This is a genomic window from Halovibrio variabilis, assembly GCF_007991175.1.
Classification (GTDB): domain Bacteria; phylum Pseudomonadota; class Gammaproteobacteria; order Pseudomonadales; family Halomonadaceae; genus Vreelandella; species Vreelandella variabilis.
Genome location: NZ_BJXV01000002.1, coordinates 1 through 56,445 on the forward strand (window position 1 = coordinate 1; position 56,445 = coordinate 56,445).

The window sequence follows — 56,445 nt, forward strand, 5'->3', positions numbered from 1 at the left end:
GGATCAGGCTAATCAGGGGCTGATAGACCTCAGGAAAAAGCTCGGTCGGTTCACAAACCTGGAGAATATCCAAACGAGGAATATGAGTTTGGGTAAGCACGGATTTCGCACGTTTCTCTACAAGCAATCTGAGTTTTTCAATCGAATTATTCATGTCATTACTTCTAGCATGGCTTGCATTGCGCATCCATTCATTAAGCAGGAATGTGCAAATTACTGGCTGGAATAGACACGCCACCGTTTAGGCACCTTGTTATAAATAGTGACGGTCCCGTTGGGCTCTTTAATGGACGCTCTAGCGTTACATTTCTGTTTATGTTCACAACGTCACGTCTTTTAAAAAGGGCATACGCTATGGAAATTAAAAATTCGGTCGTTCTCATTACAGGCGCTTCATCCGGTATTGGTGAAGCCACCGCACGCGCGGTCGTTCAAGCGGGCGCGCGAGCTGTATTGTTGGCCAGACGTCAAGATCGGCTCAACGCTCTGGCAAGTGAGCTGGGAAATGATGTTCTTGCCTTACCTTGCGACGTCACCAACCCAGTCGAGGTTCAAAAGGCTGTCCAGATCGCGCAGGAGAGATATGGACGAATCGATGTATTAATCAACAATGCGGGACAGGGGCTATATGCCGCGATAGAAGACATCGGCATTGAAGATTTTCGGGAAATGCTAAATCTAAACACAGTTGCACCACTGATTATGATGCAAGCGGTGATCCCCCTTATGCGCAAACAAGGAGTCGGATGCATCGTCAATGTTAGCTCGGGCGCGACTTTATCGACTTACCCCGGTTCGGCTGCTTATACGAGCTCAAAATCAGCACTCAACATGATCTCGAAAGTTGCACGGCTTGAGCTAGCGGATGCAAGCATCACAGTATCGTTGATACACCCCTTTATGACAGCCACCGAGTTCTATGGCTCGGTGAAATCAGGCCTGAGCATCGCACAGGAGCAAGAGGTTGGGGCAGCTTCGATAGCTCACCCACCGTCATTGGTCGCGCAAATGATCGTCAACCTTATCAGGACTGGCGATGAAGAGACTGATCTCGTCCCGAGAGAATATGGTGGAAGTTTCGAGGGGTAAAAGGACTAAATATTTCAGACCGACTGCCTTTGCTTCTCCCGATACCAGACATAAAGAATCACTAAGGCAGCAGCAAAACCGGAGGCAGCGCCGATTTCACGTGACCAACTCGGGCCACAGGCTCCAAGGAAGGGAAAAGCGGCAATCAATTTTCACGACGAATGTTCGAAGCTATGTAGCGCTGATGAGCCACCAGTTAATCGCAGACGAATGACACGATGGGCGTATAGTACAACCTTTTGGGCTGGTATTGGAGGGCAAACCATTCTTTCTGGTTTGCCCGGAAAGCAATCAGCATAACCCGTTGATTATCGCTATCCTGGATTGGGTGATGTCGGTGCTGGGTAGGCTGTGACGGGACGGCATCCACACTCAAGATAGTTAGTCCGGAAATCTTAGAACCAGTTCCAGTTCAACCTGCAGTTCGGGCCCTGCCAGCGCCGCTACGCCAATCCCTGTGACACAGGGTTGAGCACCGTCGAAGGTGGCTATAAAGGGAGGCATCAGTTGCTCTAACCTTTCTGGCGTGAGGTCAACCATGTAAATGCGTGCCATCACTACATGTTCAGGTTTTGCACCTACTGCTTCAAGGGCAGAGCGTGCATTTTTTGAAACCAACTTCATTTGCTCTGCCAAATCCTCTGGTGCAGTTTCGCCGTTTGGCTGCCAAGCGACTTGCCCGGATATATAAGCCATACGACCGGGTTCAACGATGGATATTTGCGAGTAGCCCCATTTCACCAGCATTTGGCAATGTCGATGGATTAAGGCGAACGATAGAATTGGTCATATTTGCTCCTAAACAAATCTATACATGGTTTTGCGGAATTACATTCCGAGGTGATACTTTACGTCTTAAATTGTCGAATTGGGTTCACCAATGAGTTTCCGTTCTTTCCCTTTCGATCAGCGGCAAGACACCGATATCGACCTCAGAGCGCTTCGCGTCTTCGTCGCCATAGCAGAGTCCGGTAGCTTCATCGAGGGCGGAAAAACTCGGGGGTTGACTCGCTCGGCTGCGGGAAAGGCTGTGGCCAGACTTGAGGCGCATCTCGGAGCGCGACTCTTCCACAGAACAACGAGAAGCCTGTCTCTGACCGTCGATGGGCAAAGACTCTATGAGCGCAGCGTTCAAATACTCCAGGATATGGCAGAAACCGAAGCCAGTATCCGGCAGGATACGCCCCAGCCAACCGGGACCCTGCGACTGACGGTTCCGGAAATCTATGGTCGTGCCGTCGTCCTCCCTTTCCTGAGCGGGTTCTTAGATCAGTGGCCTGCGCTCGATGTGGAGGTCAGCTTTACCGACCGGATTGTTGACCTAGTTGAGGAAGGTTTCGATCTGAGCATACGGATAGGCGAAGTCGCGCAGGACTCCCTATTGATAGCGCGTGTTATCGAGCAAGCTCAGGGCGGCATGTACGCCTCGCCATCTTATCTTGAAATCTTCGGCACACCAGACACGCCTGAGGATCTAACGCGCCACCAGAGGCTCATCTATGGTTTGAGCCCACGTCCTGACAGTTGGAAATTGACTTCGCCAGAAGGCGCGCCAGTATTAATTAATGGAGGACGTCTATTCCGCTTCGACAGCGGCGAAGCCATCCGTGAGGCTGCAATTCAGAGCATGGGTATCGCGTTCCTGCCCTCGTCACTCCTGGACACCGACATTAATGCCGGGCGCTTGGTGAAGTTGCTACCCGGCCTCCAGGGCAGCACTCTACCCATTCAGGTGCTCTATCCCAGCCGCAAGCATTTGGCGGCGAAGATTCGGCTGTTCATCGACGGACTTGTTGAGTACCTCAATGTTCAGCGTTCCCCGCCTACCCCCTAAACCTGCGCGTAGCCCCCGTCAACGAACACCTCGCTCCCCGTCATAAAGCTGCTGTCATCGGAGGCCAGGAACGCCACCGCGCCCGCTGTTTCCTTGGGATCGCCCAGACGCTCAAGCGGTACGGCCCGTTTCATCTCGCTCAGGGCTTCGGATGGAAGCAGTTCCATCACCTTGTCTGTTTTGGTCGGGCCAGGAGACATGACGTTCACGCGAATGCCGGTGCCCCTAAGATCATGGGCCCAACTGCGCGCTAGGTTTCGAACGGCCGCCTTGGAGGCGCTGTAGATGCTCATGGCGGGGGTGCCCATGCTGCCTACCGTGGAACCTGTGAGAATGATGGAGCCACCGTTCTTCATCAGGGGCAGGGCCTTCTGGACGGTGAAGAGGGTACCTTTGACGTTGATGTCGAAGATGTAGTCGTAGTGCTCCTCGGTGATCTGTCCCAGGCTGGCGAATTCGCCGACGCCCGCGTTGGCGACCAGTACGTCCAGGTGCCCTTTTTCTTTCTGGATCGTTTCGAAGACGCGGTCGAGATCCTCCGGCTTTGTCACATCCGCTTGGACGCCCTGGGCGCTGGATCCCAGTGCCTCAACCGCTTTGTCGAGGACGTCCTGACGCCGTCCGGCAATGAAGACGAAGGCGCCTTCGTCGATGAGGCGTTGGGCCGAGGCCAGGCCGATGCCGCTGGCTCCGCCTGTGATCAGTGCGATTTTACCGTTTAGCCGACTCATGGTTGGGTCTCCGTTTGTATTGACTCGATTCTCTTTTTACGATAAGTAGTTACTTACGAATGTTCAAGTATGCACCTTTTGGTAAGTATCCGTTATGGCGAAAGAAAACTCAGAAAACCCACGTTTCATTTGCGGTCTGCATGCCACGCTGCACGTGATCTCCGGAAAGTGGAAGCCTTTGATTTTGTTCTTTTTAAACAAGGGCCCGACGCGTTACGGCGAGCTCAAGCGAAGCGTACGGGGCGTGAGCGACAAAATGTTGATCCAGCAGTTGAAGGAGCTGGAGTCCGACGGCATCGTCCAGCGAACCGACTATGGGGAGATCCCGCTGCGCGTCGACTACTCGCTGACGCCCTTCGGGACGAGTCTGGTGCGGGCCATGGAGCCGCTTTGCGGCTGGGGTGAGGCGCACGAAGAGGACATTGCCGTAGCGATGGACCGCCGGAAAGCCAGCCGGTAGGAAGCGAAGCCGGGAACGGCGATTGGGGCGAAAAAACCATGGATAGGCACTCTCAAAGAGAGAGCCTTCAGTCCCAAGCCGGCCAGATGCGACTACTCATTGAAGGCCGGAACCGACCCAAAGCGGACATCTACAGCCTTGCTGGCCCATTTTTCATTACTCTTGTCAACGATTAAGCGCTAATAATCGTAACACCAGCTGCTGCAAGTGGATTCGTCAATGAAACATCGGTACTTTTCTCAACAATGATCGTACTAGCGAGGGTGAGGTCACCGATCATGTACTGCGATGCGGCGTTAAGTTTATCCGATGATGCGAGTACCACCGTCTCGGCAGCATGAGCCGCGAGTGCGCGCTTCATATAAGCCTCTTCAAGATCTCCTGTGCTCAAACCGGCAGAAGCGTGCACGCCGGTCACGCCCATGAAGTAGACATCAGCACGAATGTGGGAGAGCGCTTCTATCGCCGCCGCGCCCACGGTAACGATAGAATGCTTGAAAAGCTTCCCGCCAATAAGAATGACCTCAATCTTAGGGTGACCAACCAGCTCAACAGCAATGCTGGGGCTGTGGGTAACGACTGTAGTTACTAGCTCTTTAGGTAGTTGTCGTGCCATTTCTACTGCTGTAGTACCGCCGTCTAGTATTACTACCTGGCCATGGGTCACCATCTTGGCTGCGACTCCAGCGATGGCGCGTTTGGTCACCGACTCGATCGACTGCCGGTGAGCGAAGTCGGCTACTGCAGGCGAGGCGGGTAGTGCGCCGCCATGGACACGCTGTAAAAGCCCTTCGCTAGAGAGTTCCCGCAGATCACGTCTAATCGTATCCTCCGAGACGCCAAATGTTTCGCTCAATTCTTTGGAAATGACTTGGCCATCGCGTTGGAGCTGGGCCAAGATTTCGCTTTTCCTCTGACGTGTCAGCATACGTTCCTCGTTATGCACGAAATAGCTTGATAATGCACGATATTGCATACTAAGCTGAATTTCACCACAGTGCCAAAGGAAAAGGAAATGAATGCGACAGAGAACCGGGTCAGAATCATCGAAACTAAAGTGTTGTCCGATGATTGGTACGTGTTGAAAAAAACGACCTTCGACTATCTGCGCCGTGACAACGTATGGCAGCGGCAGAGCCGTGAAACCTATGATCGTGGCAATGGCGCTACCATTTTGCTATTCAATCGCGAACGACACACTGTAGTGCTGACGCGTCAGTTCCGTTTCCCCGCATTCGTCAATGGTCATGATGGCATGTTGATCGAGGCCGCTGCAGGTTTGCTTGATGATGCTTCGCCCGAGGAGCGTATACGTGCCGAGGTGGAAGAGGAAACTGGCTATCGTATTCAGCATGTTGAAAAGGTTTTTGAAGCTTTTATGAGCCCTGGATCGGTTACTGAAAAGCTCTTCTTCTTCATTGCAGATTATGATGCGGAATTAAGGATAGGCAAAGGAGGCGGTCTGAAAGACGAGGGGGAGGACATAGAAGTACTGGAGCTGCCTTTAACAAAGGCTTTGCAGTTGATTCAGGAAGGGATAATTGTCGATGGGAAAACCATTATGTTGCTACAACATGTGGCCCTGCGACTAGGTAACTAATGGCTTGGCCAACGGTGACCGTCCCGTATTGGGTTTCAAGAAAAGCACTCGTCTACTATCGCAGAAGTTGAGCTACGTCTAATAAATCAACCGGCACGGCCCCTATCGGCGGGCGTTGCCTGTCAGTAGGGCGGATCATCTCCAGCGTTATACCAACACATCCTCAACGTCCGCTCCTGGCCGATAGCGGCTAATCCCTCGTAATCTTAGCTTCTACACGAAGCCGATTACACCAACAGCTACTCTTCCTCCATCACTTCCTCAACCCATCCCACCCAGGTTTCAGTCAAACGCTGACCAAGCCGCAGCGTGTGCCAAGGCGCACGCTGGGCGGGTGTCAACGCCTGTGGATTACTAAACCACTCCCGCTCAATGGCGGCGTAGGTCGTCAGTCGCTGCTTGAGCTGCTCGCGGAAGGCGGCGAGCTCTTCGTGTCGTGCCTGCTCGGGCCAGCGTTCCCAGGCGAAAAACTTGGCAAACAGCGGTTGGCGCACAGGGCTGGCGGCCAAGGGCTCGGTGAGCCAAGAGTCTAGGGCTTTACGGCCCGCTTCGGTCAGTCGGTAAACCTTACGGTCGGGGCGTTCGGCTTGGGGCAGCGTCTCGCACGTCAGCAGACCATCGCCACGCATGCGGTCAAGTTCGCGGTAGAGCTGCTGATGGCTGGCCTGCCAAACATGGACCAGGCCCGCTTTGAAGCGTTGCAGAATATCGTAGCCGGTGCCGGGCTCACGCTGCAGGGTGATTAATAAAACGGCGCGTAGTGACATAAGTAACCGTGTGCTGTGAGTAAAATATGCACATAGTTGCATAATGAAATAGCAAGGACTAGCCTTATGCAAAAAGTTGCATTTGCAAGGTGGTTAGCTTGGTTCTCGGAGTTTCTATGGCGTTTACCCTGCATCTCTACACGTCCTTTCTGGCACTGGGGCTTGGGGCCATTTTGCTGCTGTTCCCCAAGGGCACTATGCTCCATCGAACCATGGGTAGCACCTGGGTGCTGGCCATGGCACTCTCGGCTTTTAGTTCCTTCTGGCTTGGTGGCGGCGTTCTACCACTGATGGGCCACTTTGGGCCGATTCATCTGCTTTCATTATGGGTGCTGGTGGCTCTTGCCGTTGCGGTGGTGGCTATCCTCAAGGGCAGGGTAGAGCAGCATCGAAGGTGGATGATAGGCGCCTATCTGGGGCTGATCGGCGCCTTTATCGGCACGCTGGCACCGGGGCGATGGGTCGCCGTTCAGCTAGGCATGTGGTGATGGTTAAAAGCCAGCATTACAGCTAGAGCCGCTAAGCTACTAGCAGAATACTCCAATCGCTATGAGCCTTATGCTAAATTAGCATCAACGGTTCAAAAGGTAGTGCCTCACCGATAATCAAATTTGATTTACTGCTGCGCTCTCAGCCGAGATCAAGATAAGTGAGAGCACGGTGTTACCTGGATCCATGTTCCCTTTATCCATATATGGAGGCTTCAATGGGGCTTAGGCATGCGCAAGAACTCGATCTGCCGAGGATTGTGGATATTTACAATGCCGCTGTCCCGACAAGAACTTCCACGGCGGATACGCAGCCGGTTGACGTCGAATCGCGCCTTGAGTGGTTTCGGCAGCATCAACCAGAGAGCCGTCCGCTATTGGTGTACGAACAGGGCGAAGAGGTCGTTGCATGGGTAAGTTTTGAGAGTTTCTATGGCAGACCTGCCTATCGGCATACGGCTGAGTTGAGCATCTATATCTCCCCTGAACATCAGGGCAGGCTGCTAGGCAAAAAACTGTTATTGGCGGCAGAGGAGATGGCGCCAACACTAGGGTTACGTACCCTGGTGGGTTATGTCTTTGCGCATAATACGCCGAGTATGCGACTGCTACAGGCACTTGGTTACCATGAGTGGGGGCGCCTGCCTGATATAGCCGAGATGGAGGGCCGGGAGTACAGTCTTTGTATTATGGGCAAACGGCTTGTCAGTCATGCGGTAGCGAGTTAATCAAACAGATGAAACACGCTGCGATGTCAACGGTGAGGGCGATATTGAGAGTATTCTTGACGGGCTAATGGGTGCCAGTATCCCTCCGCGGGTATTGAATCTGCACTACCGCTCCCGCCGCGAGAGCCTAATTGTATTCTACAATAGCCATTTCTACGATAATGCACTGGTCACCTTGAAATACGCGATAAACCAGCACTAACGGGTGAGAGGAAGCACTATGTTCCCAGTATCAATCAAAGGTGTTTTGGTCTTGCCATCTGATGAGGTGGTACTGGCGCTCAATGACCGAGACGAGTGGGAGCTGCCCGGTGGACGCATTGAGATTGGAGAGCGTTCTACCTAATGCCTAGTTCGGGAGTTTAAGGAAGAGCTTGGTGTCGATGTTGAGGCAAATGGCCTTATTGATACTTACCTGTTTGAGGTGATCCCAGGTAAGCATGTGTTTATCGTCATCTATGGTTGCCGCTTAATTGGGCGATTTAGCCCAGTAGTCAGTCACGAGCACAGCAAAATTGCGACGTTCCCAATCGATGATTTACCGGCTAATTTGCCCAGCGGCTACGCGCACTCTATACGCTGCTCTCAAGCATGTACGAACGGAGCTGCCGTTCCTCTCGCATGACATAGAGGACGATGTTCCGTGATCAGTACCGGCTCCTTCGACAAATGCAGGTCTGCCAAAATTTTGGTGGCTTGGTGCTTAAGGTTGGTAACAAGTTCAACTTTCATGGGGATTAACCTGAATCAGACTAATAGTGTCACTATAGTATCACTCTCCAGGGGTGACAACTTGAGCTAACGTGGCCAACGACTAAGCGTTTTAAGATGCCTTAATAAGCTTTTCAAAGAGTACTCCAATCATTATTGAGCTTATGCTAACTTAGCATTAATCACCTGTGAGGTAGCGCCCTATGTCGATTGAAATTTGGTTTGCTTTTGCGCTTGCATCCGTCGCTTTACTTGCTATTCCTGGGCCAACGATATTAACCGTGGTCAGCTACTCTATCGCCCAAGGAAGACGCGCCAATTTCCCGCTTGTCGCTGCGGTGGCATTGGGTGATTCGACGGCACTGCTCTTTTCGCTGCTTGGCCTGGGGGCGGTGTTAGCCACCTCGGCCTTGTGGTTCACCGTTATCAAATGGATCGGCGGTTTATACCTGCTCTACATGGGCATAAAGCTGTTGCGGGCCGGGATATCATCGGTGCAGCCGGTAACACCGGCCGTATCAGGTTCACGACTAAAGCTCTTCACCAATACCTATCTCGTTACGGCACTTAATCCGAAGGGCATTATTTTCTTCGTTGCCTTCCTACCGCAATTCGTTAACCCCAATGCTGGTGCGGGGCAGCAGCTGTGGCTTCTGGCTGCAACCTTCGTGGCGTTGGCAACACTGAATGCTACGCTTTACGCCGTGTTCGCGTCGTCGGTACGCAAAATGCTTACCTCGCGCCGTGCCCAGCGCCGCTTTAACGTTGTTGGCGGTACGTTACTTTCTTCGGCAGGTGTCTGGGCGCTGCTGGCTAAGCGACCCGCTTAAGTAGACGCCAGTAACTCGATGACGGCAACGCTGTTCGTAACGAGAGACAAAATATGAGTGAAACTCTTCAAAAGCTGCTAACGGAGCTTGAGCACTTTGGTCAGCAAAACGATGCTGCCGTTTCTGAACGCCCACGGCGAATGCTGAATATCACCCGTGATACGGGGGAGTTTCTATCCGTGCTTGTTCAAGCAACCAACGCGCAACGCGTGCTGGAAATTGGTACCTCGAATGGGTACTCCACCTTGTGGCTGGCCCAGGCAGCGAAGACGATTAGTGGGCACGTTACCACGGTTGAACTTTCTGATTTCAAGCTTGAGATGGCTGCGAGGAATTTTGAGCGCTCTGGTCTTTCTGATGTCATCACTCAGCATCAAGGGGAGGCGGGTGGTCTGCTTGAGAGCCTGGACGATGCCTGTTTCGATCTGGTCTTTTTAGACTCAAAACGCTCTGATTACGTGCAGTGGTGGCCGAATATCCAGCGGGTGTTACGCAAGGGCGGGCTTCTTGTGGTAGATAACGCCACCTCCCATGCGGATGAAATGGCTGCTTTTATGGCAAAGGTAGCGGCAGACCCCAATTTCACCACCTGCACTGTGCCCGTTGGTAATGGTGAGTTTCTGGCAACTGCGGTGCGGTAGTTAAAGGATAACTCCCTGACTAGTTACCCAGGCTACCCAGCAATAAGGTTTCCTTTAAGTCTTATAAACATTTGTTTGATGGCCCGACGCTTTTTAGATTTCGCAGGCGAGCCATCAAAGAGGAAAAACGATCAGCCTTTTGTCGTCAGGTGGGCATGCCACTGTCGTATGCCAAAGCTCCAGGGCGGTAATCGATCTGAGCGATCCACTCGATTGACCAGTGCACCCAGTGCCGGTGTGGCGATGGTCACTTTGTCACCCATATGATGCGTAAAGCCTTGGCCCTTGCCGTCGCGATCCAGAATCGGTGAGAACATGGTTCCAAGGAAAAGCATGAAGCCATCCGGATACTGATGATGTGGACCGACCGTCTGATGCACCAGGTTCAGTGGATCACGGCTGATCTGGCGCATGTCGCTTGCATCATCGAGCATGAAACCATCATCGGCCCCTTCAATCCGCAGCGACACCCGCGCTTCGCGAACCGTATCGAGGGTAAAGTGCTCGTCAAAGAGGCGAATGAAGGGGCCGATGGCACAAGAGGCATTGTTGTCCTTGGCCTTGCCCAGCAGCAATGCACTGCGGCCCTCGACGTCGCGCAGGTTAACGTCATTACCGAGTGTCGCGCCCTTGGGGTGTCCGGCAGCGTCAACCGCCAGTACGATTTCGGGTTCAGGGTTGTTCCACTTCGACGACGGGTGCAGTCCTACAGCACTGCCAAAGCCCACCGATGATAACGGTTGTGCCTTGGTAAAGACCTCAGCATCTGGTCCGATACCGACTTCCATGTACTGGGACCAGGCCCCTCGCGCCTGGAGTTCTTTCTTGAGTGCCATTGCTTCGTCGGAGCCGGGAACGATCTGCGATAGGTCACTCCCGATCAAGGCTTGAAGTTCCTGGCGCAACTCAGTCGCGCGTGTGGCATCACCGGCAGCCTGCTCCTCAATCACCCGCTCCATTAGGCTGACAGCGAAGGTAACGCCGCAGGCCTTGATCGCCTGGACGTCGCAGGGAGCGAGTAGGTAGGGCGCACGCTGTGGGTCGGCGAGTGAGTTGTCTATCAACGTCTCGACCGGCCCGAGAGATTCGCCCTCGACGTGCGAGACAAAGGCGATAGCATCATCGCGATCCAGCAGGTCGGCCATGCAGGCACAGGCTGCCGTGATATCAATGACCTGGCCCTGGCGGACCACCACCAAGGCGGGGCCTTGGTGAGGTGCATCGCGCCATACACGCCCCACCAGCAGGGCGCTATCCTGATCGTCGGGAAGAAAAGTGGTGGTGTGCAAGTGATTACCTCGAAAGCTTATCTTGTTTGATGGGCGGGCATTCACGCCTCACGCTTACCGTCCACCAAGCGGCTTACGCCCTCGGGGTTGGCATCTTTAAGCACCTCTGGTAATAGTGCTTCCGGCAGTGCCTGATAGCAAACTGGCCGTAGAAAGCGATGGATAGCGGCGCTGCCTACTGAGGTGGTGCGACTATCCGAGGTTGCCGGATAGGGGCCACCGTGAACCATGGCATGGCACACTTCGACACCGGTCGGCCAGCCATTGGCCAGGATACGTCCGGCTTTACGCTCGAGCGTCGGCAGCAGCGCTTTGGCCGCTTCCATGTCGCCATCATCCATTTGCAGGGTGATCGTCAACTGACCCTCAAGTTCGGCGGCCACGCGCTTCACTTCGGCCTGGTCGGCACATTCAACCACCAGCGAGCTGGCACCAAATATCTCGGCCTGCAGCGCCTCATCGGCGAGGAAGTCGGCAGCAGAGGCGACAAATAAGCCCGCCTGGCACTGATTAACGCCTTCCCCAACCTGACCACGCGCGACTTCGCGAACTTTGGCATGCGAGGAGAGGGCGTTTACACCCTGCTCATAGGCCTGATGAATGCCCGGGGTGAGCATGGTCTGGCTGGCGCTGGCTTTAACGCCCTCACTAGCGGCATCAATAAAGGCAGCCAGTTCTTGGCTTTTTACAGCGATCACAAGCCCAGGGCTGGTACAGAACTGACCAGCCCCCATATTGAGCGAACCGACAAAGCCTTCGGCGATCTTCTCACCACGCCCTTTAAGTGCTTCCGGGAGCAGGAACACGGGGTTGATGCTGCTCATCTCGGCATAGACCGGGATTGGCTGTGGGCGCGCCTGGGCCGTGGCCATGAGTGCCGTGCCGCCACCGCGCGAACCGGTGAAGCCGACCGCTTGAATACGTGGATCATTGACCAGTGCTTGACCAATCTCTTTTCCTGAACCAAATAGCAGCGAGAATACGCCTTCGGCTAGTTTGCACTTGGCCACGGCGCGCTGAACCGCACGACCCACTAGTTCGGACGTGCCGGGGTGGGCGGAGTGACCCTTGACCACCACCGGGCAACCGGCGGCGAGTGCTGACGCGGTATCACCACCTGCCACGGAAAACGCTAGTGGGAAGTTAGAAGCGCCGAACACGGCAACTGGGCCAAGGCCAATATGACGTTGGCGCAGATCGGTACGCGGCATCGGCGCCCGGTCTGGCATGGCCGGGTCGATGCGCACGTCGAGCCACTCACCAGCGCGTACTACTGAAGCAAACAGGCGTAGTTGCCCGCAAGTACGGCCACGCTCGCCTTCTAGGCGTGGGCGTGGCAGGCCCGTCTCGGCCATAGCGCGCTCAATGAGTTCGTCGCCGATACCTTCGATTTCGGAGGCGATAGTCTCGAGGAAGACGGCGCGAGCTTCTAAGCTGCTCTCCCGGTAGCTGGCGAAGGCTGTTTCAGCGAGTTCGCAGGCACGCTCGACTTCGGCTTTACCACCGCCCGCATAGATCGGCTCCATCGCTTCGCCGGTGGCGGGGTTCACCGCCTGAATGTCGGCTTGATTGCCACTAACAGCTTGTTGACCAATCAATAGCTTGCCTTCAAGGGACATAGTGCCTCCTTTGCTTATCAATAGAGAGTCCCGGAAAAAATGCCCGGACGACGTTGGTTATCTATACTGAAAGACCAGGAGGGTATGTTCAAGCTCTTTACTTAGTTGCAGGTGCCAACTTTAGTCGAGTTTGGTACTTTTGTATTTGTAAGCGTCGCGGGTGTGAAAAGAAGGCGGGTAGGCCGTCAGGATAACTCGGGGCCGTGTATCGCTCTGGCCAGGACCTGTGCGGCAGCACCACGCGCCGCCACGAAAGTGCTGTCTTCGACGACGCGCAACGGTACACGTTCCGTTGTGCCCAATAAGCGGTGCTGATTGGCTTCAAAATATGTCAGCGCAGGGTCAAGAAATGTGCTGCCTAGCTGGGTAAGTGAGCCGCCCAATACAATCTCAGCGGGGTTTTGAGTGTGGTGAAGGTTTAGAAGAAGCATGCCCAGCGCTTCACCGGCGCGGCGCAATGTCCGCTTTACGTCTGGCTCTTGTAGGCGTGATCCAAGCGCTTGGATAAGGTCATCTTTTTCATCAATGCCTAGATTGGCGCGGATGGACCAGCCGCTAACAAGCGTTTCAGCGCATCCACGGTTGCCGCAATGGCAGTAGAGCCCGCCTGGCTGCAAGATGGTATGGCCAATTTCGCCGGCCAAGCCCTGAACGCCGCGAGTAAGCAAAGGTGAGTGACTGCCTTCCGCCATGCCGCTGCCTATCCCCGTGCCAGCACTGACGTAAATAAGCGATTCGGGAATCTTGCCGGTGCGGAAGTAAAGCTCACCAAAGGCTGCTAATTTGGCTTCATTGTCCATCAGCCAGACGCCCTTCAGCTCGGGGAGGTGGGGATGTAACAAGTCCAAAAAACGCACATCACGCCAGCCTAGGTTGGGGGCACGTCTTAGTACGGCCTCACCCGTCGCAATGGGCCCTGGTAGCGCAACACCAACGCCCAGGTTTTCTCGGTTGGAGACCGCAGGGCTTCTCATCAATTGCTGCAACAATTCGGCAACAAGCGAGGCTGTGGATTCGGGAGAGGTGGGAACAAAAGGTTCGTGATGCGCTTCGAGTACTTTGCCTGATGGAGCACAAGCGACAAGACGTAGCCGGTGTACCCCTACTTCAGCACCGAGGAGGTAATGGCGGTCATCATTGAGATGCAGTGCTCTCCCAGGGCGGCCGCCACTGCTTTTTTGCAGCTCGCCTTCTTTTAGCCACCCTTGATTCAGCAATGACTGAACCCCTGAGCCAACGGTCGCCTTGGTCAATTGCGCCTGGGTAGCAATGTCGCTTCGGGTCAGTCCTGGAACCCGCCGCACCATTTCTAGAATCGCACTGCGATTCAAGCGCTTGAGGAAGTTGAGGTCGCCTGCTTTTTGGTGCTGGTAACTGGTTGCCATGAATAAAATGAAGTCTCTCCGACCTGGTCAGGTACTAAACGATAATCTTATCTGGTTTCACCAGGAATTTCTGTGCTTATACCAAGGTCGCGTTGAAGAAGAGCGCGTCGTTACTTCATTTGAGTTGGCCTGATCGTGGGCTGATCTTGGAGGTGAATTGCGCTTTGTGGCGTTAAACCTATGTCGTATAGATATGCGGATACGAGAGATTGATAATCGGCACTTAGTAAGATTTACATACTAAGTAGCTCGTACTAAGTGGTGGGCTTTGATGACCTCTCCTCAGAGGAGGGGTTCATACAGGACAGCGTTTAAATTTTTACAGACCATGGACATTTCTTATGGGTACAGCAATCTATCCCGGCCTTGAAGGTAAGCGTGTCGTGATCACGGGTGGAGGGTCCGGCATTGGAGCCGCCTTGGTCGAGGCTTTTGCCGAGCAAAAGGCTGACGTGCATTTTCTGGACATATGTGCAGAAGAATCACGAACGCTGGTCGAACGACTGGATAGTCAGGTGACCTTTTATCATTGCGACCTTACTGATCTCGACGCGTTGGCCGCGACATTCAAGCGCATCGGCGCTATCGATGTGCTGGTCAACAATGCCGCCAATGATGACCGCCATACATTAGGTGAGATCACGCCGAGCTATTGGGATGAGCGGATCGCCGTCAACCTGCGTCATGTCATGTTCGCCATGCAAGCTGCGGCGCCGGGTATGAAAGGGCGCGGCGGCGGTTCGGTGATTAATCTTGGGTCGATCAGCTGGCATCTCGGCCAAGAGCACCTGGTGATCTATGAAACGGCGAAGGCGGGCATTGAGGGCATGACGCGGGCTATGGCTCAGGAGTTGGGCAAAGACAACATTCGCGTGAACTGTGTCATTCCCGGCAACGTCAAGACACCTCGCCAGTCTCGCTGGTACAGCCCTGCCGACGAGCAGAAGATCATTGATGAACAAAAACTCAAGGTCCGCATTCATCCCCATCATGTCGCCAGCATGGTGACATTCCTGGCTTCCGACGCAGCTGCCGCTTGCACCGCCCACAATTATTGGGTCGATGCAGGCTGGCTGTAAATCGTCATCCTGAGATGACAATTCCACACGATAAATACAACTTCAATGGGATTAACCATGACAAATGATATGACTCGCAGGCGAAGCCTGTATGTGTTTGTAATTTCCTGTGTTGCCGCCATTGGTGGTTTTTTATTCGGTTTCGACAGTGGCGTGATCAACGGCACTGTCGATGGGCTTCAAAGTGCCTTCAACTCTGAGAGTGTTGGTACCGGCTTTAATGTTGCCTCAATGCTGCTGGGTTGCGCCGTTGGTGCTTTTTTTGCAGGGCGACTGGCGGATCACTTTGGCCGCCGCACGCTGCTGATTGTCGCTGCCGTCTTCTTTTTGGTCAGTGCTTGGGGATCCGGCATTGCCGGGAGCTCCTTGGAGTTTGTGGTCTATCGAATTTTAGGTGGGCTTGCCGTCGGTGCCGCTAGCGTAATGGCACCTGCTTACATCAGTGAAGTGGCGCCCTCGGCCTATCGCGGACGCTTGGCCACTATCCAGCAGGTGGCGATCATCTTGGGGCTGTTCGTGGCTTTCTTGAGTAACTATCTCTTGGCTAATATGGCCGGCTCATCGGTCGCGCAACTCTGGCTGGGTTTTGCTACATGGCGTTGGATGTTCTGGATCGAACTGTTTCCAGCCGCTATTTTTCTGATTGCGCTGATGTTTATTCCGGAAAGTCCGCGCTTTTTGATGACGGCAGGCAAGGAAGATAAAGCTCGGCGTGTATTAAGCAAGTTGCTTTCAGATGACGAGGTTAATACCAAGGTATCCGAGATTAAGGAATCCTTTGCTGACGATCATCAACCGAGCCTGCGTGATGTTATCAATAAGCAGACGGGCAAGGTTCATGGCATCGTCTGGGTCGGCATCGGACTGGCGGTGTTTCAGCAGCTTGTCGGGATCAATGTGGTCTTCTACTACGGCGCTGTGTTGTGGCAATCCGTTGGGTTTTCGGAAAACGATGCGCTGCTGATCAACGTTATTTCAGGTGCAGTAAGCCTTGGCGCTTTGGTCATTGCTATCGCGTTGGTTGATCGTATTGGTCGCAAACCGTTGTTATGGGTCGGGTCAGTAGGTATGGCCGTGACGCTGATTGCCATGGCCTATGCCTTTTCGACCGCCAGCATGGTTGAGGGATCATTGAGTTTATCTGACAACATGGGGGTGATCGCACTACTGGCGGCGAATGCCTATGTTTTATTCTTCAATGTGTCCTGGGGACCGATCATGTGGGTCATGCTTGGTGAGATGTTCCCGAACCAGATGCGTGGTTCAGGGCTTGCCATCTCGGGCCTATTCCAGTGGGTCTCAAACTTCGCCATTACGATGAGCTTTCCGATCATGCTTGCTGCCATTGGTCTGGCGGGTGCCTACAGTATCTACGCCTTCTTTGCGGTGATATCGATCTTCTTCGTGTTGAAGTTTGTCAAGGAAACCAAAGGCAAGGAACTGGAAGCAATGTCTTACGAGTGAGGTCGATGCTGGAGCACCAGCCTAAATGGCTGGTGCTCTCTTTGTTTATGATTTTCAACTAGCGTCACCCGTTGCGACAGGTGGCGTGTTTCTTGGTCGTTACAGCAGCACTCATCTTGACCGTCATCATTTTCTTGTTTCTTCTTGGGTAGATCTTATATGCGCGATTCAGAACACCCGATGACCCCCGACCAGCTTCGCTCGCGGTGGTGGTTTGACAACCCTGAGAACCCTGGGACAACGGCGCTGTGCATTGAGCGCTACATGAACTACGGCATCACGCTCGATGAACTCACCAGCGGCAAGCCGATTATCGGCATCTGCCAGTCGGGTTCCGACCTTACTCCCTGCAATCGTCACCACATCGAATTGGTTAAGCGGGTGAAGGATGGTATTCGCGCCAGCGGCGGGGTGCCGTTTGAGTTTCCCCTGCATCCAATTCACGAAAATGCACGCCGGCCCACGGCGGCACTCGATCGCAACCTGGCTTATTTGGGGCTGGTTGAAGTGCTTCACGGTTATCCATTAGACGGGGTAGTGCTCACGACGGGCTGCGACAAGACCACTCCGGCAAGCCTGATGGCGGCGGCGACCGTTAACATCCCGGCGATTGTGCTCTCTGGTGGGCCCATGCTTAACGGCTGGCATGGCGCCGAACGGGTGGGCTCAGGCACCGTCGTTTGGGAAATGCGTAAGCGCCTCGCTGCCGGTGACATCGACTACGCGGAATTCCTATCGAGGATTACGCAATCGGCTCCCTCGGTGGGGCATTGCAACACCATGGGTACCGCCTCCACCATGAACTCCATGGCGGAAGCGCTGGGGATGAGCCTGCCCGGCTCGGCAATGATTCCTGCCCCCTATAAAGAGCGCGCGATGGTTGCCTACGATACCGGAGCACGTATCGTTGACATGGTTTGGGAAGACCTGCGACCCGGCAATATCCTCACGCGTGAGGCCTTCGAGAATGCCATAAAGGTGTGTTCAGCGATTGGGGGGTCGAGCAATGCGCCGATCCATATCAATGCTATCGCTCGTCATAGTGGCATTGAACTTACCAACGATGACTGGCAGGTGTTTGGCTACGACATCCCATTGCTTGCCAACGTGATGCCGGCAGGCGCCTACCTCAGTGAAGAATTTTACCGTGCTGGCGGGGTGCCTGCCATTCTTCACGAGCTACTCGCTGCCGGCAAGCTCCACGGCGAGGCACTCACCGTCAACGGCAAAACACTGGCTACCAATACACAGGGCCGCGAAACCCTGGATCCGGAAGTGATACGGCGCTACGACAATCCTTTGGTCGAGCACGCAGGCTTTTTGAATCTCAAGGGCAACCTGTTCGATTCGGCGTTGATGAAAACGAGTGTTATCTCACAAGACTTCCGTCAGCGCTTTCTGAGTGACGCTGATGATCTGAATGCTTTCGAAGGTCCGGTGGTGGTTTTTGACGGCTCCGAGGATTACCACGCGCGTATTGACGATCCACAGCTCGGCATTGATGATCGCACCATCCTGGTGATGCGTGGCGCGGGTCCGGTGGGTCATCCCGGCGGTGCTGAGGTGGTTAATATGCAGCCGCCTGAGGCACTGATTAAGCGTGGCATTGAGTCATTGCCGTGTCTTGGTGACGGTCGCCAGTCGGGCACGTCGGGCTCGCCATCAATCCTTAACGCCTCACCGGAGGCCGCCACAGGGGGTAGCCTGGCGTTGCTTGAAAATGGCGATTGGCTTCGTGTCGATCTTACCAAAGGTGAGGTAAGGCTGCTTATTGATGAGGCTGAGCTGGAAGAGCGTCGAACACAGCTCGAACAGCAGGGCGGATACCGCTATCCGGCTCACCAGACGCCTTGGCAAGAAATCCAGCGTACTCTAGTCGAGCCTCTCGATCAGGGGATGACATTGAAAGGGGCAACTCGCTATCGTGATGTCGCAAGACAACATCCGCCCCGGGACAATCATTGATGGCCGGTAAAGGGAGTGGCGAGATGGAGGACTGCACCGTCGAAGTGGCGCTTGCTCTGGACATGAGCCTGGGAGAGAGCCCCTTGTGGTCGGTGGAGCGTCAGATGCTCTACTGGGTAGATATCAACAACGGCCGTCTCTATAGCTGGCGGCCGACCGGTAACGAGATGCCCGCTGCCATTGAGCTCGATGAAAAGATAGGCTGTATCGCTCTATGCGAGACAGGATTATTGGCGGCAACCGCTTCGAGTATTGAGCGGCTCGAATTGCCGTTGGGTAGCCAGCGCGAGCGACTGGCCGACAATCTTGAATGGCATCAGTCGGGCAATCGCTTCAACGATGGCCGTTGTGACGCAGCTGGGCGTTTCTGGGTGGGCACCATTGCCGCTGATGAAGCATGTCCCACCGCTGGGCTTTATTGTTTTGACCAAGGTGATTTTGTTTGTCGGCAATCGCGCCTTAGTATCTCAAACGGTCTGGCCTTTAGTCCTGATCAACGCTGGCTTTATCATACAGATTCACTGACACGAAAAATCCTGCGTTACCCTTTCGACGTGGAAACCGGAGCCACTGGCGAACCTGAGACCTGGGTTGATTTAGAGGCGCTGGGATTGCCAGGCGTGCCTGACGGTGCCGCCATTGACAGTGAGGGCCACTATTGGAGTGCTCTCTACGGGGGCGGTCGTATTGTGCGCTTTTCGCCTCAGGGGGAGTTGGTGGCAAGCATAGAACTGCCATGTCCACATCCCACCATGGTCGCCTTCGGCGGCCCGGACCTTCGGTCCCTTTATATCACGACTGCCACGCAGCACCTGGATGCAGAAGGCAAGGTCAGTTGGCCGGCCGCTGGCAGTCTACTGTGTGTTCAGGTGCCGATTGCTGGTCTGAGAGAGCCCATAGCCATAACCGTTTAGACGAATGTCTCGTGAAAAGTAGGGAAGCTCTGCGAAAGGCTGAAGGTCGAGTTGTGGCGATTATCTAGTTCTACTGTGTCATAAAATTGATTTGCTAGAATATGAAAGTAACCGTCTCACTGACAACGGTTGTTTATGCTACCTCATACGCTACGTGGACGTTTTGAGTCATACCTTGAAGCGTTAGCTCCCCCGACTGGAACATGCAGACCGTGTTTCCAGCTTCAAGGACTACTGCTACGGCCTGATGTTGTCCTTGCCGCGAAAGAGTGTTGAGCGGTTGCTGCCAGCGTTGATCCTGCCAAGGTGCAAGCGCGTCACCAAGCATTACATCACCTGGTAGCCATGTCTCCCTGGTCGGATCAAGCGCTTTTAACGGGCGTCGCACTGTGGGTATTGCCCCTATTTACCGACTGACACGCCACGTTACTGGATCATTGATGATACGGCGATCTGCAAGAAAGGCAGTCATTCAGTCAGTGTCAGTCGCCAGTATTGTGGCGAGATCGATAGGCAGGATAACTGTCAGGCGGCGGTCAGTCTGTCGGTGGCCACCGAGCAAGCGAGCCTGCCGGTGGCATGGCAGCTTTATTTACCCACGTCATGGATGGATCACCCGGAACGCTGTCGCCAGGCCGGTGTTCCTGCTGACGTGACCTTTGCCACTAAGCCAGACATTGCCTTGCAACAGGTCAGTCAAACGTTGGAACCAGGCATTGAACCAGGCATCATTCTGGCTGATGTCGGTCAGGCATTGGATTACGCAGCCGCTAGCCTAAAGTGCTATCGTTAACTGGACATCCTTGGTGGTGGTATTGAGATGACAGAATCACGCAAAACAGGCTTAAGCCAACATTGGCACCGTTTTACCCACCGGATGTCGCCGCCGGTTTTTTTCGGCTCGGCCCTCTGTGTCATCGCTTTTTGCATTTTTGGCGGTTTTTTTACCGCCACCGCGAGTGATGCCTTTTCTACCCTGCAACAGACCATTTCGCGCACCTTTGGCTGGTACTACGCCCTGATTGTCACCCTGTTTTTGCTCTTCACGTTATGGTTGCTGGCAAGCCCCTATGCAAAGCTGCGGTTGGGGCCACCGGATTCTCGACCCGATTACAGCTATCGTGCCTGGTTTGCCATGCTGTTCAGTGCCGGCATGGGTACCGGCCTTGTGTTCTGGGGGGTGGCGGAGCCGCTGTACCATCACGCTAACCCCTTTCTTGCCGAGGGTGGCACGCCGCAAGCGGCCAAAGAGGCCATGCGTTACACCTTTTTCCACTGGGGACTGCACCCTTGGGCCATTTATATTCTGTTTGGCGCCTCGATTGCGTATTTCCACTTTCGCCACGACCTTCCCCTTGCGCCGAGATCCATTCTTCATCCTCTGATTGGGCGCCACATTAATGGGCCGATCGGACATGGTGTGGACATACTGTGCACGGTGGGCACGCTTCTAGGCGTGGCCACCTCCTTGGGCTTGGGTGCTATGCAGATCAATAGCGGCCTTGCCCAGTATATGGACCTACCCCAGCACACCAGCGTTCAGGTGGCCATTATTGGCCTGATCACCCTTGTAGCCACTCTCTCGGTAATCTCCGGCATCAAGGCGGGTATCCGACGGTTAAGCCTCTTAAACCTGTCACTGGCATTCGGCCTTATGCTGTTCGTCTTTTTTGCCGGGAACATGATCTATATTCTGGAAACACTGGTGGGCACGCTTGGGATTTATCTCCAGAAACTGCCCGAAATGAGCCTCTGGGTGGAGTACGCCCGAACCAGCGACTGGCAAACGACCTGGACCATGTTCTACTGGGGCTGGTGGATCTCTTGGTCACCGTTTGTGGGGGTTTTTGTCGCCCGTATTTCCAGGGGGCGCACCATACGCGAGTTTATTCTTTCGGTGATGCTGGTCCCGACGCTTGTCACCTTCGTCTGGCTGTCGGTTTTTGGCGGCTCGGCACTTCATATCGAGCTTTTCGGCAGTGGCGGGCTCAGCCAGGTCGTTCAAGAGGATGTCTCGCTATCACTGCATGCGTTACTAAGCGAGCTACCGCTGGCGCGCGTGACCATGATGTGGGCGACCCTTGTCATTGTGCTTTTCTTTATTACCTCCTCGGACTCGGGTTCGCTGGTCGATGACATGGTGACATCCGGGGGGCACCCCAACCCATCGCGCGCGCAGCGGGTTTTCTGGGCCGTTTCCGAAGGCGCTGTTGCGGGGATACTGCTTATCGTGGGGGGCTTACGCGCGCTGCAGGATGCCTCGATTTCTCTGGGTTTCTTTATGTCCTTTTTATTGATCGCGATTTGTTTGGGGCTTTACCGCGCGCTGCGCTCGGAGCGCCACATGACACGCGCCGATAGCCAGGCGCAATTTGTTACCATGCCTTGGAGCAAAGGTCCTTCAAGCTCGGACAAACGTCCATCATAAGCGCTGGCTTTCATAAGCTGATTTTCATGAGCGATGATGTGGGTAAACGTGGGTGTGGGTAAAACATCGCCGATTGATACAGTGTGATCGTCAGCTACGGTGAATATTCAACACCGAACCTTCATCAAGCCATCTTCACGCAATCGCGGAAGCACAATTCCCTGAACAGCCCACCAATCCCTGCTGTCAAAAATGGAACATCATGCTTTTCAGCAGGTAATAACGTCCTATGCCTCCCACGCTGCTACTCCTGCTCGCCGACACTCTCTTGATCCTCCACGTTTTATTTGTGGCTTTTGTGGTGGTAGGCCTGCTTGCTATTTACGCAGGGTATTTCCTGAACTGGCAGTGGGTGCGCAATCGAGCTTTTCGCATCGTGCATTTGTACGCCATTGGCTATGTGGTGATTCAAGCCTGGTTAGGCGCGGTTTGCCCATTGACTACCTGGGAAATGGCACTACGGGCAGAGGCGGGCGCAGCCACTTATTCGGGTTCATTTATTCAACATTGGCTGCATAGCCTGCTCTATTTCACTTTGCCAGAGTTGCTATTTATCGTGATTTATACCCTGTTCGGCAGCTTGGTGTTGGCGAGCTGGTTTGTGGTGAAGCCTCGTCAGCGAGTTCGCTAGGCAACCTCTGATTATGGGTGTACTAAACGTTGCATGACATAGCGTGATTAGGAGGAAAACCATGCGGGATATTTACCTAATGCGCCACGCTAAGGCCAAACAGCCCAGTGGCGATATGAGCGACCACCAACGGCCGTTGCGCAAGCGGGGAAAACGGCAGGCAGCGGCGATGGCGCCTGTATTACAGCGCTGGCAGGCGTTGGAAGGGGAGGTTTGCGTCAGTAAGGCGGTGCGCACGCGGGAGACACTCGACGAGGTGGCAGCGCAACTGCCTGACCATACCTTGACGCATCGGGTTCACTTCGATGAAGCCCTTTACACTTTCGAGGTTGAAGCGCTATTGGCATGGCTGAAAGCGCTGCCTGACGGGGTCGGGAAGGTGCTGGTTATCGGTCACAACCCCGCCCTGGTTGACCTCGCCCGCTGGCTCAATAAGGCGGCGCCGCCTTCGCTTTCCACCGGTAGCGTGCTGCATTTCTCTCTACTGGATACGTACTGGTCATCCATGGAACAGGGCTGTGCTGAGTTAGTGGGGCACCTGAGCCCTGAAGAGGCCAGCTATCCGCTTTTCAAGCGTTTGGCACCCAAGCCGCCCGATCATAAAGGCGACATGGCGAGCCGTGTCCGTGCCATGCTGGAGCATCAGTATCAGATGATCAGAGCCTTAGAGCCTGGTGTCATCGCGGGCATTGATCCTGAGTTTCTGCATAAGTACCGGGTTAACCTGCGCCGTAGCCGGGCAGTAGGTGAATCCTTGCGTGCTGTTACCAAGGTGCCTGGCCTGAAGAGGAGGCTGAAGCGGCTCAAACATCGTGCCCAGGCCACCAGCGACCTTCGTGACCTTGATGTGTTTTTGCAGGATCTGGTCAACACCTCACCACCACTTTCCTCTGACACTCGCCAGGGCTTAAAACAATGGCTGCAGGCTTTCCAGCGGGAACAGCATCAGGCCTTGTGCCAACAGCTTAACACGCCGACGTATGCTGAGCAGTTGCAGGACTGGCAGAGTTTTATCGCTTCCGATGAGGTTGGGAAGGCGCTTGCTAAGCTCACGCCAACGCGCAGTAAGGCGGTACTGGACGAACGTATCGCCCGCCATGATGAAGAGCTAGCGGCACTTTCGTCAGAGGCCACTGACACCGCCTTGCATGAACTTCGCAAGGGCTTAAAGCGCATCCGCTATCTGGCTGATCTGAATCCAGAGACCCCCAAGGCGTTTCTATCTGAATTGAAGCACCGTCAGCGCCTGCTTGGCGACTTTCAAGATCTGCGCACTCGCCAAGCCTGGCTGGATGCCTTCTGCGCCAGCCCCGATAACGACCCGCGGCAAAAGCAAGAGTGCAGTCAATGGCGCGCTTCGCTAGAAGAACCAAAACAGAACCTGCGCAAGGAGGTGTTGGCCTTGGCACCCCTGGCCCGCTAAATACGCTGCCATTTCGCAAAACGGCTTAACTCGGGCATGATGAGCATCCCATAAAATGATGCAGCGCCGTAAAACCCGTTAACCGCGCCAAAAATTCTGGTACCACTGGTGTTACCAGTTAGGGGGTGGGTAGTGCAAAGCTGTTCAGTTCCGGAAACAGGTGATGATGAAAAAGCATGTGCCAATACCTGCCGAATGGCGGGCAGATTTTCTGCTTTACCAGTATGCGCTTTCACGTCGACTTGGTTTTTTGTTGTCTTGCGTGGTGTTGGTCTTGTTACCCGTATTCGTGACCCTGGAAGCCACATTGTGGAGCCACCAAAACGGGGAGCAGGTGTGGAAGCATCTTGGCCTCCGCTTGCCCACTGCCGTCCTGGCTACCACCTTTTTGGTGCTCTACCTGAATAAAGCCAAGGGCTGCTGGGCTTATCCGTTGCTATTGGCGCTGAATTTATCGGTAGTGGGGATGATGGCCACCATGTTCACTCTCCACTATTCGCAACAGGACGAACACTTTCTCTATATCAATCAGGGACTGACCATGGCCATCATCGCCATGGCTACGGCTACCGTATATGGGGCCAGAGACTTGGCTATCGTTTATGGTTTGCCCCTGCTTTCCGTCGTGACCTTTTTGGCAGCGTCAGGCTACGCATTACCGATTAACGTTACGCCCTTGGTCTACATCCCTTTAGCGATGGGCATAGGCGTTGTCATCGCGACAATGCTTCATAAGGAGCACCGACGGTCGTTTATTGCTAGCCAACAGCTTGAGCACAATGCATTAACCGATGCTCTCACCGGTCTGCCCAACCGTCGTGCTATGCAAGCTCAGTTGCAGGCAGAATGGAGCCGCGCAGAGCGCAACGGGCAGTGCTTTGCCGTACTAATGGCAGACCTTGATCGCTTTAAAGCCGTCAACGACCAGCATGGTCATGAGGTGGGCGATGAGGTGCTCATCACCCTGGCGAGTCGATTTAACGCCAATCTTCGCGGTGGGGATCGGGTGGCTCGCTGGGGTGGTGAGGAATTTTTGCTGCTGATTCCGGGTGGCAATCAGCAGAGCGCAATGGCTGTCGCCGAAAAAATACGCGTTGCTGTGGCTGAACCGGATTTTGCTACTTCAGCAGGCAATCTAGTGATTACGCTGAGTCTGGGCGTGGCGCTTTATCGTCATGCCGAGCGCATTGATGACGTTATTAGCCGCGCCGACAAAGCGCTCTACCGTGCCAAGCAAGAAGGGCGCAACCGCGCGGTGCTGGCCAAGGGCTGATGCCATGTCTCCAATAGGAACGAAGCAATGGAAGTGATTCTTAGCGTCATTATTTCTGAGTTTTCGGATTTTAATGATTTGAGTGAATTTATTATTTTGGTGGTTCGGTTGCTGATGGCAATCTTGCTCGGCGGCCTGTTGGGTCTTGAGCGCCAACAAAGCGGCAAGGCGGCTGGCGTTCGTACCCACATGCTCGTTTGCATGGGCGCGGCGCTATTTGTCCTGATTCCCCAGCAGGCCGGTATTTCTGATTCAGAGATGAGTCGGGTGATTCAAGGCGTTATTGCCGGGATTGGCTTTCTTTGCGCTGGCAGCATTATTACCGGTAAGGATGATCAGGCGGCGACAGGTCTGACCACCGCGGCGGGTATTTGGTTTACGGCCGCCATAGGCATCGCCGTTGGCCTGGGTCGAGAGCAAACGGCGGTGCTGTGTACGCTTCTGGCCTGGCTGGTGCTTTATGTGGTGCCTTTCTTTTCACGTTCCATAAGCAATAAAAAAGCTGCACTCTCAAAACCGAAAAAAGACCGTTCGGACACTTGATTAAGGTTAACAAGACGCTGCTGATGTAGGCGGGAGTTGTCAGTCAATAAAAACGCCCCGTTTCGTAAGAAGCGGGGCGTAAACTACGTCAGTGGGTCAAAAAGGGGTTAGAAAAGGAACCCGAAATTGGTCTGCACGCTGGTGTGCCATTGATCATCTATCGGTGAACCGAAGTAATTGAGCGCATTCTTATTGGTGACAATGCTGAACCAGGCGTAATACGGACCAGCCGTCACCTTCATGCCCAGGTCGTTGAGCATCGGATCGTCGACATCACCGAAACCGCCATTGGCCGGAGAGTAATCGCCTTCCGGGCTGATATAGCTGAAGTCGTTATAGAAGTAGAGGTTTTCGATGGCACCCCAGTCGACATCCATGCTGTAGCCCAGGCTGGCGGAATACATCTGGCCTTCGGCGGGGATCAGGTAGTTGAAGTTGAAAGCCCCGATCTGCATGACATCGTCGGAAATGCCGCTGACAGCTTCATCCGGATTTTCGGCATCGTACTCGTAGGCAGTGGCTTGAAACTGCGTAAACCAAGAACCGTAGCTGCCGTTCAGACCCACGGCGGCTTGCCAGTTGCTACCGCTATCGTTGGTCTGCTGATTGTAGAGCTGACCGCCTTTGGCCGAGGCGTTGATTTCGGTGGTGTAGTCGGTGCCCTGACCGAAGGTGTAGGCGACACGACCGGCAACCTGGTTTTCTGCAGAGTTGCCCTGGGCGCTGCTTCCCACCGGGTTTGCGCCATAATGCTCGTTGCCATCACCCAGTTGGTCGCTCTTGAAGAAGGCCAACGAGGTGTCCCAGGCGCCTTGGGTATGATCCCACTTGATACCCGCGTTCTGGTTGTCGCTGAAACCGGCGAGGTAAGGCAGGTTGCCGTACCAGCCCAGGTAGCCGTACTCCATGTTACCAAACGGTGTCTGGACCAGGCCCACTTTGACAGTGTCGCTATCGCTGGCTTGATAGCCCATCCAGCCCTCTTTGAGGAACTGGTAGCCGTCATAGAAGCGATACTCTAATGCGTACAAGAAGTTGTCGTGTTGCCCTTCAACGCCCAGTACGAACTTGCCGAAGTCCATGTCGCCGCCGGTGTCCTTGTCAACCTCGTCCCAGTCGTTATAAACCCCTTTCAACTGAAGGGTGCCGATGATTTGGGAGTTCTGGATTGAATCGAGCAGCGAGCTGTTTTCCTCGGCAAGCTCACGCGTCTGGGCGACCTCCGGGTTTTCCGCTGCTGGCGCGGACGACTGGTCTTGGAGTTGCTGTTCCATGCGCTCGACTTGCGCGCGCAAAGCATCCAGCTGGCGCTGCATGGCCGCATTGTCTTGTGCTAATGCCGGTGCAGCCAATGCCATTGTACCGGTAACGCCCATGGCGAAACCGACGGTTTTGAATGATCGTTGTGCTTTGAATGATCGTTGTGCCATTGTCTGTCTCCTTTCCCTTGCTTGAAATCGTGAGTCGTCGGGTGGGCTAAAGAGCCCCTGCGAACTGACATCTGAGAGTGTGGAACCGCAAACTCGACGTGAACATGCAATAGCCAGACATACACGCTTTGTTACCCGAGGGTTTGTCTGACCCTGAGCGATGACATTACCCGTGTTTGACGAGCTATGCGTTTCGGCGCGGTTGAGGCAGCTCCTAATTTTTTATTGTTATAAATCTCACTGTAGCAAAAATAGCCGTTTAATAAAGAAAGGTAGTGGAAAAACGTAGGGCAATCGCACGTGTAGAAAGCGTCTCGTTCAAGACCGCTTTCTGGTATCGGCGATAGGGTGACGCGAGGATCTTTCGCCATGGATGGCGGTCTTTCAGCCCTTGTGGGAGCCCTTGTGGGAGGGAGCTTTAGCTCGCGAATGTTCGGGCTACCAGTATGATGAGACTAAGGGGGTGCTTGCAGCACCTTTCGCCCGCTATTGATAATGCGCGATTGCCCTGTGGAAAACGTAGATATCATCTGATGACCGGCGTTGGGTCTTTTTTCTGGCTTTCCAGCCGCAATAAGACCGTGCTTCGCCCATTGCTTGGCATCATAAAATGCCGGGCATCTTATGCGTTTTCCAACGGACTTTGCTAGGCTTTGTTGCACTGCAGCGTAAGCTGCCCATTGCAAACAATGAAAGGAGTCACCGTTTTGAACTCTCATCCTTTTTCCATGCAAGGAAAGGTTGGCATCGTCGCTGGCCTGGCCAATGAAGACAGTATCGCTTTCGGTTGTGCCAAGGCACTCCATGCAGCGGGGGCGGAAATGCTGGTTACCTGCGCCTCATCCAAAGCGGAGCGCTTCGTTAAACCCCTGTTACCCGATATGGGCGATCCCGAACTTATGGTTTGCGATGTTCAGCAAGATGAGCAACTAAGCGCTCTGTTCGAGCGAGCCAATCAACGCTGGGGAAGGGTCGATTTTGTTATCCACTCCATTGCCTTTGCTCCGCTTGACGACCTGCATGGGCGGGTTGTGGATTGTTCGCGCGATGGCTTCTTGCAAGCGATGGATATTTCCTGCCATTCCTTTATGCGGATGAGCAAGCTGGCCGAACCCTTGATGAAGGATGGCGGTAGTTTGATCAGCATGACCTACCATGGTGCTGAGAAGGTGGTGGATAGCTACAACCTGATGGGGCCGGTCAAGGCGGCGCTGGAAGCCGCGACTCGCTACATGGCGGCGGAGCTGGGACCGCAAGGCATCCGAGTGCATGCGGTATCGCCAGGCGTAATTCGTACCCGGGCGGCGTCAGGGTTGAAAGAAATTGAAGCGCTGACCAAGGACACTGAAGATCGTGCCCCCCTCAAGCGTCTAGCAACGATAGAAGACGTCGGCAATGCAGTGGTGTATTTAACGGCGCCTTCTGGCGCGGCCCTTTCCGGCATGACGCATTACGTGGATGCGGGCTATCACATTCGCGCTTGATTCACCCTATTACTGTCAGGAGTCGATATATGTCACAGCCAAAGGAAGATGGTTTCATTGAAAATCGCACCTTAGATGAAATTCAAATAGGGGATCAGGCACATTTGGAAAAGCGCCTGACCATGGAGGACATCAAGCTTTTTGCGATCATGTCGGGAGACGTCAACCCTGCCCATGTCGATGACGAGTTTGCCAAGAGCAGCACCTTTCATGAAGTGATCGCCCATGGCATGTGGGGCGGGGCGCTGATTTCCACCGTGCTGGGCACCCAACTGCCCGGGCCGGGAACGATTTATCTCGGTCAGACGTTAGCCTTCAAGGCGCCGGTGACGCTGGGCGACGTGCTCAAGGTGAGCGTTAAGGCCGTCGAAAAGAACGAGGAAAAACATCATATCCGCTTTGATTGTCGCTGTGAAAACCAGAAAGGTGAGGCGGTTATTGAAGGCGAGGCCTGGGTATTGGCGCCTACGAAAAAGATCCGGCGTCCGCGCACCATTATGCCCCAGGTACGCCTGGCTGAGCGTGGGCGGCTGCATGAAATACTCACCGCTGCCGATCATCCGGACGCCGTGCGTATGGCGGTAGTCCATCCAGTGGATGAAGCGTCCATTCTGGGGGCGTCCGAATCCGCCGAGCAGGGCTTGATCATACCGTTGCTGGTGGGTCCGAAAGCCAAGATCGAGGCGGCAGCCGAAAAAGCCGAAGTCGACATTTCTCACTTCGAACTCGTCGATGTGCCTCACAGCCATGCCGCAGCCGAAAAAGCAGTCGCCATGACGCGTGAAGGCCAAGTCGACTCCTTGATGAAAGGTGCTCTGCATACCGATGAATTATTGCATGAGGTACTCAAGCGAGACGGCGGCCTGCGTACTGAGCGATGTATCAGCCATGTAATGGCATTTGATGTACCCACCTATCCTCGGCCGCTATTTATCACCGATGCGGCGATCAACATCTCGCCCAACCTCGAAACCAAACGCGATATCGTGCAAAACGTCATTGAGCTTGCCCACGCCCTGGGAAATACCGACCCCAAGGTGGCCATTCTTTCGGCCGTGGAGACGGTTAATTCCAAGATGAGTTCGACCTTGGATGCGGCAGCGCTGTGCAAGATGGCGGACCGTGGCCAGATTACCGGCGGAACCCTGGATGGCCCCTTGGCATTCGACAATGCTGTCTCTGAAGCGGCCGCCGAAACCAAGAAGATCGTCTCGCCGGTGGCAGGGAAAGCCGATATTCTGATCGCGCCCGACCTGGAGGCTGCCAATATGTTGATGAAGCAATTGACCTATCTGGCCGATGCCACCGGTGCCGGCCTGGTGGTCGGTGCCAGGGTGCCGATAGTGCTCACCAGCCGGGCGGATGACGCCATAACGCGCATGGCTTCCTGCGCTTTGGCCCTACTGTTGTCCGATTATCAAAAGAAGAATACCCGGTCGTCACCCTAAGGAGCTGTTTCATGAAGGATATTCTGGTTATTAACAGTGGTTCTTCCAGCATCAAGTTCGCTCTGTATGCGCCTGGTGATGACGACGACGAAAGCCTGGCGCGTTTTCAGATTCGTTATCAGGGCCAGTTTTCCGGCTTGGGGCAGACACCGCGCTTCTTTCTCAAGGATGGCCAGGGCAAGCCGGTGGAAACCGAGCAAGCGCGTGAACTGCCGGAAGGGATGGAACATCACGCCGCCCTTGAGCGTTTGCTGAAATGGATCGAGCAACAACCCGATCTTGACGATATCGCTGTGGTCGGTCATCGGGTGGTGCACGGCGGGCGTGATTATCATGCGCCGGTGGTGCTGGATGAAAAAAATATCCAGGCCCTGGAAACGCTGATTCCTCTGGCGCCGCTACATCAGCCGTTTTGCCTGGCGCCGGTTAAGATGCTTGCCGAGCAGCGTCCGGACCTGGTGCAGGTGGCGTGCTTCGATACCGCCTTTCATACGACGCAACCCAAGGTATCCCAGCAGTTTGCCATTCCGCGGGAACTGACCGAAAAAGGCTTGGTACGTTACGGCTTTCACGGGCTTTCCTATGATTATATCAATCGGGTCTTGCCGAGCTATCTAGAAAGCCATTTGGAAAACTATCGGAAAGACGCCTCAGCTGAACGCGTGATCGTGGCTCACTTGGGCAATGGGGCAAGCATGTGTGCCATTCACAATGCTAAGAGTGTGACGTCCACTATGGGCTTTACCGCCGTGGATGGGCTACCCATGGGAACACGTTGCGGCAATCTTGACCCCGGCCTGGTGCTGCATCTATTGGATGAGGAAAAAATGAGTCTCGATGAAGTCAGTGAGCTGCTCTACAAACGCTCCGGTTTGCTCGGGGTGTCGGGGGGCATCAGTAGCGATATGCGTGAACTTCTTGCAAGCGATGCGCCCGAGGCGCAGGAAGCCATTGACCTGTTCATTTATCGTATCGTACGCGAAATCGGGAGTCTGGCGGCTGCCATGGGAGGGGTCGATCAGTTAGTATTCACCGCCGGTATTGGTGAAAAAGCGGCCGCGGTGCGCGAAGGGGTGTGCCGTGGATGTGAATGGTTAGGGGTTACCCTGGATGGCGAAGCGAATCAGGAAAACGCCCAACGCATCAGCCATCCTGAAAGCCGGGTCGGTGCTTGGGTAATACCCACCGATGAAGAGCGCATGATTGCCTGGCACAGTGCCAAACACCTGCAAGCCGAGTCAGCAGAGGTCTAGCTAACATCTTGGGGCTAGAGTATTTCCCGGGTCACATCGAGCACTCGCCCCTCGACCGTGCGCTGGAGCTTGTCTTCTATCTCGCTACACAGCGATTCGATCTTTTGTGGTGAGATGGCGGCCACCACGAAGGTCCATTCGCTGGCGTCGAGTTTGTCATGGTCGCCACTTTCACAAACGGCAATGGCGGGGTTGCGCCCGAAACGTTCGTGCAGACCGCCGACACGCTGGCGTTTTTCCTTGAGCGAGCCGCACCCCGGCAGGGAAATCTTCATGGTAAGGACGCTGATGTGCATGGGCATTGCTCCTTTTTATGATGAAAACGCACCGTAGAGGCATATCCCCTCAACGTCGGGTTCCTCAAGAAAGCGCCTCGACGAGACGGTTAAGTTCATCGCTTAGCGCCACCGGATAGTCGGTTTCGCCTTCCTCGAGTTCTTTCATCGCATCGGGCATGTCCTTCAATGCGGCCTGGACTCGCTCCCGAGCGCTATCCGCCAAGGCCATGGCCTCATCGTCGAGGCGACCATTCTTGACCAACGCCACCAGCAGGGCTTCGCCATCGGCTCGCTTTTCATCTCGGCAGGCAATGATATCCCCGGCATAGCGGCCCTGGGCGTCGCGCCTCCGGTAAACCTGCTTGCGCCCGGGTAGGTTGATCTTGCCGCTGGAGTGCTTGACCCGAGGACGCTCGGCGTATTCCACCAGTTTGTAGGAAAGATCGATCACCGGCGCATCCGCCGCCACCCCCAATTGCGTGCCGACACCGAAGGCATCGATGGGCGCACGGTCCTTGAGTAGTGCCTGGATCTTGTGTTCATCGAGCCCACTGCTGGCAATGACCTTGACCGAGGGGTAACCGGCTTCATCCAGCATGGCCCTTGAACGATGCGCCAGATCCCCCAGGTCACCGGAATCCAGGCGCACGCCGCTGACCTTGAGGTCGGGTTCTTCGTTCATCAAATCGATGACCATCTGCACCCCTTTCAAGGTGTCGTGGGTATCCACCAGCAAGACGGTTTCAGGGTATTGGCGAGCGAAGGCGCGATAGGCTTCACGTTCATCGTCATGCGCGAGAATGTAGCTATGCGCCATGGTGCCGTTCAAGGCCAGGTCATGGCGTAGCCCACCCAGTACATTGCTGGTGGCGGCGATGCCGGCGGTGCGATAGGCGCGCACCCCGCGCATGGCCGCATCCACGCCGTGCATGCGGCGCATGCCGAAATCCACCACCGGGCGATCTTCGGCGGCAATGGCGATGCGCACCGCCTTGGATGCCAGTACGGTTTCCGGCTGCACCAGGTTCATGATCAGGCTTTCCAGCAATTGGGCTTCCGCGATGGGGGCATCCACTTCCAGAAAGGGTTCGTTCTGAAATACCGGGGTGCCTTCCGGCAGGGTCCAGATATCGCCACTGAAACTGAATTTGCCCAGCCAGTTGAGAAAATCCTCATCGAATTTTCCGGTATCGGCGAGGCGATCCAGGTTTGCCTGGCTGCAACGCAATTGACTGACCAGCGCTGCGGCATGTTGTTGACCACAGGCCAGCATGAAGCGCCGCGTGGGTGGAAGCTTGCGAAAGAACAAGCTGAACGTGGCCCGTTCCTGCATAGGCTCCCTCCAGTAAGCCTGGACCATGGTCAGCTGATAAAGGTCAGTCAGTAACAGGAGGTCGTTGTCTTCGACCTGGACGGGAATCGGTTCGCTCATGTTTGTACCTCGATGCCAATGCCAATGCCAATTCCGCCTTCGCAGAAGTCGCTTTGCATGTCCACTACCAGCAAAGCGTCTTGAGGCGCATTGTTGACTTGCGTCGCCATGAAAGACCTCCATCGTCTTTTAAGAACAGGTGTTTTTAGAAACAGGTACCTCTCAGCGTATGACCTGAAAACGATTTTGTGTAGGTGAGCTTGTCGATGAGGTTGTAGATGAGCTTGTCGATGAGATTGTGTTTCGGACCGTTTTAACGCAAACCTGATGCTCAGATCATGGGGTTTCAATGACTGTCAGGCACGCAAGGAAGTAGCGGCTGAAAGGGTTGCAAGCACCATCAACGTTGTTTGGCAGGTTTACGTTTCACGTTTTCTCGACGTTTGTTTCTAGTGCCCGTGCGCTTGGCCGGGCCACCCGCTTCGCCTTGGGCGGTCTGCAGGCTCTGCCTTAGTTTGGCCGCGTCGCTGTGGGTGAGCAGGCCGCGTAAATCATCCAGCAGCGCCTGCTGGAAAGCGCCAGGATCGTCCTGCTGTTCGGAAATCCCCCTTAGACGCTGTTCCCAAAGGGCGGTGCGCTCCGGCGTGCTTACGGCGCTGGGCAGGGCGGCGATTAAGGCGCTTCCCAGTTTGGTGGCGCGCAGGGCCTTTTGCTGGCGTACCAGGTAGCCGCGCTGCACCAGGGTTTCGATAATGCCTGCGCGGGTGGCTTCGGTGCCCAGGCCGTCGGTATCGCGCAGAGTGCGGCGAACGGTGGGGTCATCCACGTAGCGGCCAATGTTCATCATCGCCTTGATCAGGCTGGCATCGGTAAAGGGCTCCGGTGGGCGGGTCTCTTTCTCCTCAACGCCTGCGCCAACGGCTTGGCAGGCTTCTCCTTGAGTGAGTGGTGGCAGCGGCGGGGCTTCATCGCGGGTGGTAAATAGTGGTTTCCAACCGGGGTCGAGAATGCTTTGGCCGCGGGCGCGGAAGGCTTCATTGAGCAGCGTAAACTCCGCTTTGACTTCGAAGGTGCGCAGCGGGCGGTAAAACTGGGCCATCACGTTGCGCACGATCAACCGAAACACATGGCCTTCGGTCGCGGAGAGCTGGCTAAAATCGGCTGGTTTGCCGGTGGGCGCAATCGCGTGGTGAGCGCCGACCTGCTTATCGTTCCAGGCCTTGGAGCGCAGCGTGAAGTCCGCGCCCTTTAGCCACTGTTGCAGTGCTTCATCGTTTTGGCAGGCGCCGGTTAAACTGCGCTGGGCAAGCTGAAGGTGCTCTTCGGGTAGGTAGCGGCAGTCGGAACGTGGATAGGTAATCAGCTTGTGGCGCTCGTAAAGCCGTTGGCAAATATCCAGCACCATCTGCGCCGAAAGCCCATGGCGGCGGGCGGCGTCGACCTGCAGGGCAGACAGCGAGTAGGGCAGCGGCGGGGCTTGACGTTTTTCCTGTTGGTCGAGCTTAGCCAGCTGGCCCGTTGCACCCGGCAACTCAGCCGCCAGGGCGTCGGCCGGTTTGCGGTCAATCAAACGGCCTTGATCATCGAGAGGTTGATGCTCTTTGGGCGCCCACCAGGCGCGTAACTGGCCTTGGGCGACGTTTAGATCCACCCATAGCGGGTAAAACGGGTGGGGCACAAAGTCACGAATGGCGTTGTCGCGGCGCACGATGAGCCCCAGCACTGGGGTTTGTACGCGGCCGACAGACAGCACGCCGTCGTGGCCGGCTTGGCGGCCAGTCAGCGTCCAGGCGCGGGTCAGGTTAATGCCATACAGCCAGTCAGCGCGGGAGCGGGCCTGGGCGGCCTCAAACAGCGGCTGATACTCGGCGTTGGGGCGCAGCTTGGCAAGCGCCCGGCTCACTGCGGGCTTGTTAAGGTCGCTGATCAGCAGCCGCTGCACCGGACCGCGATACTTCATGTACTCGATCACTTCCTGCACCAGTAGCTGGCCTTCGCGATCAGGGTCACCCGCGTGAACCACGTCGGTGGCTTGTTTGATCAGCTTGCGAATCACCGCGAGTTGCCCGCGTGCTTTTGAGCGCGGCATCAGTTTCCACTGGGCGGGCACGATGGGGAGTCGATCCAGCCGCCACTGTTTATCGGCGGGGTCGTAGGCTTCCGGCGGCGCCTGCTCCAGTAAGTGCCCCAGGCACCAGGTAACGGTGGTGTCTGCGCAGTTAATCGCGCCGTCCTGGCGTTTGCTAGTGCCGGGAAGCGCCTCGGCAATGGCTTGGGCGAGGCTGGGTTTTTCGGCAATTATCAGGCGCATAGCAGCGGGGCCTTACTCGTATCCTGTGATGGCGGCTATGGTAGCAGACACGCGGGAGCAGACCCATTGAGGTGTTAGCGTAAGGCGTTAGCTCAGGCAATCAGCGCAGGCAATATAGTGATGCTATATATCGCCAAAACTGTTAGCTTGTACACATGTTGTATAGCTAATTATCTTGTCATGGACAAAGCGTCAGGCCTGGATTCAGGGCTAAATGACGCTATGGGCAATATGATGATGAATAACAAGGAGAGAGAGTCAATGCGTGAGCGCGGCAGAACACGACGCTTGATGGGCTTAGGCGCACGTACCGGTGGTGCGATGCTGAAGACCCGCTTAGGGGGGCAAGCGGATTGGCGTGCTCTGGGCGAAGCGCTGTTTGAAGGGCTTTCAGAGCTGAAAGGCCCGGCTATGAAGCTGGCCCAGGTGATGTCCCAGTGGGATGACCTGCTGCCCCCTGATCTCGCCGAAGAACTGGCTCGTTTACAGCGCCAGGCAGAACCGATGCCCTGGCCACGTATTCGCGAAACGTTGGTGCTGCAGTACGGCGATATTGATCACTATTTTAGCGACATCGAAGAGCGCCCGTTTGCCAGCGCTTCCATGGGCCAAGTGCACCGGGCGACCACCCATGAGGGTGACACTGTCGTACTCAAGGTGCAGTATCCAGGTCTAGCGGAAGTGTTAGAGAGTGATTTGATCCAGGTGCGGCGCATTATGCGGCTGGGCCGCTGGTTTAAGGTGCCCCAGGCCAGGCTTGATGCGCTGTTTGAGGAGCTGGCCGTGAGCCTGCGTGAGGAGCTGGATTACCCTGCGGAAGCGGCCGCTTTGGCGCGCTACCGGAAGCGCTATCAGGATAACCCGCATTTGGTGATTCCCGAGCCGCTGCTTGAGCTATCCGGTAAACACGTATTAGCCATGCGTTTTGTTGGCGGGACGCCGCTGCGTGACCTAGCCACTGCTGATGACGCCACGCGCCAGGGCATTGCCCAGACATTAGCGGATTGGCTCACCGAAGAATTGTTCAGCTACGGCGAGCTGCATGCTGACCCCCACGCGGGTAATTTTGCCGCCGATGACCAAGGGCGGCTGGTGATTTACGATTTAGGTGCGGTGATTAGCGTGCCCGAAGCGCGGCTAACCGCCATGATGCAGTTGCTTGATGCCACGCTGAAATATGACCCCATGGCCATGGATGAGGCGCTTTTGCAGATGGGCGGGCGACAGGGGCAGGGCGCGCCACTGTCGCTCTATCGCGAAGCAGCGGAGTGCGTGGCGCCGTTATTTGCGCCGGGAGAGCAGGATTTTAGCGACGTACGGGTACATCGTCGGTTGCGTGAACTCACCCCTAAAGTGTGGGCGGCGATGGACCGGCTACAGCCCCCGGCGGATACGCTGTTACTCTCCCGCGCGCTCAACGGCCACTACTGGAACCTGGTGCGTCTGGGAGCACGTTTGGATATGCATAAACGTACCGCGCCGCTATTAACCCGAGCGCGCGCGGCTTAGTCGAGTGTTTTCAGCCAAAACACCATCGGCTTGTGGGTTTCGCTGGGCTCATCGATATCTTTCCAGGCGAAGGTGGTTGTCAGTTCGGGTTGGCGCTGATAGCCCAGGCCCTGCCAGAAGCCATGCAGCGGGCGGTAATCGGCGGGCTCCAGTGGATGACCGGGCGGGCGTTCCACGGCGCAGAAGGCCACTTTATCGAACCCCTGGCGTTTGGCATGGGCTTCTCGCTCTGCCATGAAGTGCTTGCCAATGCCACGGCCGCGGTAGTCATGAAGCAGCACCGATTCGCCGTAGTAAAAAACGCGTTGGGGTGCGATACCGTGAGCCTCAAACGGATGGCGAAATTCGTCGACTTCATCCGCCAAGGGTTGCCCAGTAGCGGCGCCTACCAGCTCTTCTCCGTCAAACGCTAGCACGAACAGGCTGGCGGGGTTGTCAGCGTAGCGGCCTAAATAATCCGCCTCGTAGTCTAGGTCACCATCGTAAAGGTAGGGATAATCACGAAATACCCGAATGCGTAGCCGGGCGAGTGCCTGACGGTGAGGGGCTATATCGGCTCCTTGGCAGGTGGTGACTGTCAATGCATTCATTGGTTTGCTCCCGCTGATTTCAACGCTGCGCAGTTGGGTTGACAATTGGCACCCTAGCAGCCTCTCACGATGTCGCCAATCCTCTCTGCGAGTTACCCAAGGGTCATGCTAGACTATGGCGCTTTTCAATAGGGTCTTTTATCAGTGGAGACGGCAATGCTGGCGGTATGGGTCGATCAGCTGCTGGGATTTGCCTCCGGGGCACTCTCGGCAATCAGGCAGCAAGAACACTATCCGGATTTTATGACGTGGGTGCGCGCCAAGGGCGCAGACGCTTTTGAAGGCGATGTGGCAATGGCCCAGGCGCTTGCCCCCGTGCTGTGGTCGCAAACGCCGCTGGAGCGGCTCAACTTTGCCTGCGAGCCACTCGCCACACCAGGGCGTAACGAGCTGTGCTGGTGCGATTCCGGGCGCAAATTTAAGCAGTGCTGCTATCAGGTTGAGTTTCCTACCGACATTCCCGAGCAAATGATGTGGATGCTGTCGCTCCGTGAATGGAAAGGCGCCACTCTCAAAGCCGCGCTGGATAGCCAGCAAGCCCCGCCGCAAGCATTGCTGGAAGCGGGTTTGATCGCCGCAGAAAGTGGCCAAACCGGCCGCGCTATGCAAATTCTTGAATCGCTGTTTGACGGCAGCGACTGGTCAAGGCTGCCCGAACAGGCCGAGCCCGCCTTTGAGATCCTGCTGGATATTTACCAAGAGCGCGGCTTTAACCGTAAACGGGCCGATTTACTCGACGAGGTCATGGAGCGCGGGCCGCTGTTTTTACGCGGCGTGGCGCTTGAGCGCCTGTGCTTAATGCACTTGGATAACGATGACCTGGATAGCGCTCGCGGCGCCTTTGTCAAAGCCCAGCAGGCGCTGCCGGATTCCCCCACGTTGGCCTACATTGAGGCCATGCTACTGCTACATGAAGGTCACGAGCAGGAAGCCAAAGAGCGGGCGAATTTCTGGTATCGCCGTCTGGTTCGCCAAGGTGAGCTGGATGAAGACCAGCTTGAATTCTTGGCGGCGCTAGCCGATAACCCCGGCGCCACCTTGGCCGATCAGCTGCTTAGCGCGGAAGAGGATTTAGCGACGCCTCTGGTAGCGCTTCAGTCCTTATTGGCCGCGCTGCCCGTCGCCCCTAAAATCGATCTTCAAGCCGACCCCCAAAGCGGGCGACTGCTTTACCACACCAGTGCCCGTGAAGCGACGCTGTTTGCCGCCTGGCACGAGCAGTTTCAGGTGCTGGTGGATGAAGACGTCGCGCTGGGCTTTCGCGATGACCCCTGGGGCAACGCCGTTGAGTGGATGTCGGCGCTATGCTCGCATCCCGAATGGCTGGATGCACCGCAGGTAGTGCAAGACTTAACCTTGGCGTTGACCAGCCGCTTTGGCAGCTTGCCATGGATGGCGCCGAGCCTTTTGGAGCCACTGGCACAGCGTTTATCGCGCTGGTTAGAGCAAGCCAGGGCAGAGGGCGAAGGTAGCCTGTGCTGGGATGATGCCGATAACGCCATATTGCTGCGCACCGGGTTAGCCCTGGTAGTCGGCATGGAGCGCGGCGCGCGTCAGCACTCCCGCCAGCTGGCTGAAGAATTATTGCTGATTGACCAGGAAGATAGCCTTGGCCTGCGTGAACTGGTGTTGGATCAACTGCTGCGCGATGATCGCAACGAGGAAGCGCTGGCGCTAGCCGAGGAAAATGACAGCGATGATGATGGCTCGCTGGTATTGGGGCTGTTAATGGGGAAAGCCTTAGCGCTGTATCGTCTTGAGCAGCAAGACGCTGCGGAAACCGCGTTGAAGGATGTGATTGGCCATAATCGCCATGCGCTTGAGCTGCTGTGCGCCGAGAGCCCACGCCCCTCAATGCCCCATCCCGATGGCCAGGTTGACCCCGGCTCACGGGCAGAAGCGTGGCAGTACCGCACCTTGATGCGCGACCAGTGGCGCACGACACCCGGTGCGTTGGATTGGCTCGAAGCTCATCGCTAGTCCCACCCTCAAGCCTGTTTAAGCAGGCTTGGGGGTGGGCACCAACTGCTTGTCTCGGCTGATCCAGATCGCCAATATAATTGCCGGTAACCCCAACAGGGTGGCGATGACGAAAAAGCTCGGGTAGCCCTGGGCGGTGACGACGAGCCCGCCAAAACCGCTTAAAAACTTCCCTGGCAGCGTCATTAATGACGAAAATAGCGCGTACTGGGTCGCGGTGTAAGCGCGTGAGGTTAAACTCGAAAGAAAAGCGATAAACACCGCGCTGGCTAAGCCGTTGGCAAGGTTGTCGCCGATAATCGTCACCACCAGCATAGGCAGCTGATTACCCACCACGGCAAGAACGGCAAACAGCAAGTTGGTGACCATCACCATTCCCGCACCGAAAATAAGCAGCGGGCCGATACCGTAGCGAGCGACGAAAAGCCCGCCTAATATCCCCCCGGTAATGCTCATCGCAATACCAAATATATTGGTCACGTTGGCAATCTCGGCCAGCGAAAAGCCCAGGTCGATATACAGCGGGTTAGCCATTGAAGCCATGGCCAAATCGCTGATCCTAAACACCGCAATAAATACCAAAATCCACACCGCTTTCACCCCGTAACGGGTGAAGAAATCGGTAAACGGGCAGACTAACGCACCGATGCTCCAGGCCCCCAAGCGGCGTAAAATTTTGGGTTTACCGCGGCTGGCGCGAATAAACGCGCGTACCTTGGGTTCATGAATCAACTGGATCGATAGCGACGCGCGTTTGGGCTCCGGGCGCACTAACACCGTCAACATACCAATGCTCATCAGCGCTGCCATGCTGAGATACGCCACGTCCCAAGAGGCGGATGCCGCGATATAGAGCGCCCCGGCCCCAGCGGCGAGCAAGCCGCCGCGATAGCCAATAATATAAGTAGACGCCATGGCGGCCTGTACGTGGTCGTCGGCAGATTCAATGCGATAGGCGTCGATAGCGATATCTTGGGTGGCTGAGCCAAAGGCGATGAGTAGCGCAAATAGGGCCACCAATCCCAGGTTGCCCACCGGGCTTACACCGGCAAGCCCGACAAGCCCCGCCACAATCATTGCCTGCGCCAGCAGCATCCAGCCGCGGCGTTGGCCAAACGCGCGGGTTAGCAGCGGTAGCGCCAACCGATCCACCACCGGCGCCCAGAAAAACTTGATTGAATAGAGCATGCCGATCCAGGCAAAAAAGCCAATGGCCGCGACTTCAACGCCATCGCTGCGCAGCCAAGCCGATAGCGTTGAAAACACCAACAGAAACGGCAGGCCGGCAGAAAAGCCCAAAAACAGCATGGTAATAACCGGGGCACGACAATAAATAGCCAGTGCGGCAAGCCAACTGCGCTGGGGGGTGGGGCTGGGCATTAAGCGCTACTCCTGGGAAAGACGTTGGCAACGGCCAAGTGATAAGCTAGGGGGTGTGATCCATCACAAAGCCGATAGCTTACCGGAGAGGAGTTTTCCATGTCGATTACGGCGCATCAGGTCGTTACCTTGCACTATGTTCTCAGCGACGTGCTCAACGATGGCAGCAAGAAGGTATTGGATGACTCCCAGGCGCGCGATAAGCCGCTGGAGTATCTACATGGCCACGACAATATCGTGCCAGGGTTAGAGAGTGCCTTAGCAGGCCAAGTGGCGGGCGCCGAGCTAAGCGTGCAATTAATGCCCGCCGATGCCTACGGCGTGCGCAACGAAGCGCTGGTTCAAGAGGTTAGCCGTGGTTCTTTCGGCGGGGCTGAGCTTGCGCCCGGCAGCCGTTTTCAAACCGAAGGCGAAGCCGGCCCGCAAATTGTCACTGTGTTAGCCATCGACGGAGACCGCGTGACGGTTGATACCAATCACCCGCTTGCCGGGCGCACGCTGAACTATCAAGTGCGCATTTTGGACGTTCGGGAAGCGACCCGAGCGGAATTGGCCAAAGGCCATCCACTACCGCCGGGCACCGAGCACAGTAAAGTCGAAGACCGCAAGGTACTCTAGTCTTACTGGCCCCAAAAATTAGTCTTACTGGCCCGCAAAAATTGATCGGTATCAATTTCTTGTTTAACCGCTAGCCCCCGCCCTGCGTAACTTGACCCAGGTCAGCATTCTCCCGCCGCTGAGTGACTAGTATGAACGCATACATCACGGCGGGAGGAATCACCATGTATTGGGATGACACAATTATTTTCGGTTTGGCCACCGTCGCTTTAGTTATCGCTTTCATGGTGGGTTGGGTTGGCTTCGTGATTCGCGATCATCTACGTAAAGACGAGCGCAAGAAATAGCCAAGCCAGCGCCTGTCAACGTTGTCAGGGGAGGGGGTTTGCTAGCGTAGTAAGCCTCCTGTTGCCAGCCCAATTTGGGCTGGCTTTTTTTGGTCTGGCTTTTTAGCTTAATTTAAACAGTGAGGCTGGCAGGTTACTGAAGACGCATAATATCTGAATACATCGGGGCTAACCGGCCCAGCAGCTCATTACGGGCACCAAGGGTAATGCCTTCTTCCTGCATTGCCGCATCGAGATGCTCCACCACGCGATTAAAATGCACGTCCGTCAGCCCCATATGTTGGTGAGCACGGTCCATTGGCGGGCCTTCGTAGCGGCAGGGGCCGCCGCTCACATCACACAGCTGGCTCGCCAGCGATTCGGCAAATAAGTCGATGTTAGTGTTGGCAAAAAACACCACCACATCGGGATCGTCGGCAATCCGGTATAACAGGTTTTCGACCACGGCATTGATCGACGCTTGTCCACCCAGGCGCTCGTAGAGCGGTGCCGACGGTGCTTGATGCGCACAGCCGGCGAGCGAAAACGCGACCGCTGCAAAAATGAGTGCAATTAAAGCACGCTGTTTAGACGTGTGTTGGCGTTGATAACTCATAGTATCCCGCTTAAAAAGCTGCCTGAAGTGAAAGATACCCGCCATGCTGCGATGGCAAGCCTGCGATGTCGCCCAAATCCAACCAGGCGCCCGTCAGCGATAGGTGCTTATTGAAGAAGTAGGCGCTGTAGAGACTTTGCCAGTCATCCTCTTCGGCTGCGCTGAGATTATCGGGCTTTTGACGATACTCGGCGCCGACTATCCACCGCGGGGTGATAAACACCCCTACGCTGCCTTCCGCTACCCACGAGCGGTTGCCTTGGTCACCGCCAAAGCCGAGCAGGCCACCCTGGTTGGCATCAGTATTACGCAGGGTGGCGTTGAGCAGCACATTGCGCCCGGCAACGGCACTGAAAAGCAGCTTGCTGGCGCTAAGGTACACATCGTTGCCGCGTGTCTTATCGGCACCCAGGGCCGTGGGAATAGCGCCATCGACCAGCCGCTTGTGCTGTAAGCCAACGCTCCAAATGCCCCAAGGGTGATACAGCACATCGCCGAATAAACGGACTTTTGCGGCGTAAATGTCCTGGCCTAACTCGCCACCTAACGTTTCTAAATCAAGCGTTTGGCGGGCGACAGAGAGCTCGACGCGATCATAGATATTCATGCTGGCGCCGGTCATGGTGAGCCGATAATCGTCTACCCAAGCGCGGGTAGCAGCGGCCGTTACGCCTATTTCCTGGTCGCTGGCGGTGCTTGAAAGTACCGCCCAGGGCGATAAACCGCCGCCCGCGGCCCCTTCGATGGCAGTCACGGCGCCGGTGGCTAAAATGCGGCTACCGGCAAGTGTGGGTGGCGCGCTGATGAGTAGCGTTACCGCCAGGCAGGCGGCCAGCATGTGGCGAACACACGGAATTGAGAAGGGGAGCGACCGGGCGGGCGGTAAACAGGGTGGGTATAACGTCATAGCGTTCTCTGAGAGGTTGTCAACGCGGCGGTTTGGGGATGCGGTAAATCAAGTGGCGAAAAGCTATCCAGCCAGGCGGGAACCGCCTCGCTTGGCATCGGCTTGGCGATCCAATAGCCCTGCAGATAGTCACAGCCAAGCTTGCTCAACAGTGCCGCACTGGCGTAGTTTTCCACCCCTTCGGCGACTAACGTCAGCCCCAGGCTATGGCCCATATCGATCGTCGACCGGACGATGGTGGCATCATCGTGTTGGGAGTCGATGGCCAGCACGAAGGATTTATCGATTTTTAGTTCATCGACCGGTAAGCGTTTCATTTGCGCCAGGGAAGAGTGGCCGGTGCCGTAATCGTCAATCGAGATGCGTAGCCCTAACTGGTTGAGCTCAAGCAAGGTGGCTTTGGCCAGATCGATATCTTGCATTACCGCGCTCTCGGTCACTTCTAGGCTCAGTTGGTCGGGGGTGAGCTGATAGCGTTCGAGTAGGCCTGAGAGATAAGTCACTAGCTGGCGGTCGGTGACATCACTGGCTGAGAGGTTCACCGCGACTGACACGCGGTAACCACGTTGCTGCCAGGCATGAAGTTGTTCGCAGACGTGGGTTAACATCCATCGACTAAGCATGCGGATACTGCCTGAGCGCTCGGCGAGCTCAATAAATTCATCGGGCGGTACGAAGCCCAGGGACGGATGTCGCCAGCGCATTAGCGCCTCAAACTGGCAAACGAGGCCGGTGCGGGTGTCTACCTTAGGCTGATACGCCATCCATAGCTCAGCGTTGCTCACCGCTTCCTGTAAATCACGAATCAGCATTAGCTGCCGCAGGTGGCGCTCGTCCTGCCCCTCTATATAGCGTTGGTGCGGATGGCGCTGGCGGCGCGCTATATCCAGTGCAATGTCAGCACGCCGAAGCAGCAATTGCGGGCTATCGCCATGGTCGGGATAGTTGCTTTCACCGGTAGAAAGAAACGGCGTGATCGGCGATTTGTCCAGATCAATGGGGGTTTGTAGGGTGGTCAGCACGCGGGTACGCCATGCAAAATCGCTACTCGGCTGTTTGAGCAGCAGGAGCAGTTCATCGCCGTCCAGCCGGTAGGCTTTGCTCTCAGGGCCCGGCAGTTGCTGCAAACGTTTGGCAAGCATTACCAGCATATGGTCGCCAAGCGCGTAGCCAAACGTGTCATTGATATCGCGAAAATTATTGACGGCCAAGCGTAGTAGGGTAAACGGCTCACCACGCAGGATTGATTGGCTAATATCTTCCTGCGCGCTGAACCGGTTGGGAAGGTCGGTCAGCAAATCATGCCGCGATTGATGCTGTAGAACCGCTTCACGCTGGGCAATACCTTCCTGCATAGAGAGCAGCGTGGAGGCAAGCAAGCCTGCTTCACTGCGCTCGGATTCCACTGGCAAGGAGTGGATGCGCTCGCCTTTGCCAATCCGCTGAGCGGCGTTAGCCAGTACCATCAATGGCTTGCTCATACTACGGGCGCTCCACATCGCCACCGCGATGGTAAACAGCAAAATCAGCGCGATAATACCCAGCAGTTGCCATTGCAGTGAGCGGTAAGCCCCCAGGAGTTCATTGCGCGAGAGCTGGAGCAGCGCATAGGTTTGATTGGCCGCATCGGCATACAGCGGGCTGGCAAAGGAGAGGTACTCTTCGTCAGCGGTCATCTGGCTGCTTGATGAGTCGGCGGTCTCCATTAAGGCGTTGCCGTTGCCGCTGAGCAGGCGCGTTGCCAGCTGTTCATTTTGCGAACTGGCCAGGTAGCTGATCTCACCGTTGTCGCGGTAGTTAACCACGCTTACATCCAGTCCGGTGAGGGCATTAATCTCAGCGGTCACTTCCTCGTCAATTAAAAATCCCATGCCCACCCAGCCGATTAAGTTAGGCGCGCGGACGGGCAGCATGACAAACTCATACGGTTGACCGTCGGCAACCACAACGCCGATGGCCGAGCCCTCTTGGCGGGCGCGCTCGAAAAGCTCTGGAAAAGGCATCGCGCTGTCTTGCGCGTGATGGCTACTGGCGAGAATACGTCCATCAAGGTTATTTAGGAGCACGATATCGGCATCGGTGCGGTCGCCATGATTAGCCAGTACTGAATACAGCGTGTCGGTATCTTGGGTGGAGACAGCGCTTTTAAAGCCAAAATCGTCAGCCAGAACGGCGACGTTATCGCGCAGCTGTTCGCCACGGGTTTCCAATAGCTGGGTCAAGACGCGGGCGCCGACGTCTAAACGCTGAGAGCCCTTGGCCAGCACGTCATTTTGTGTTGCGCGCAAAAAAGCGGCCCCGGTGGCAAGCTGCGAGACGATCACCACCGTCAGAAGAACGATCATTAGGCGTGTTCGAAAGCGCATCGTAACCTCATCAAGTGGTGCAACCACATCATATCAATACCGGGTAGCGCTTAAGTGGCATCTTTAAAGCGCTGCTGAAGGGGCGACACGGTTGGCGTCGGAGGTGGCAGCGCGTTGAGCTCCAAGGTTACTTCCAATAAGTCGCCTTGGCTGATGGTGCCCTCCCACCACACTTGGTGGCTATCATCAACGCCGGGGTGCCAAACGCGAACGCGGTGCTGGCCGGCGGGTAAAGAGGGTAACGCAAGCTCGCCCTGGGCATCGGTAGTGGCCGCATAAGGCGCGTCACTCACAACGATAAACGCCCGCATATGGTCATGAATATTGCACCCCAGCGCAACAACGCCCGCTTGGCCAAAACGCACGGGCGGCGGCGTTTCGCGTAGGTAGAGGTTTAAATCAAAGGTCTTGGCCGGTGAAAACGAGTAAACGTGATGGCGTGTATTGTCTTGATTGGGAAATGCCACGTCGCTGCCCGTGGGCACCGTCAGCACGGTGGGGTGGAAGGCGGCATCGCGTTGATAAATATTGTGTTCAGGTGATGGCCGCGTCGTTGCAGGGATGTCGTAATAAACCTCTACCACTGCCTCTTCAAGTGGCAGCCCGGCGGCGCTGGTCACGGTGACCTGAGCGGCGTGCGCTGAAGCGCTCAGCAGCATCAATAATAGCGCGTGGCACACGTGGGCAAGGCTATTGTTAGTGCGCCGTTGTTTGGGATGACATTGTTTGGGATGACATAGCTTAGGAGAACATGGCTTAGGAGAACATGGCTTAGGGGAACATGGTTTATGAGAACATTGTTGTTTTGGCATGGATAGCCTATCGATAGCGAGACAATTAACGGGATTTATAGTTTACAAGTATGCAGAAAAGTCATCCATTTGTCTTAACGGTGCACGCGCATAAGCGTAAAAAATGCCAAGATGGCGTTGAAAAGGCGTTAGCTAAATTTAACAGTAGGCGACTGCTGACCAGCGGTCCGGGTTAGCGCCAGGTATCCCGCCAGGCATGCATGACTCGCTCCGGGTACCAGGTTTCTCCCAAGCTGCCATTGTAGCGCGCTAGCGCACGGGTAAAGTCGCCATTTTCGATTGCCAGGTAGTGCGCCAAAATCGTGCAGCCATAGCGCAGATTGCGCGGCGGGTGGGTTAAGTCGTCCATCGGCAGGCCTAACTCGCTCACCCAGAAAGGCATGATCTGCATCAGCCCCACTGCGCCTGCCGACGAAATAGCATCGGCTTTGAAGGCGCTCTCGACTTGAATCAAGGCTAATACTAACGTCGGCGGCAAGCCCGCCAGTCGGGCCTCTTGATAGATGCGCGTTAATAGCGTTTGGCGCTGCTCGGGGTTGCTGATAAAGCCCGCCAGGGGCGCGTCCATACGCGCACGCCACTGCCGGGTAGCCCACTGCTGCTGGGGTGTTTGGTGATGCTGATTGGCAGATTCGAGGGTAGGGCGCAGCGTTTGGGGAAGCGGCTGGGCCACTAACGGCGAGACCCCGGTTAGCATCAGCGCACTGAAGCAGATAAAGCCAAACCACCGCGCAGCAATAGGATGCGCGGTGGCAAGCCTGGCTCGCTTAGCTGGCTTTCTCACGTAAGAAATCGACGATTTGATCGGCAGGCACCATGGTCGCTTCGCTATCGCGGCGACCCTTATATTCTAATTCAGCGTTATCCAGACCGCGGTCGCCAATCACCAAGCGATGAGGAATACCCATCAGCTCAAGGTCGGCAAATTTAACCCCGGGGCGAGTGTCGCGATCATCTAGCAGTACGTCTAAACCTGCGGCGCTAAGCGCTTGGTAAAGGCGTTCTGACTCTTCACGAACACGCTGGGACTTGTGCGCATTCATCGGCACCAGCGCCACCTGGAACGGTGCAATGGCATTAGGCCAGATGATGCCGGCTTCATCGTGGTTCTGTTCAATGGCCGCAGCAACCACGCGGGTCACGCCGATGCCGTAGCAACCCATCCAGGGGTGGCTGGTTTTGCCATTGTCGCCCAGCACGTTCGCGTTCATGGCCTGGGAGTACTTTTGGCCGAGCTGGAACACGTGGCCCACTTCGATGCCGCGCTTAATGGAGAGCGTGCCTTGGCCATCCGGAGATGGATCGCCCTCGACCACATTACGCAGGTCAGCGACCTCTGGCAGGGCGGCATCACGCTCCCAGTTAATGCCGAAATAGTGCTTATGGTCGATATTGGCGCCGGCGCCAAAGTCGCTCATGAGCGCTACGCTACGATCGATGATAATCGGCATTTTGAGGCCGACGGGGCCCAGCGAGCCGGGGCCTGCACCGACAGCGGCGCGGATCTCTTCTTCGCTCGCCATGGTCAGCGGTGTAGCGACCTGAGGCAGGTTTTCCGCTTTGACCTCATTGAGCTCATGGTCGCCGCGTATTAACAGCGCGATTAAGCCGCCTTCGGCGGCGTGGACCATCAGCGTTTTAATGGTTTTCTCAATCGGCAGTTTGAACTGCTCAACCAGCGTCGCAATGGTTTTTGCGTCGGGCGTATCGACCAGGCGCAGTTCTTCGCTGGGTTCGGCCCGCGTTACTCGGCTGTCGAGCGGCGCGGGCATGGCTTCGGCTTTCTCCATGTTGGCCGCGTAGTCGGATGAAGTGGAGAACACGATATCGTCTTCGCCTGACGCCGCGAGTACGTGGAATTCGTGGGAGCCGGTGCCGCCGATGGCGCCGTTGTCAGCGATGACGGGGCGGAAGTCGAGGCCTATACGCGTGAAAATGCGCGTGTAGGCATCGTACATAGCCTGGTAGGTCTGTTTCAGCGAATCTTCATCAAGGTGAAAGGAGTAGGCATCTTTCATGATGAACTCGCGCGAGCGCATTACCCCAAAGCGCGGACGAATTTCGTCGCGGAACTTGGTTTGAATCTGGTAGAAGTTCATTGGCAGCTGTTTGTAGCTGGCAATCTCTTTGCGCACCAGATCGGTGATTACTTCCTCGTGGGTAGGCCCGACGCAGTAGTCGCGGTCATGGCGATCTTTGAGGCGTAAGAGCTCCGGGCCGTACTGCTCCCAACGGCCAGACTCCTGCCAAAGCTCGGCGGGCTGCACGGCGGGCATCAAGACTTCTTGAGCGCCGGCGCGGTCCATCTCTTGACGCACAATGGCTTCTACTTTACGTAGCGTGCGCAGGCCAAGGGGCAGCCACGTATAAAGGCCGGATGTTAAGCGACGAATCATGCCCGCGCGTAGCATCAGCTGATGGCTGATGACCTCAGCGTCGGCCGGGGTTTCTTTTAAAGTGGCAATTAATAATTGGCTGGCGCGCATGGGCGTGAGCATTCCTTGGTGCGTAAAATTGGTGCGTAAAAGTAGGGCTTCGTGCCTGGGCAGATGCCCCGTTAGCGTTGAATAGGTGCATTGTACGGCTTAGTGGTTAAAGCGGCAAAATATGCCGTAACGGCGTACCGCCTGTGCTTCTGGCCGGTTGTGCTAAACTAACCCTGTTTTAGCTGCGTTAGTCGGCATAAATCACTACGTCACAATGCTATCTACCGATTACCGTTACGTTTTTTGATTGAGGAAATCTTCATGCATCAAGCAGTTCGTCGCTGGTTGACAGGCGCCGTGGTCGGCGTTTCCATTGTGTCGTTAAGTGGTTGCGGTACGCTTTTCCATCCTGAACGCAAAGGCCAGTTAAGCGGTGATATTGACCCGGTTGTTGCCATCGCTAACGGCGTGGGGCTGCTGTTCTTTATCGTTCCTGGGGTGATTGCCTATGCTGTGGATTTCTCTAATGGCACCATCTATTTGCCGGGTCGAAGCAGCGCCTCAGTGGATATTCACCACTTAGACGACGCCACTGATATGGCTTCCCTGGAAAAACTGCTGTCTGAAAAAGCCGGCCAGCCGGTCAGTTTAGAAACCGAACTGCTAATGATCGAAGAAGTGGGCAGCTTAGATGAAGCGCTTGCGATGGTGCGTATGTCGGGCGTATTGGACGAAGAAAAGCTTTCGGCGATGTAATGCTAATGTCCAGCATTGAACGCAAAAGTCTATTCGCGTAAAAAGTTACACGAAAGCCCAGTCAGAGGCGTCAAGCCTGGCTGGGCTTTTTATGCGCATTCAATGCCAGTGACAGGGAGCAAGCGCTTTCCTGTCGGTGCATCAATTAATGGCTATCTAAATAGCGCTTAAAGGCGGCGGGCTCGTCGGTAATCACGCTGGAGATGCCCCACGCCCAGCGATGGTGAAAAGCGCTGGGGTCATTGGCGGTATAGCACATTAGGTGATAACCATCGCGCTGTATCGCAGCGGCTTGAGGGCGTTTTAAGCGTGACCAGTCGGCGTGCACGCTGAACGCCTCAATCGCCTCGCACTGCGCGCGCCAGGTCTTGGGAATACCGCCGAACAGCAGGCCCAGCGCCAACCGCTCGCGGCTGGCGAATTGACGACAGCGGCTAAGCGCGCTGCTATTGAAAGACGAGATGATTAAGCGTTCGGGCGGCAAGGTATCGAGCATTTCGGGAAGAGCGCGATCAACCAAGGCAATCGGGTCGCGGCCTCGGTTAACCTTGAACTCCATATTGACGCCCATCTTCAGCTCGTTGAGTAAGGCGATCATGGCCTCAAGGCTGGCCATTTTTTCGCCGGCAAAGTGATCGCCAAACCAGCTGCCTGCATCCAGGGTTTGCGCCGCTTCCCAGCTTAAATGACGCAGGTTACCCCGGCCATTGGAGCAGCGGGCGACACTGGTATCGTGCCAAATCACGGGCGTACCATCGCCGAGAAGCTGCACATCCAGCTCTACCCATGTGGCGCCGGCCTGATGGGCAGCGCGCACTGCCGCCAGGGTGTTTTCGGGGGCCGCTGCGGAGTAACCGCGATGGGCAATCAGTGCAGGGACTTGAATGGCGGGATGCGTCATGACAATTCTCTAAGTCTTGGACGATAAACGAAGCTAAAGTTTAGCATGAGTGCATGACAGCTGGATTTCAGCGTCTCTGTGCGACGATACTGAATAACCCACAAAGCCAAATAATCAATAAGGAGCCTTCAATGTCTCAGCGTATTCAATTTGCCCGTACCGGTGGTTCTGACGTGCTGGAACTGGTCGATGTTACCCCTGCGGCACCCGGCCAGGGTGAGGTACGCATTGCTAACAAAGCGGTAGGCCTTAACTTTATTGATATTTATGTCCGTACCGGCCTCTATCCTGCCCCCGCTATGCCTTCTGGCCTGGGCACTGAAGGGGCCGGTGTCGTCGATGCCGTTGGTGAGGGGGTTAGCCATTTAACAGTGGGTGATCGCGTCGCCTATGCCCAGGGCCCGTTGGGCGCCTATGCGCAAATGCACACGCTGCCCGCTGCCAAAGTGGTGAGACTGCCAGACGCCATCGACTTTGAAACGGCGGCGGCGAGCATGCTCAAAGGCCTTACCGTGCAGTATCTGCTGCGCCAGACGTTTGAGCTTAAAGGCGGTGAAACCATTCTGTTTCACGCCGCTGCCGGTGGCGTTGGCTCGATTGCCTGCCAGTGGGCAAACGCATTAGGCGTTAAGCTGATTGGTACAGTTAGCTCACAAGCGAAAGCCGATCTTGCCATGGCCAACGGCGCCTGGGCGACCATCAATTACAGCGAAGAAAACGTGGTCGAGCGTGTGCGCGAACTCACCAACGGCGAAATGTGCGATGTGGTCTACGATTCGGTGGGTAAAGATACCTGGGAAACGTCGCTAGACTGCTTAAAGCCCCGCGCGTTAATGGTGAGTTTTGGCAACGCCTCTGGTCCTGTGGAGGGCGTTAATATCGGTATTCTGAATAAGAAGGGCTCGCTCTACGTGACTCGCCCCAGCCTGAACGGCTACGCCGACACCCGCGAGCGTCTGGAGGCGATGTGCGAAGCGTTCTTCGCCATGCTCGAAAGCGGCAAAATCAAAATCGATATCGCCAACCGCTACCCGCTGGCAGAAGCGGGAAAAGCCCAGGACGCTCTGCAAAGCCGCAAAACCACCGGCTCGACTATTCTTTTGCCGTAGCAAGCTTGATGGATCCGGGGATATTCCTCTTTGCTTTGAATCGGAATTAACCCTTAGCACATCATCATGAATTGTAGGCTGCCGCTATTGAGCGGTGGCAAGGGAGTAGGCAAAGGATGGCGGTTGAGAACCTGGAGGTTGATAATTTAAGCACTGAAACGTTAGGTCTAGAGTGGTTGGCACTGACGCCAAGTAGCTTAGTGTTTATCGTACTTGGATTGACGTTGGTAGCCTTCATATGGGGGCGCTTTCGGTATGACTTAGTCGCGCTGGCGGCCCTTTTGAGTTGCGTAATGTTAGGGCTGGTGTCCGCTGATGACGCCTTTAGGGGGTTTGGTCACCCGGCGGTGATTACCGTGGCTGCGGTGCTAGTGCTTAGCCGTGGTTTTGAGCGCTCTGGCGTTGTCGATATTATTTCCAGTCAAGTGCTTAAAGTAGGTGACAACCTGCTACTCCAGCTATTCGTCTTGGTAGGCACTGTTGTTGTGTTGTCGGGGATAATGAATAACGTCGGCGCCCTGGCGTTACTTCTGCCAGTGGCCATGCGCTTAGCCCGTGAACATAATACCTCGCCCTCTTTACTGTTGATGCCTCTGGCGTTTGGGTCTTTGCTGGGGGGGCTGACAACATTAATTGGCACTCCCCCCAATATTATTATTGCCAGTTATCGGGGCAGTGTGACCGGCGATAATTTTAGTATGTTCAGCTTTTCACCCGTTGGGGTTGCGGTAGCGTTAGCGGGGTTAGCGTTCATTGTGCTGATTGGCTGGCGATTGACGCCCAAGCGTAGCGGGCAAGCCTCTACCGACGAGATGTTTGATACCGCTAACTATTTAGTGGAGCTCAAGGTGGGTGAAGAATCGAAAGCCAAAGGGCTAACGCTGCAGCAGCTAGGCGACGAACTCGAAGAGACGATCCCCGTGCTGGCAGTGGTGCGCGATGATAATCGTCGTGCAGGCTATAACTTTCACGGTGCCTTGGAAGAGGGCGATATTCTGCTTTTGGAGGCCGGGCCCGAAGAGCTCCAGCTGTTAGAAGATAAAGTCGGTCTTAGCGCGATTACCGAGTGGGACGAGCAAGGCAATGCCGAACATCCGGCAAGCGATAATGACGGTGATGGCGAGCATAGCCAAGCGGCGACCAAAGATCGCCGAGCACTTGATACTGAGGGGTTACAGCTCATCGAAGCCGTGGTGCGCAACGACTCCATGATGATTAACCGCAGCGTGCGTGAGCTACGATTGAACCAGCAGTATGGCCTTCATTTAGTGGCGGTAGCCCGTGATGGCGGGCGCTTAAAGCAACGGCTGAGAGATATTCGCTTTCGTAACGGCGATGTCTTACTGCTCCAGGGCAGTGAAAACGAAATCTCGGAAAGCCTGGCCGCGTTAGGTTGCCTGCCGCTAGCCAACCGAGAGTTGCACCTGGGGCAGCCACGCAAGCTGGCTATATCGATTGCCATCTTCGCCTTAGCAATTTTGGCGATGCTGTTTGATCTACTCCCTGCCGCGGTGGCCATGAGTACTGCCGCGGTGGTGTCGCTGCTGATTGGCGTGCTACCGCTGCGCGAAGGGTACCAGGCCATTGATGGCCCAGTGATCGTGCTGCTGGCGGCGATGATACCCGTGGGCGAAGCATTGGAAACCAGCGGTGGCGCAGACTTGATTGCCAATGCGCTGCTGAGTTTTGGCAGCGACTGGCCGGTGGTGGTAACGCTGATTGGCCTGTTTCTACTCTCCATGCTGCTTTCCAATGTGGTGAACAATGCCGCCGCGGCGCTGCTGATGGCACCGATTGCAGTGAGCTTAGCCAATGGCTTTGATGCCTCGCTCGATCCCTTCTTGATGGTGGTGGCCGTCAGCGCTTCCTGTGCATTTTTAACCCCTATCGGGCACCAATCGAATACGCTGGTGCTAGGGCCAGGCGGCTATCGCTTTGGCGATTATTGGAAACTGGGTCTGCCGCTTTCTCTTGTGGTTCAGGTGGTGGCGATACCCATGATTTTATGGGTGTGGCCGCTTTAACGCTGATTTCATCAGGCCGGTGGGTACTTGGTAACTATCAGATTTCGAAAATTTTGCTAGATTATGTTCAGATAGCGTTAAAAACCGACCAGGCCGAGCCCACATGAATCAACAACGTCGTCAGGACGCCATTGTCGAGCTGGTTCGTCAGCAAGGCTATATGAGTATTGAACAGCTCACCGAACATTTTGCGGTGACGCCACAAACGATCCGCCGCGATTTGAACACCTTGGCCGATGAAGATCGGGTGCGGCGGGTACATGGCGGAGTAGGCATTGAGTCAAGCACGGTGAATACCGCTTACAGCACGCGCAAGACCCTCCATCTGGAGGAAAAAGAGCGCATTGCCTACTGCTTAGCCCAGCACATCCCTAATCACTCTTCGCTGTTTATTAATATCGGCACCAGCAATGAAGTTATTGCGCAAGCGCTGTTAAAGCACCAAGGGCTTGAAATTATAACCAATAACCTTAATGTCGCCGCCATTTTGCAGCATAAAGAAGATTTCACAGTAATTGTCGCTGGCGGGCAGGTGCGCTCCCGCGATGGCGGTATTATTGGTGAAGCCACTATCGACTTTATCAATCAGTTCAAAGTGGATTACGGCATTATCGGCATTAGCGGTATCGATGAGGATGGCTCGCTGCTGGAGTTTGACTACCAGGAAGTGCGCGTTGCCCAGGCCATTATTGCTAATTCGCGGCGCATTTTTTTGGCGGCGGACTATTCTAAATTTCACCGTAACCCGGTGGTACGGCAAGGTAATTTGGCGCAGCTAGATGCGCTATTTACTGATCGCAAACCACCCGAAGCGATTCAGCGTTTGCTGACTCAACACGATGTGGCGCTTTACATCGCTTAATGAGGTCGTTCCATCCTTGAGCATTTTAAGCGCCTGGAGTAGCCTTGGATGATAAAAATGCGAAAGTAAGTATACAAAAACGAAAGACAATACAACAAAGCGAACTCGATATGTCCTCTTTTATCCTCGCCATCGATCAAGGTACCACCAGCTCACGCGCGATTCTGTTTAACCGCCAAGGCCAGGTAGCCGCCGTTGAACAACAAGAGTTTACCCAACACTTCCCTCATGACGGTTGGATTGAACACAACCCTGAGGATATTTGGGAAACCGTCGTCGCCACCTGCCGTGACGTGATTGCAAAAGCAGCCATTTCCGCTGATCAAATCGCCGGTATCGGCATTACCAATCAGCGGGAAACCACCATTGTGTGGGATCGTAAAACGGGAAAACCACTCTATAACGCCATCGTTTGGCAGGACCGTCGCACGTCGGATCTGTGCCAGTCGCTGCGCGATCAAGGCTATACTGATACCGTTCAAGCCAAAACGGGCCTGTTGATTGACCCCTATTTTTCAGCCACCAAGCTTGCCTGGATACTGGATAACGTTGACGGTGCTCGGGAGCGCGCCGAGCAGGGCGAGCTTGCGTTTGGCACCGTGGATAGCTTTTTAATCTGGCGGCTAACCGGCGGCCAGCAGCACGTGACCGACGCCACCAACGCTTCGCGCACAGCGCTGTTTAATATTCATACCCAGGAGTGGGATGAAGAGCTGCTGACGCTGTTTAATATACCCGCCAATCTGTTGCCTGATGTGAAAGACTCCAGCGATGACTTTGGCACTACCGAGCCGCACTGGCTGGGCGCTGCGCTGCCGATTGCCGGGGTAGCGGGAGACCAGCAGGCGGCGTTGGTGGGGCAGGCGTGCTTTCAACCAGGGATGGGCAAAAGCACCTACGGCACCGGCTGCTTTATGATTGTGAACACCGGCGAAACGCCATCGCTGTCGCGTAATCGCCTGCTAACCACCATTGGTTACCGACTTAACGGTAAGCCGACCTACGCGATGGAGGGCAGCATTTTCGTGGCGGGAGCGACGGTGCAGTGGCTGCGCGACGGCTTGAACCTGTTTGCCGATGCCTCGGAAACCGAAGCCTTGGCGCAGGAGACCCGCAGCGGCCACAGCGTTTATCTGGTACCGGCCTTTACCGGTTTAGGCGCCCCACACTGGGACCCGAAAGCGCGGGGGGCGATTTTGGGTTTGACCCGCGATACCGGCATCGCCGAGATAGTCGCCGCGGGCCTGCAGGCGGTGTGCTACCAAACCCGCGACCTGCAGCACTGTATGAACGACGACATGGAGGCCACACCAGTAAATCTGCGCGTCGACGGCGGCATGGTAAAAAACAACTGGGTGATGCAGTTTCTTGCCGATATGTTGGGTATTCAGGTGGACCGTCCCACGGTTTTGGAAACCACTGCGCTGGGGGCTGCCTATTTAGCGGGGCTGCGACTTGGTTGGTATCAAACCCCGGAAGAAATCGAACAGCTATGGCGCTGCGAGAAAAGCTTTATGCCTACCATGGAAGAAGCCACCCGTGAGCAGCTCTACCAAGGCTGGTTGGATGCGGTTTCTAGAGTTCGCTCAACCCCATAGAAAATCAGGGGCTCGTTATTCAGCACCGCGACTTAAGCACACTATCTATCGAAACTTTAGATTCTATATAATGCGCGGCCAGTTACCCAATTGGCCGCCTTTCTTCGCTTTTAGCGTCCCTCCTGAAAGTCTTTAACATCGATAGCACCCAATCAACGTTTATGTAGTTGAGTTACAACCCTCTCTGCGGCCAATGATGCATTGTGCGTTTTGCTGCAGTGAACCATAGTCAAGTCATGGATCAGGCGGGTGCTTCG

General features: G+C 55.5%; 49 protein-coding genes and 3 pseudogenes. 31 read left to right on the forward strand and 21 right to left on the reverse strand.

Going from position 1 to position 56,445, the window contains the following annotated elements; translation table 11 throughout:
* Nucleotides 1-354 precede the first annotated feature (354 nt).
* Complete coding sequence (locus HVA01_RS01950) at nt 355-1,089, forward strand: SDR family oxidoreductase (RefSeq protein WP_146872862.1); 735 nt, start codon at nt 355-357, stop codon at nt 1,087-1,089.
* A 381-nt stretch (nt 1,090-1,470) separates the two neighbouring features.
* Here HVA01_RS01950 and HVA01_RS01955 read toward each other — a convergent pair whose 3' ends face one another.
* A complete protein-coding gene (locus tag HVA01_RS01955) occupies nt 1,471-1,836 on the reverse strand; it encodes a RidA family protein (RefSeq protein ID WP_218031524.1) in 366 nt (121 codons plus the stop codon).
* Between the two features lie 133 nt (nt 1,837-1,969).
* On the opposite strand from HVA01_RS01955, the gene HVA01_RS01960 reads away from it, so the two are divergent.
* A complete protein-coding gene (locus HVA01_RS01960; protein WP_146872863.1) occupies nt 1,970-2,923 on the forward strand; it encodes a LysR family transcriptional regulator in 954 nt (317 codons plus the stop codon).
* Here HVA01_RS01960 and HVA01_RS01965 read toward each other — a convergent pair.
* Entirely contained in the window at nt 2,920-3,654 is a 735-nt protein-coding gene (locus HVA01_RS01965; RefSeq protein ID WP_146872864.1) for an SDR family NAD(P)-dependent oxidoreductase, read from the reverse strand. The genes HVA01_RS01960 and HVA01_RS01965 overlap by 4 nt on opposite strands.
* Nucleotides 3,655-3,748: 94 nt before the next feature.
* Between HVA01_RS01965 and HVA01_RS01970 the strand changes: the two genes are divergently transcribed.
* On the forward strand, nt 3,749-4,114 hold the full coding sequence (locus HVA01_RS01970) for a winged helix-turn-helix transcriptional regulator (protein ID WP_146872865.1): 366 nt from the start codon (nt 3,749-3,751) through the stop codon (nt 4,112-4,114).
* A gap of 172 nt (nt 4,115-4,286) precedes the next feature.
* Here HVA01_RS01970 and HVA01_RS01975 read toward each other — a convergent pair whose 3' ends face one another.
* Complete coding sequence (locus HVA01_RS01975; RefSeq protein ID WP_146872866.1) at nt 4,287-5,042, reverse strand: DeoR/GlpR family DNA-binding transcription regulator; 756 nt, start codon at nt 5,040-5,042, stop codon at nt 4,287-4,289.
* Nucleotides 5,043-5,129: 87 nt separating this feature from the next.
* Here HVA01_RS01975 and HVA01_RS01980 point away from each other — a divergent pair, with 87 nt between their 5' ends.
* Nucleotides 5,130-5,714: an NUDIX domain-containing protein gene (locus tag HVA01_RS01980; RefSeq protein ID WP_146872867.1), complete on the forward strand. Its 585-nt coding sequence runs from the start codon at nt 5,130-5,132 to the stop codon at nt 5,712-5,714.
* Between the two features lie 239 nt (nt 5,715-5,953).
* On the opposite strand, the gene HVA01_RS01985 is transcribed toward HVA01_RS01980, so the two are convergent.
* The gene (locus tag HVA01_RS01985; protein ID WP_146872868.1) at nt 5,954-6,481 is read right to left on the reverse strand and encodes a PadR family transcriptional regulator; all 528 of its coding nucleotides are present in this window, start codon (nt 6,479-6,481) and stop codon (nt 5,954-5,956) included.
* A 116-nt stretch (nt 6,482-6,597) separates the two neighbouring features.
* Here HVA01_RS01985 and HVA01_RS01990 point away from each other — a divergent pair, with 116 nt between their 5' ends.
* From HVA01_RS01990 to HVA01_RS17590, 3 genes and pseudogenes are all read left to right on the forward strand, one after another.
* Nucleotides 6,598-6,969 carry a DUF2306 domain-containing protein gene (locus HVA01_RS01990; RefSeq protein WP_146872869.1) on the forward strand — a complete coding sequence of 124 codons (372 nt, stop codon included), beginning with the start codon at nt 6,598-6,600 and terminating at the stop codon, nt 6,967-6,969.
* 218 nt (nt 6,970-7,187) lie between these two features.
* The gene (locus HVA01_RS01995; protein WP_218031525.1) at nt 7,188-7,697 is read left to right on the forward strand and encodes a GNAT family N-acetyltransferase; all 510 of its coding nucleotides are present in this window, start codon (nt 7,188-7,190) and stop codon (nt 7,695-7,697) included.
* 358 nt (nt 7,698-8,055) lie between these two features.
* A pseudogene (locus tag HVA01_RS17590) lies at nt 8,056-8,322 on the forward strand (NUDIX hydrolase); the annotation flags it as partial.
* Nucleotides 8,323-8,333: 11 nt separating this feature from the next.
* On the opposite strand, the pseudogene HVA01_RS02005 reads toward HVA01_RS17590, so the two are convergent.
* Nucleotides 8,334-8,429 (reverse strand): annotated as a pseudogene (locus tag HVA01_RS02005) (type II toxin-antitoxin system prevent-host-death family antitoxin); the annotation flags it as partial.
* Nucleotides 8,430-8,611: 182 nt separating this feature from the next.
* Between HVA01_RS02005 and HVA01_RS02010 the strand changes: the two are divergent.
* Both HVA01_RS02010 and HVA01_RS02015 read left to right on the forward strand, forming a co-directional pair.
* A complete protein-coding gene (locus HVA01_RS02010; RefSeq protein WP_146872871.1) occupies nt 8,612-9,238 on the forward strand; it encodes a LysE family translocator in 627 nt (208 codons plus the stop codon).
* Nucleotides 9,239-9,291: 53 nt separating this feature from the next.
* Nucleotides 9,292-9,879 carry an O-methyltransferase gene (locus HVA01_RS02015; protein WP_146872872.1) on the forward strand — a complete coding sequence of 196 codons (588 nt, stop codon included), beginning with the start codon at nt 9,292-9,294 and terminating at the stop codon, nt 9,877-9,879.
* 131 nt (nt 9,880-10,010) lie between these two features.
* On the opposite strand, the gene HVA01_RS02020 is transcribed toward HVA01_RS02015, so the two are convergent.
* From HVA01_RS02020 to HVA01_RS02030, 3 genes are all read right to left on the reverse strand, one after another.
* Nucleotides 10,011-11,168, reverse strand: a complete 1,158-nt coding sequence (locus tag HVA01_RS02020; RefSeq protein WP_146872873.1) for a fumarylacetoacetate hydrolase family protein — start codon at nt 11,166-11,168, stop codon at nt 10,011-10,013.
* A gap of 41 nt (nt 11,169-11,209) precedes the next feature.
* Nucleotides 11,210-12,787, reverse strand: a complete 1,578-nt coding sequence (locus HVA01_RS02025) for an aldehyde dehydrogenase (NADP(+)) (RefSeq protein WP_146872874.1) — start codon at nt 12,785-12,787, stop codon at nt 11,210-11,212.
* A gap of 185 nt (nt 12,788-12,972) precedes the next feature.
* Complete coding sequence (locus HVA01_RS02030; protein ID WP_146872875.1) at nt 12,973-14,172, reverse strand: ROK family protein; 1,200 nt, start codon at nt 14,170-14,172, stop codon at nt 12,973-12,975.
* Between the two features lie 341 nt (nt 14,173-14,513).
* On the opposite strand from HVA01_RS02030, the gene xylB reads away from it, so the two are divergent.
* The 10 genes and pseudogenes from xylB to HVA01_RS02080 all read left to right on the forward strand — a co-directional run bounded on the left by xylB (nt 14,514) and on the right by HVA01_RS02080 (nt 25,892).
* Nucleotides 14,514-15,251, forward strand: a complete 738-nt coding sequence (gene xylB / locus HVA01_RS02035; protein ID WP_146872876.1) for a D-xylose 1-dehydrogenase — start codon at nt 14,514-14,516, stop codon at nt 15,249-15,251.
* A 57-nt stretch (nt 15,252-15,308) separates the two neighbouring features.
* Nucleotides 15,309-16,715: a sugar porter family MFS transporter gene (locus tag HVA01_RS02040; RefSeq protein WP_174787753.1), complete on the forward strand. Its 1,407-nt coding sequence runs from the start codon at nt 15,309-15,311 to the stop codon at nt 16,713-16,715.
* A 159-nt stretch (nt 16,716-16,874) separates the two neighbouring features.
* A complete protein-coding gene (locus HVA01_RS02045) occupies nt 16,875-18,680 on the forward strand; it encodes an IlvD/Edd family dehydratase (RefSeq protein WP_146872877.1) in 1,806 nt (601 codons plus the stop codon).
* The gene (locus tag HVA01_RS02050) at nt 18,680-19,594 is read left to right on the forward strand and encodes an SMP-30/gluconolactonase/LRE family protein (protein WP_246129396.1); all 915 of its coding nucleotides are present in this window, start codon (nt 18,680-18,682) and stop codon (nt 19,592-19,594) included. The genes HVA01_RS02045 and HVA01_RS02050 overlap by 1 nt, the downstream gene beginning before the upstream one ends.
* A gap of 135 nt (nt 19,595-19,729) precedes the next feature.
* Nucleotides 19,730-20,336: pseudogene (locus HVA01_RS17905) on the forward strand (IS701 family transposase); the annotation flags it as partial.
* Nucleotides 20,337-20,414: 78 nt separating this feature from the next.
* Nucleotides 20,415-22,022, forward strand: a complete 1,608-nt coding sequence (locus HVA01_RS02060) for a BCCT family transporter (protein WP_146872879.1) — start codon at nt 20,415-20,417, stop codon at nt 22,020-22,022.
* Between the two features lie 229 nt (nt 22,023-22,251).
* Nucleotides 22,252-22,653, forward strand: coding sequence for a DUF2784 domain-containing protein (locus HVA01_RS02065; RefSeq protein ID WP_146872880.1), 402 nt, complete (start codon nt 22,252-22,254; stop codon nt 22,651-22,653).
* Nucleotides 22,654-22,714: 61 nt separating this feature from the next.
* Nucleotides 22,715-24,076, forward strand: coding sequence for a CHAD domain-containing protein (locus HVA01_RS02070; RefSeq protein WP_146872881.1), 1,362 nt, complete (start codon nt 22,715-22,717; stop codon nt 24,074-24,076).
* A gap of 163 nt (nt 24,077-24,239) precedes the next feature.
* Nucleotides 24,240-25,349 (forward strand): diguanylate cyclase domain-containing protein, encoded by a 1,110-nt coding sequence (locus HVA01_RS02075; protein WP_146872882.1) that lies wholly within the window; start codon nt 24,240-24,242, stop codon nt 25,347-25,349.
* Nucleotides 25,350-25,376: 27 nt separating this feature from the next.
* On the forward strand, nt 25,377-25,892 hold the full coding sequence (locus HVA01_RS02080) for an MgtC/SapB family protein (protein ID WP_146872883.1): 516 nt from the start codon (nt 25,377-25,379) through the stop codon (nt 25,890-25,892).
* A gap of 107 nt (nt 25,893-25,999) precedes the next feature.
* On the opposite strand, the gene HVA01_RS02085 is transcribed toward HVA01_RS02080, so the two are convergent.
* Nucleotides 26,000-27,322, reverse strand: a complete 1,323-nt coding sequence (locus HVA01_RS02085; RefSeq protein ID WP_146872884.1) for a hypothetical protein — start codon at nt 27,320-27,322, stop codon at nt 26,000-26,002.
* Between the two features lie 707 nt (nt 27,323-28,029).
* Here HVA01_RS02085 and fabI point away from each other — a divergent pair.
* From fabI to HVA01_RS02100, 3 genes are read left to right on the forward strand one after another with little or no spacing between them, the layout of a single operon-like run.
* Entirely contained in the window at nt 28,030-28,806 is a 777-nt protein-coding gene (fabI, locus tag HVA01_RS02090) for an enoyl-ACP reductase FabI (RefSeq protein WP_246129399.1), read from the forward strand.
* 29 nt (nt 28,807-28,835) lie between these two features.
* Nucleotides 28,836-30,254 (forward strand): bifunctional enoyl-CoA hydratase/phosphate acetyltransferase, encoded by a 1,419-nt coding sequence (locus HVA01_RS02095; RefSeq protein WP_146872885.1) that lies wholly within the window; start codon nt 28,836-28,838, stop codon nt 30,252-30,254.
* Nucleotides 30,255-30,265: 11 nt separating this feature from the next.
* On the forward strand, nt 30,266-31,507 hold the full coding sequence (locus HVA01_RS02100) for an acetate/propionate family kinase (RefSeq protein ID WP_146872886.1): 1,242 nt from the start codon (nt 30,266-30,268) through the stop codon (nt 31,505-31,507).
* A 14-nt stretch (nt 31,508-31,521) separates the two neighbouring features.
* On the opposite strand, the gene HVA01_RS02105 is transcribed toward HVA01_RS02100, so the two are convergent.
* The 3 genes from HVA01_RS02105 to HVA01_RS02115 all read right to left on the reverse strand — a co-directional run bounded on the left by HVA01_RS02105 (nt 31,522) and on the right by HVA01_RS02115 (nt 35,468).
* Entirely contained in the window at nt 31,522-31,803 is a 282-nt protein-coding gene (locus HVA01_RS02105) for a DUF503 domain-containing protein (RefSeq protein ID WP_146872887.1), read from the reverse strand.
* A gap of 64 nt (nt 31,804-31,867) precedes the next feature.
* On the reverse strand, nt 31,868-33,217 hold the full coding sequence (locus HVA01_RS02110) for a nicotinate phosphoribosyltransferase (RefSeq protein ID WP_146872888.1): 1,350 nt from the start codon (nt 33,215-33,217) through the stop codon (nt 31,868-31,870).
* A gap of 340 nt (nt 33,218-33,557) precedes the next feature.
* Nucleotides 33,558-35,468, reverse strand: a complete 1,911-nt coding sequence (locus HVA01_RS02115) for a DNA topoisomerase III (protein ID WP_146872889.1) — start codon at nt 35,466-35,468, stop codon at nt 33,558-33,560.
* Nucleotides 35,469-35,729: 261 nt separating this feature from the next.
* Between HVA01_RS02115 and HVA01_RS02120 the strand changes: the two genes are divergently transcribed.
* The gene (locus HVA01_RS02120) at nt 35,730-36,977 is read left to right on the forward strand and encodes an ABC1 kinase family protein (protein ID WP_146872890.1); all 1,248 of its coding nucleotides are present in this window, start codon (nt 35,730-35,732) and stop codon (nt 36,975-36,977) included.
* On the opposite strand, the gene HVA01_RS02125 is transcribed toward HVA01_RS02120, so the two are convergent.
* Nucleotides 36,974-37,567, reverse strand: coding sequence for a GNAT family N-acetyltransferase (locus tag HVA01_RS02125; RefSeq protein WP_146872891.1), 594 nt, complete (start codon nt 37,565-37,567; stop codon nt 36,974-36,976). The genes HVA01_RS02120 and HVA01_RS02125 overlap by 4 nt on opposite strands.
* 156 nt (nt 37,568-37,723) lie before the next feature.
* Here HVA01_RS02125 and HVA01_RS02130 point away from each other — a divergent pair, with 156 nt between their 5' ends.
* Nucleotides 37,724-39,547, forward strand: coding sequence for an SEC-C domain-containing protein (locus tag HVA01_RS02130; RefSeq protein ID WP_146872892.1), 1,824 nt, complete (start codon nt 37,724-37,726; stop codon nt 39,545-39,547).
* 18 nt (nt 39,548-39,565) lie between these two features.
* On the opposite strand, the gene HVA01_RS02135 is transcribed toward HVA01_RS02130, so the two are convergent.
* The gene (locus HVA01_RS02135) at nt 39,566-40,927 is read right to left on the reverse strand and encodes an AmpG family muropeptide MFS transporter (protein WP_146872893.1); all 1,362 of its coding nucleotides are present in this window, start codon (nt 40,925-40,927) and stop codon (nt 39,566-39,568) included.
* Between the two features lie 99 nt (nt 40,928-41,026).
* Here HVA01_RS02135 and HVA01_RS02140 point away from each other — a divergent pair, with 99 nt between their 5' ends.
* Nucleotides 41,027-41,545, forward strand: coding sequence for an FKBP-type peptidyl-prolyl cis-trans isomerase (locus HVA01_RS02140; protein WP_146872894.1), 519 nt, complete (start codon nt 41,027-41,029; stop codon nt 41,543-41,545).
* A 164-nt stretch (nt 41,546-41,709) separates the two neighbouring features.
* Nucleotides 41,710-41,832: a cytochrome c oxidase subunit CcoM gene (gene ccoM / locus HVA01_RS17740; RefSeq protein WP_281288459.1), complete on the forward strand. Its 123-nt coding sequence runs from the start codon at nt 41,710-41,712 to the stop codon at nt 41,830-41,832.
* Nucleotides 41,833-41,965: 133 nt separating this feature from the next.
* Here ccoM and HVA01_RS02145 read toward each other — a convergent pair whose 3' ends face one another.
* From HVA01_RS02145 to HVA01_RS02170, 6 genes are all read right to left on the reverse strand, one after another.
* Entirely contained in the window at nt 41,966-42,427 is a 462-nt protein-coding gene (locus HVA01_RS02145; protein ID WP_146872895.1) for a group I truncated hemoglobin, read from the reverse strand.
* Nucleotides 42,428-42,437: 10 nt separating this feature from the next.
* The gene (locus HVA01_RS02150) at nt 42,438-43,334 is read right to left on the reverse strand and encodes a DUF3034 family protein (RefSeq protein ID WP_246129401.1); all 897 of its coding nucleotides are present in this window, start codon (nt 43,332-43,334) and stop codon (nt 42,438-42,440) included.
* Nucleotides 43,331-45,700 (reverse strand): putative bifunctional diguanylate cyclase/phosphodiesterase, encoded by a 2,370-nt coding sequence (locus tag HVA01_RS02155; RefSeq protein WP_146872896.1) that lies wholly within the window; start codon nt 45,698-45,700, stop codon nt 43,331-43,333. Before HVA01_RS02155 ends, HVA01_RS02150 begins: the two co-directional genes overlap by 4 nt.
* Nucleotides 45,701-45,750: 50 nt before the next feature.
* Complete coding sequence (locus HVA01_RS02160) at nt 45,751-46,359, reverse strand: carboxypeptidase regulatory-like domain-containing protein (RefSeq protein WP_246129403.1); 609 nt, start codon at nt 46,357-46,359, stop codon at nt 45,751-45,753.
* Between the two features lie 325 nt (nt 46,360-46,684).
* Complete coding sequence (locus tag HVA01_RS02165) at nt 46,685-47,209, reverse strand: transglycosylase SLT domain-containing protein (protein WP_146873203.1); 525 nt, start codon at nt 47,207-47,209, stop codon at nt 46,685-46,687.
* Between the two features lie 70 nt (nt 47,210-47,279).
* Nucleotides 47,280-48,998, reverse strand: a complete 1,719-nt coding sequence (locus tag HVA01_RS02170) for a proline--tRNA ligase (protein ID WP_146872898.1) — start codon at nt 48,996-48,998, stop codon at nt 47,280-47,282.
* Nucleotides 48,999-49,259: 261 nt separating this feature from the next.
* On the opposite strand from HVA01_RS02170, the gene HVA01_RS02175 reads away from it, so the two are divergent.
* On the forward strand, nt 49,260-49,694 hold the full coding sequence (locus HVA01_RS02175) for a hypothetical protein (RefSeq protein WP_146872899.1): 435 nt from the start codon (nt 49,260-49,262) through the stop codon (nt 49,692-49,694).
* A gap of 145 nt (nt 49,695-49,839) precedes the next feature.
* Here the strand turns inward: HVA01_RS02175 and HVA01_RS02180 are convergent, their stop codons facing one another.
* Nucleotides 49,840-50,595, reverse strand: coding sequence for a glycerophosphodiester phosphodiesterase family protein (locus HVA01_RS02180; RefSeq protein ID WP_146872900.1), 756 nt, complete (start codon nt 50,593-50,595; stop codon nt 49,840-49,842).
* Nucleotides 50,596-50,726: 131 nt separating this feature from the next.
* Between HVA01_RS02180 and HVA01_RS02185 the strand changes: the two genes are divergently transcribed.
* The 4 genes from HVA01_RS02185 (at nt 50,727) to glpK (ending at nt 56,188) form a co-directional block, all read left to right on the forward strand.
* Nucleotides 50,727-51,704: an NADPH:quinone reductase gene (locus HVA01_RS02185; protein WP_146872901.1), complete on the forward strand. Its 978-nt coding sequence runs from the start codon at nt 50,727-50,729 to the stop codon at nt 51,702-51,704.
* Nucleotides 51,705-51,820: 116 nt separating this feature from the next.
* Nucleotides 51,821-53,728 carry an SLC13 family permease gene (locus tag HVA01_RS02190; protein WP_146872902.1) on the forward strand — a complete coding sequence of 636 codons (1,908 nt, stop codon included), beginning with the start codon at nt 51,821-51,823 and terminating at the stop codon, nt 53,726-53,728.
* A gap of 103 nt (nt 53,729-53,831) precedes the next feature.
* Complete coding sequence (locus tag HVA01_RS02195) at nt 53,832-54,590, forward strand: DeoR/GlpR family transcriptional regulator (RefSeq protein WP_146872903.1); 759 nt, start codon at nt 53,832-53,834, stop codon at nt 54,588-54,590.
* A gap of 110 nt (nt 54,591-54,700) precedes the next feature.
* On the forward strand, nt 54,701-56,188 hold the full coding sequence (glpK, locus tag HVA01_RS02200; RefSeq protein ID WP_146872904.1) for a glycerol kinase GlpK: 1,488 nt from the start codon (nt 54,701-54,703) through the stop codon (nt 56,186-56,188).
* The last annotated feature ends 257 nt before the right edge of the window (nt 56,189-56,445 follow it).

What these genes read in the sequence shown, in the direction of transcription:
- HVA01_RS02115 (WP_146872889.1), bottom strand. Translation starts at nt 35,468, where the DNA reads ATGCGCCTGATAATTGCCGAAAAACCCAGCCTCGCCCAAGCCATTGCC.
- HVA01_RS02080 (WP_146872883.1), top strand. Translation starts at nt 25,377, where the DNA reads ATGGAAGTGATTCTTAGCGTCATTATTTCTGAGTTTTCGGATTTTAAT.
- HVA01_RS02170 (WP_146872898.1), bottom strand. Translation starts at nt 48,998, where the DNA reads ATGCGCGCCAGCCAATTATTAATTGCCACTTTAAAAGAAACCCCGGCC.
- HVA01_RS01960 (WP_146872863.1), top strand. Translation starts at nt 1,970, where the DNA reads ATGAGTTTCCGTTCTTTCCCTTTCGATCAGCGGCAAGACACCGATATC.
- HVA01_RS01965 (WP_146872864.1), bottom strand. Translation starts at nt 3,654, where the DNA reads ATGAGTCGGCTAAACGGTAAAATCGCACTGATCACAGGCGGAGCCAGC.
- HVA01_RS01980 (WP_146872867.1), top strand. Translation starts at nt 5,130, where the DNA reads ATGAATGCGACAGAGAACCGGGTCAGAATCATCGAAACTAAAGTGTTG.
- HVA01_RS01995 (WP_218031525.1), top strand. Translation starts at nt 7,188, where the DNA reads ATGGGGCTTAGGCATGCGCAAGAACTCGATCTGCCGAGGATTGTGGAT.
- HVA01_RS02025 (WP_146872874.1), bottom strand. Translation starts at nt 12,787, where the DNA reads ATGTCCCTTGAAGGCAAGCTATTGATTGGTCAACAAGCTGTTAGTGGC.
- HVA01_RS02190 (WP_146872902.1), top strand. Translation starts at nt 51,821, where the DNA reads ATGGCGGTTGAGAACCTGGAGGTTGATAATTTAAGCACTGAAACGTTA.
- HVA01_RS02105 (WP_146872887.1), bottom strand. Translation starts at nt 31,803, where the DNA reads ATGCACATCAGCGTCCTTACCATGAAGATTTCCCTGCCGGGGTGCGGC.
- HVA01_RS01985 (WP_146872868.1), bottom strand. Translation starts at nt 6,481, where the DNA reads ATGTCACTACGCGCCGTTTTATTAATCACCCTGCAGCGTGAGCCCGGC.
- glpK (WP_146872904.1), top strand. Translation starts at nt 54,701, where the DNA reads ATGTCCTCTTTTATCCTCGCCATCGATCAAGGTACCACCAGCTCACGC.
- HVA01_RS01955 (WP_218031524.1), bottom strand. Translation starts at nt 1,836, where the DNA reads ATGCTGGTGAAATGGGGCTACTCGCAAATATCCATCGTTGAACCCGGT.
- HVA01_RS01990 (WP_146872869.1), top strand. Translation starts at nt 6,598, where the DNA reads ATGGCGTTTACCCTGCATCTCTACACGTCCTTTCTGGCACTGGGGCTT.
- HVA01_RS02150 (WP_246129401.1), bottom strand. Translation starts at nt 43,334, where the DNA reads ATGACGTTATACCCACCCTGTTTACCGCCCGCCCGGTCGCTCCCCTTC.
- HVA01_RS02125 (WP_146872891.1), bottom strand. Translation starts at nt 37,567, where the DNA reads ATGAATGCATTGACAGTCACCACCTGCCAAGGAGCCGATATAGCCCCT.
- HVA01_RS01950 (WP_146872862.1), top strand. Translation starts at nt 355, where the DNA reads ATGGAAATTAAAAATTCGGTCGTTCTCATTACAGGCGCTTCATCCGGT.
- HVA01_RS02060 (WP_146872879.1), top strand. Translation starts at nt 20,415, where the DNA reads ATGACAGAATCACGCAAAACAGGCTTAAGCCAACATTGGCACCGTTTT.
- HVA01_RS02040 (WP_174787753.1), top strand. Translation starts at nt 15,309, where the DNA reads ATGACAAATGATATGACTCGCAGGCGAAGCCTGTATGTGTTTGTAATT.
- HVA01_RS02070 (WP_146872881.1), top strand. Translation starts at nt 22,715, where the DNA reads ATGCGGGATATTTACCTAATGCGCCACGCTAAGGCCAAACAGCCCAGT.
- HVA01_RS02155 (WP_146872896.1), bottom strand. Translation starts at nt 45,700, where the DNA reads ATGCGCTTTCGAACACGCCTAATGATCGTTCTTCTGACGGTGGTGATC.
- HVA01_RS02030 (WP_146872875.1), bottom strand. Translation starts at nt 14,172, where the DNA reads ATGGCAACCAGTTACCAGCACCAAAAAGCAGGCGACCTCAACTTCCTC.
- HVA01_RS02110 (WP_146872888.1), bottom strand. Translation starts at nt 33,217, where the DNA reads ATGAGCGAACCGATTCCCGTCCAGGTCGAAGACAACGACCTCCTGTTA.
- HVA01_RS02185 (WP_146872901.1), top strand. Translation starts at nt 50,727, where the DNA reads ATGTCTCAGCGTATTCAATTTGCCCGTACCGGTGGTTCTGACGTGCTG.
- HVA01_RS02130 (WP_146872892.1), top strand. Translation starts at nt 37,724, where the DNA reads ATGCTGGCGGTATGGGTCGATCAGCTGCTGGGATTTGCCTCCGGGGCA.
- xylB (WP_146872876.1), top strand. Translation starts at nt 14,514, where the DNA reads ATGGGTACAGCAATCTATCCCGGCCTTGAAGGTAAGCGTGTCGTGATC.
- HVA01_RS02140 (WP_146872894.1), top strand. Translation starts at nt 41,027, where the DNA reads ATGTCGATTACGGCGCATCAGGTCGTTACCTTGCACTATGTTCTCAGC.
- ccoM (WP_281288459.1), top strand. Translation starts at nt 41,710, where the DNA reads ATGTATTGGGATGACACAATTATTTTCGGTTTGGCCACCGTCGCTTTA.
- HVA01_RS02010 (WP_146872871.1), top strand. Translation starts at nt 8,612, where the DNA reads ATGTCGATTGAAATTTGGTTTGCTTTTGCGCTTGCATCCGTCGCTTTA.
- HVA01_RS02015 (WP_146872872.1), top strand. Translation starts at nt 9,292, where the DNA reads ATGAGTGAAACTCTTCAAAAGCTGCTAACGGAGCTTGAGCACTTTGGT.
- HVA01_RS01975 (WP_146872866.1), bottom strand. Translation starts at nt 5,042, where the DNA reads ATGCTGACACGTCAGAGGAAAAGCGAAATCTTGGCCCAGCTCCAACGC.
- HVA01_RS02135 (WP_146872893.1), bottom strand. Translation starts at nt 40,927, where the DNA reads ATGCCCAGCCCCACCCCCCAGCGCAGTTGGCTTGCCGCACTGGCTATT.
- HVA01_RS02160 (WP_246129403.1), bottom strand. Translation starts at nt 46,359, where the DNA reads ATGCTGCTGAGCGCTTCAGCGCACGCCGCTCAGGTCACCGTGACCAGC.
- HVA01_RS02065 (WP_146872880.1), top strand. Translation starts at nt 22,252, where the DNA reads ATGCCTCCCACGCTGCTACTCCTGCTCGCCGACACTCTCTTGATCCTC.
- HVA01_RS02075 (WP_146872882.1), top strand. Translation starts at nt 24,240, where the DNA reads ATGATGAAAAAGCATGTGCCAATACCTGCCGAATGGCGGGCAGATTTT.
- HVA01_RS02050 (WP_246129396.1), top strand. Translation starts at nt 18,680, where the DNA reads ATGGCCGGTAAAGGGAGTGGCGAGATGGAGGACTGCACCGTCGAAGTG.
- HVA01_RS01970 (WP_146872865.1), top strand. Translation starts at nt 3,749, where the DNA reads ATGGCGAAAGAAAACTCAGAAAACCCACGTTTCATTTGCGGTCTGCAT.
- HVA01_RS02045 (WP_146872877.1), top strand. Translation starts at nt 16,875, where the DNA reads ATGCGCGATTCAGAACACCCGATGACCCCCGACCAGCTTCGCTCGCGG.
- HVA01_RS02145 (WP_146872895.1), bottom strand. Translation starts at nt 42,427, where the DNA reads ATGAGTTATCAACGCCAACACACGTCTAAACAGCGTGCTTTAATTGCA.
- HVA01_RS02165 (WP_146873203.1), bottom strand. Translation starts at nt 47,209, where the DNA reads ATGCTAACCGGGGTCTCGCCGTTAGTGGCCCAGCCGCTTCCCCAAACG.
- HVA01_RS02095 (WP_146872885.1), top strand. Translation starts at nt 28,836, where the DNA reads ATGTCACAGCCAAAGGAAGATGGTTTCATTGAAAATCGCACCTTAGAT.
- HVA01_RS02195 (WP_146872903.1), top strand. Translation starts at nt 53,832, where the DNA reads ATGAATCAACAACGTCGTCAGGACGCCATTGTCGAGCTGGTTCGTCAG.
- HVA01_RS02100 (WP_146872886.1), top strand. Translation starts at nt 30,266, where the DNA reads ATGAAGGATATTCTGGTTATTAACAGTGGTTCTTCCAGCATCAAGTTC.
- HVA01_RS02180 (WP_146872900.1), bottom strand. Translation starts at nt 50,595, where the DNA reads ATGACGCATCCCGCCATTCAAGTCCCTGCACTGATTGCCCATCGCGGT.
- HVA01_RS02175 (WP_146872899.1), top strand. Translation starts at nt 49,260, where the DNA reads ATGCATCAAGCAGTTCGTCGCTGGTTGACAGGCGCCGTGGTCGGCGTT.
- HVA01_RS02085 (WP_146872884.1), bottom strand. Translation starts at nt 27,322, where the DNA reads ATGGCACAACGATCATTCAAAGCACAACGATCATTCAAAACCGTCGGT.
- HVA01_RS02120 (WP_146872890.1), top strand. Translation starts at nt 35,730, where the DNA reads ATGCGTGAGCGCGGCAGAACACGACGCTTGATGGGCTTAGGCGCACGT.